Below are 54,807 nucleotides of genomic sequence, written 5' to 3' on the forward strand. Positions count from 1 at the left end.
GCCGTCCAGCGCGTGAAGCTGTCGGTTCGTGTTCGTGATCTGGATTTCGTCCATGTCCGCGAGCGTCAGATCGCGCACCCCGCTGCGCGCGAGCGCCTCGCACGCCCACGAACCGACGCCGCCGAGCCCGACCAGACAGACGCGGGCGCGCGCGAGCTTCGCGAACGCCTCGCTCCCGTAAAGTCGGGCGACGCCCGCGAAACGCGCACGGAAATCCTCGGAAAAACTTTCCATGCGCCCCATGAAAACACATGCGCGAAAGCGCCGCAACCCCCGACCCCGCGCGCGTTCCCGACCCCGCGGTTTCCGAAACCGAGGGGGAAACGCCGTTCATCCCTTTATTCATCATGTTTTACACGACAAATAAATATAAGTCTGATTTTTAACGCAAAGAACGCGAAGGCTTTGACCGCGAAGTCAAAGGAAGTTTTTAACCGCGAATCGGCGCGAATTCCCGCAAATTTCGGACGGCGTTCCCTTGAAAACGGCGTCACTTCTTTAAAACTCTTTGCGTCTTGGCGTCTTTGCGGGGGAATTTTGCGTTCCCGCGAGAGCTTGCCCGAAAAATTTCCGTGTCCTTCCGTGTTTTCCGTAATCAAAATTTCGGGCTTGCCTCGGTTTCGGAAACCGGGGATAATGCCTCCACAATTCAACATACAATCTGAAATGCTTATGAAAAACACCACAATCATCACAGTTGCCGCTCTCCTCGCCGCGGGAACGGCTTTCGCGAACGCGGAAACGCAGGACGTCGATTTTTCTTCCACGGGAACGACGTACAAGCAGGCTGGCTTCAGAGGCTTCGACTTCAGTCTTTCGCTCGCCAAGGGCAATTGGCTTTCTCTTCCCGAAAGTTCCGGCATCATCGAACTGCCTTCGACGCTGACGCTGAACAGCATTTCTCTTTACGGCGCCAACACGTGGTACAAAATGAACAACTCCAACGGGCTCGGAATCGCGATTTATTCGAAAGGTGCCGCGGAAGACAGCAGCACGTTGTGGACATTCGTCGGCGGCTCGGACTGGAAAACCGACGGGAACGTATCGAATACAACCTCCAGCGTGAACTCTCCCACCACCTTCACTTTCGGGACCAACGGTCTCACGCTCGAAAAAAACACGCTCTACACCGCCGTGTTTTATGCGGGGCAGGCAGCGTTCAACAATCTGACGACTTCCTCCACGCTGACGTCCTCTACCTTCGTCGGGAACGAATACAAAAACACCACGGACTTTTCCTCCGCGACGATCGCCACGGTCGGTCTGATTTACAACGAAAAGACCTCGGGAGGAGTTTTGTACAAAGGAACCAATGAAGCGCTCGGCACCGGAACGCCGAAGGCGAGCTTCAACGTCACCATTCCCGAGCCGTCGGCGTTCGGGCTGTTGGCGGGTTTGGGCGCGCTCGCGCTGGCGGGAACGCGTCGTCGCCGCCGCAAATAAGTTTTCGTTTTTCATAGTGTGTGTTGTCGTTCCCGCGTCGCGATGCGCGGGAACGTTTTTTTGCGGGAAGAACCGCGTCCGCGCGGCGGCGGTTTTTCCGTTTTAAAAGTGGCATAAATTCTGCAAAATGGGAGTTCATTATGTGCGACAACGACGAACAGAAACCGACCGAGGCGACGCCGATTTCGGTCCAGATTCAGAAGGAATTTCTGAAGCAGCGTAAAATCTTTCTTTGGGGCGCGGTCGAAGACGCTTCGGCGCGCGACGTCACTGAAAAACTGCTCTACCTCGAAGCGATCGCGCCGGGCGAGCCAATCACGTTCTACATCAACACGCCGGGCGGCTCGATCACGGCGGGCATGGCGATCTACGACACGATCAAGCTCATCTCCTCGCCGGTGAAGGTCGTCGTCACGGGCATGGCGGCGTCGATGGGCTCGATTCTGCTGAGCGCTCCCGCGAAGGGCAACCGCTTCCTGTACCCGCACGCGCAGGTGATGATTCACCAGCCGCTGATCATGGGGCAGTTTCAGGGGCCGGCGGTGGACATCCACATCCAGGCGCAGGAGATGGAGCGCACGCGCGACGAGCTGAACCGCATTCTCGCCGCGGCGTCGGGCCAGCCGCTCGAAAAGATCACGCGCGACACCGACCGCGACTTTTACCTGAACGCGCAGGAGGCGATCGCCTACGGGCTCGCCGACGCGATCGTCGAACCCGAAGGCGCCGCGCCGAACGCGGCGGGAACGGCCGCCGGCGCCGCTCCGCGCAAGGGCAAGAAAAAATAATCCGACGAAAACCCCGCCGCCGCGCCGCTTTCAACGCATTCCCGCCATGAAACTCTCCCGCACGCTTTCACGCCGTCTCGCGCTTTCCGCGCTGCTCTTCGTTCCCGCCTTCGCGCTCGCCGCCGACGCGGGAACGCCGCCCGTCGCGCCGACGGTCGCCGCGCCCGCCCCCGAGACGCCGCGCTACACGACGACGCGGGAGATGCAGGACGACGTCCGCCTCACGCGCTTCTGTCTCGACCGTTTCCACATTTCGCAGAAGAAGACGGACGCGACGGACATGCGGCAGGTCATCAGAAACTTCTTCGCGCAGCTCGATCCTTCGCGCAGCTTCTTCCTGCAGAGCGACTACAAGCTGGCGTGCGCGCGCTTCGAAAAAGTCCTGCCCGACTATCTGAAGAACGGCAGCATGACCGCCGCCTTCGGGATTTACGAGATTTTCGAAAAGCGCGTCGCCGAGCGCGTGGACCGGGCGCGGGAACGCCTCGCGCGCGGCTTCGACCTCGCGAACGGCGATTCGCTGAAACTCAACCGCAAGGACGAGCCCTGGTGCGCGACCGACGCCGAGCTGGACGCGTTCTGGGAAAAACGCCTCACGAACGACCTCATCAACGAACTGATCGGCGGCGGAAAATCCGGCGGCGAAGACGCGGCGGACGAAGCCGGCGAGGACGCCGAGCCCGACCTTTCCGAAGCCGCCGTGCGCGCCGCCTGCGAAAAAATCGCGAAGCGCTACGAAAAGTTCCGCAAGAATCTCGTGCTCGAGCCCTGGGAAATCGAAGAGATGTTCCTCAACGCGCTCACCGCGCAGTTCGATCCGCACACGACGTTCTTCCCGAAGGAGTCGATGGAGGACTTTCAGATTTCGATGCGCAATTCGCTCTGCGGCATCGGCGCCGTGCTCTACGACGACGAAGGCTACTGCACGGTGCGCGAAATCATTCCCGGCGGGCCCGTGGACCGCTCCGGCAAATTCTCCGTGGGCGACCGCATCATCGCCGTCGGCTCGGGAACGGACGATTCCGTCGCGCTGACGGACGTCGTCGGCATGCGCCTCAACCGCATCGTGCGGATGCTGCGCGGGAAGAAAGGCGAGACGGTGCGCCTGCTCGTCGAATCCGGCAGCGATCACGGCGACCGCAAATACATTTCCCTCGTCCGCGACGAGGTGAAGCTGACCGAACAGCTCGCGACCGCGAAGCTCATCAGCGTTCCCGCCGAAACGGCGGACGCGGCGGCTCCCGCGGCGGACGTTCCCGTCGGCGTCATCAATCTGCCCGCCTTCTACGGCAAAGACCGCACCGACGCGCAGGCGTTCAGCACGACCGAAGACGTAAAGGAGCTGCTCGGCAAGCTCAAGGGCGCGGGCGCGGGCGCGATCGTGCTTGACCTCCGCGACAACGGCGGCGGCTATCTCAACGAAGCCGTCGATCTGACGGAGCTCTTCGTCGGCTCCGGCGAGCCCGTGCTGCAGGTGCGCGGCGCGGCGGGCAGCGACGCGAACGTGCTGCGGACGGGGCGCAAGACGCTCTTCGACGCGGCGAAGCACATCTTCACGACGACGCTTCCGGAATGGAACGGCCCGCTGGTCGTGCTCGTCTCCAAGGCGAGCGCGAGCGCGAGCGAGATCGTCGCCGGCGCGCTGCGCGACAACCGCCGCGCCGTCATCGTCGGCGACGCGCAGACGCACGGCAAGGGCTCCGTGCAGGAAATCGTCCCGTTCAGCTACCTTGTGGACGACGAGGCGCAGAAGGCGTCCATCAAGATCACGCGCAGCAAGTGGTACGCGCCTTCGGGCGATTCGATCCAGCTCAAGGGCGTCGCGGCGGACATCCGCGTGCCGACCGTGTACAGCGTGTTCCCGATCTCGGAAAGCGACCTGGACAACCCGCTCCCGTGGGACTCGATTCCCTCCGTGCTCGACGAAAGCCGCCCGCAGCCGGGCTGGCTCGCCGCGCCCGTCTCGCCGGAGCTCATCGCCGCGCTCGACGACGCAAGCCGCCGCCGCCAGGCGGAGCTGCCCGAGTTCGTCACGCACGGGCGCGCGATCTCGTGGTGGGAACGCGCCGAAAAGGACAGGACCGTCCCGCTCGACATCCGGGAACGCATCGAACGGCGCGCCGCCGACAAGGCGTTCGTCAGGACGATCCGCGACGAATACGAGGCTTTCGCCGAGAACGATTTCCGCTCCGAGGAAATCCGGCTCGATTCCGCCGTCGAAGCGGAAAAAAGCGGCGACGACGCGAAGACGAAGGGCTTTTCGCTCTCGAAGCGCCGCGGCTCGAAGCTGCTGCCGCAGTCCGGAAAAAACGCCGACGCGGAGGAAAAGGAAGATCCCGAATACGACGTCGTGCTGCGCGAAGCCGCGCGCATCGCCGCCGACTGGGCGCGCAGCCTGAACCGCGTCCCCGCCGACGCGAACTGAGCGGAAGATTTCGGGAACGCGGGACGGATTCACGCGTCGCTTGCCTGACGTTTCCTCGAAATCCGCCTGCGCAAACGTCCCTTTAAGCTTTCTTCGCGGAGCCGGACGACTTCCGCGCCAGGTCGTTGCGCTTGCCCTGCACGACGCGGATCTCCTCCTCCGAAACCGCGACGCCGCGGGAACGCAGATGCTCCGCGACCATGCGCCGCACCAAATCGCAAATCCCCGAATAGCCGTTTTCCCGCGCGAACGCCGAAAACTTCTCCGCCAGCTCCGGCGTAAGCGTGAGGAGGACTTTTTTGTTTTTCATTACGGGAACGCTAATCACTTAGGTGGGCTAAGTTAAGGCGAAAAGGCCCGGATGCAAATTTTTCGTTGACATAAATTATCCATGTTTCAAACTTAAATTATCAATGTCGGATTCGTCTCAACAGATTCTTCTCGAACTTCCCGCGCCTCTTCTCAAAAAGCTCGGGAACGCTCCCGCGAAAAAAAATCCTCGAGCTCGTCGAAAAATTCGTCGAAGCGAAAAACTCCGTCGGAACCGAATCTCGAAACGCGAACGAAATTCGAAAATCTTTTCCCAACCAAAGCAAATCATGAAAAAATCAGCACTCATCTCAAAATCACTCGCTTCTCTCGGCGTTTTTGCGCTCGCGGGTTGCGCGTCCATCGTCAGCAAGAGCGAATATCCCGTCGCCATCGATTCCAAGCCGAGCGGCGCGGAATTCACCGTAACGAACCGCGACGGGGTCGTCGTACATCGCGGCGAAACGCCGGAAACGATCACGCTTCCGGCGGGAGCGGGCTTCTTCCAGTCGCAGCGTTACACGATCGAGCTGGAACACGAAGGCTGCAAAGCGCGCACCGCCGTTTTGGACACGTCCATGGACGGCTGGTACATCGGCAACATTGTTTTCGGCGGGCTCATCGGCTTGCTGATCGTCGATCCCGCGACGGGCGCGATGTGGAAGCTCCCCGAAAGCGTCAAATACGAGCTCAAGCCCGAAAAGAAAAACTCAAGTGCACGAACGACGGCTCGGCACGAATCATCCGCTGCGAAATAACCAGACATGAAAAGCATGAAAAATTTATTGCTGAATTTCGCGTTCTTGGGCGCGGCGACGTGCGCCTTCGCCCAAGAAAAAGTTTACGACGACGAAATCGACGCTTCGTCCGTTTCGGGAACGCTCGATCGCCCCAACGCCATCGGCGTGAAACCGTTTTTCGCGTTGGGACTCGAAGACCTTTACAGCAACGTCTCCGAAAAGGTCGATCTCTATGGTCTCAACTTCGACTACACGCGCGCGCTCGTGGACGGGCGCTCCGGCTCCGTGGAGCTGGTCGGACTTTGCGGATTCGGTTACGGCGAAGGAAGTTTCTCCTATTACGATTACGGCTCTTACTACTATCATTACAACAAAGCCGAATTCTACCTTTATTCCATGAATTTCGCGGCGGGGTTGAACTTCCGTCTGAAGTTCGGCGAAGCGGCCTCGATTTACGTTGGTCCGCGCTTGGGCGTGAACATGTTGAGCGTCCGCTGCGAAGACGGCGGGAGCGAAGAAACGGCGACTTCCTTTGGCGCGCTTTACGGCGGTGAGCTCGGTCTCGAATTTCATCTCGCTCCGGACGGGACCGCCTCGCTTGCGTTCGCGGTAGATTATCTCGCTTCCACGGCGACGCCCGAATTCGACGAAGAATTCGAAGGCGAGCTGGACGCTCAATCGTGGCTGTATTTCTGCGTCGGCATGAAATTCCGCTTCTGAGCATATCGTCGGCACGCCGGCAGACTTTCAATTCGTCGCCGGTTCCGCGCATCCCCGGGCTTTCGCCCGGGGTTTCTTTTGGAACAGTCCCGCAGAGAATCTGGAGGCAGAATCCGCAAACGGGAACGCGCGAGCGTCGCGCGGCGAAAGCTCGCACGCGGAGAAATCGCCCGCCGCGGGAACGAAGACAGGAATGTCTTCGCCCCAAGCGGGTTAAAAAAGCTTAGAGCTTAAGGGTTAAAGCTTAAAGGGAAGTTTGTGTCTGCGGCTCGATGAAGCGGCAGGTGAGCGAAGCGTGGAGTCATGCCGCCTCTCCTTTAAAACTTTTCTTTAACCTCCTTTGGCTTCGCGGTCTTTCTTCGCGCCTTTACGTCTTGGCGGGAGAAGGATTTCGAAGGGCAACCGAGACGGTTACCCTCCTTTTCGTGGAATTCGTGCAATTCGTGGATAAAAAATCTGCGCGAATCTGCGAAATCTGCGGGAGAAAAATTTGTTCTGGCGGATTTCGACGAAGCGGCAGGAATGCCGCCTCTCCCCCTAAATAACTTTTCTTCAACCTTCTCTGACTTCGCGGTTTTTCTTCGCGCCTCGGCAAGGAAAGGCGCTGGCGGGAATCAGAAATCGACGCCTTTGACGAGGCGGCGGACGACCTTGCGGCCCGTCATCGCTTCGTACCAGGCGACGCAGGGCGCGGGAACGCGCATTTCCGCGAGCAGCTCGTCGAACGCCTGGACGCGCGTCTTCAGCTTGCCCGCGAGCGGGTGAAGCACGAAGGAAAGGTCGCGCGGACGCGTTTCCGCCGCGCCGGGAACGTCGGCGTAGCAGGCGCGCTTCACGAGCTTTTCCGCGGGAAGTCCGAAATGCCGCGCGATGCGTTCGCAGATTTCGAAGCGCGAGAGCGCATCGCCGCCGACTGGGCGCGCAGCCTGAACCGCGTCCCCGCCGAAGCGAACTGAGCGGCGCGTCCGCGGCGCGAAGCCCGAAACGGGGTTTGCGTTCCCGCGGGAGCGCGCGTAGCATCGTGCGCATGAAAATCGACTCCGCGATTCCTTTCGTCGCGTTTCTGACCCTTTGCGCCGTTCCCGCGCGGGCGGACACGTTTTCCGTCTGCGACGAAAACGATTTCTGGGGGCATTGGTCGGACAAATACTACACGAACCACAGCCGCCTCGCCTATACGCACGACGCCGCCGACGCGCCCGGGCGGCATTACTTCTTTTCCGTCGGGCAGGAAATGTACACGCCCGCGGCGCGCTACGTCGAGACTCCGCCGAAGGACGACCATCCCTACTCCGCGTTCCTCTACGCGTCCGCCGGGCTCGCGGAAACGCGCGACGACCGTCTGCTCTTCGCCGCGGAGCTGCAGCTCGGCGTCGTCGGGCCTTCCGCGCTCGGCGAGGAGATCCAGGACGGCTATCACCGCATCATCGGCGCGGACCGCTATTCCGGCTGGGATTCGCAGGTGAAGGACCAGCCCGGCGTCAACCTGCTCTGCGAACAGCGCGGACGCTTCATGCTTTCGGGTCGGCTCGGCGAAGGCTTCGCGGCGGATCTGATCGTGCGCGGCTTCTGTTCGCTCGGCACGGTGCGCACGCAGCTTTCCGGCGGCGCGCAGGCGCGCTGGGGCTACGGTCTGCCGCGCGATTTCGGCTGGGCGCCGATGCGGCAGAGCACGTCGCTCGCGCTCGCGCCCGGCGTTCCCGCGAGCCTCTACGTCTTCGCCGACCTGCAGGCGGACGCGATCGCCTACGACGCGACGCTCGGCGGCGAGCTTTTCCGCGACCACGATTCCGACCTGTGCGCGTATCCGTTCGCGGCGGAAGCCTCGATCGGCGTCGGCGCCTCGTTCGGCGGCTGGTCCGCCGTATTCTTCCAGTCGTTCCGGACGCGCGATTTTTCCTCCGCGGATCACCGCGTCTTCGCGTTCGGCGGCTTCCGCGTTTCGTATTCATTTTAAAACTACGTCCGCATGAACCTCAGCGATTTTCTGCTCATCGACGCCTCTTCGCCCGCGTGCGCGGTCGTCGCCCTGCTCGGGGAAGACGGCGCGTCCTGGCGCGCGTTCGAGACGTCCGCCGCTCCCGCGCTGGAAGGCGTCTTCGCGGCGGCGGAACGCGTCCGCCCGCGTCTCGACGCGGCGGGCTTTCTTTTCTGCGAAGGCCCCGGCTCGATTCTCGGCATCCGCGTCGCCGCCGCCGCGATCCGCGGCAGGCTCGCGCTCGGCGCGCGCGTTCCCGTGCTCGCGTTCGGCAGTCTGCACCTCGCGGCGGCGCTGCTGCTGCGCGCGAATCCGCGGGAACGCGACTTCACGCTCGTCGCCGAATCGCGCATGAACGCGTGGAACGTGCTGCGCGTCCGCGACGGCGCGCCCGAACCGGATTTCCGCGAAGCGCGCACGCCGGAGCTCGCCGCCGCCGTCGCGGGAACGGTCTTCGCGTTCCCGCATCGCCGTTCGGCGCCGCCGCTTGAATGCGCGCCGTTGGACGTCCCGTCGCTGCTGCGCGCCGATCCCGCGGTCTTCGCGGAAACGCCTTCGCTGCTGCGCGACCGCGGCGACGCGCCCGACGCCGTGAACACCGCGACGCCCGCGGGCTACGCCAAATGGACGCCCGGACGCCACCGCGCGTGAGCGGAAAGAACCGGACGCCCGAGACCTGAGGCGCGCAAAAAAAAAGCGTTCCCGCGGAATCGACCGCGGGAACGCTTTTTGCGAAAAGGAAACGCGACTTACGCGGAAGCCTTTTCGGACGCCTGTTTCTGCGCCTTGAGGAATTCCTCCTCGTTCACCTTCGTGTAGAGCTTCGACTCGACGATCTCCATCAGGTAGTCGCGCGCGAGCGAGAAGCCGTACTGCTTGATCATCAGGTCGTTGTTCTTGACGAGGTTTTCTTCCGCCGTCCTGGCGTTTTCGAGCGCCTTCGTCTTTTCCTCGCTGTCGGGCATCTTCGCGACGGAATCCTTGTACGCGACGAGCTGGCGGCGCAGGTTGTGCATCACCTGGACGTTGTGGCGGAACTGTTCGTTCGCTTCCGCGCCCGGAATTTCCGAAATGAGACGGAACTTGTCGTCGCCCTTCACGAGCAGATGGTCCGCGGGAACGTTCGCGTCGTTCTTCGCCGCCGCGTATTCCTCTTCGGTGAGCTTGAGGAAGATGCGCGTCTTGAGCACCTGGTGCAGGTAATCGCGCGTCAGCGAGTAGCCGTAGGCCTTCGCCATCGCCTGGTTGTTTTCGTCGAGCTTCTTGCCGATTTCCTTGATCTTCGCGAGAGCCGCCTTGCGTTCTTCTTCCGTGAGCGCGGTCTTCGCGCGCTGGTCGAGCTCGACCATCATCTGGCGCTGGCGCTGCACGAGCTGCACGTTCTGAATGAACTGCGTGTTCGCCTCGGCTGTATTGATCGTGGAAACGTGGATGAACTTCTGACCGTTCTGCTCGATGAAATCGAGGGCTGTGTTGTCTGCCATGTCTGTTTTGTCTGGTTGGGTTTTAGAAAAAAATCATTTCGCCTCGTCCGCGATCGCCGATTTCGCGTCGGCGCGCAGCGCCTCTTCCTCGGCGGCCTTCTGCGCCTTGAGGAATTCCTCCTCGTTGACCTTCACGTAGAGCTTCGCCTTGGCGATCTCCATGTAGTAATTGCGCGCGACCGAGTAGCCGTAGGCTTCGACCATCTTCTTGTTGTTCTCGTCGAGAGCCGTCTTGCCCTTTTCGAACTCTTCCTTGAGCGCGTCCTTTTCCGCGCCTTCGGGCATGTTCGCGAGCGCCTTGTCCATCTGCACGAGGCGGTTGCGCAGCGCGATCATCTTCTGGACGTTGAGCTGGAATTCCGCGCACGCGCGTTCGGGCGCGATCACGGAAATGCGCTGGAACTTGTCGTCGCCCTTCACGAGCAGATCCTTGTCCGCCTTGATTTCGGGATTCTTCTTGGCGGCGTCGTACTCCTCGTCGGTGAGCTTCAGATAAAGCACCGTCTCCACCGGCAGGTGGATGTAGTCGCGGGAAATGGAATAGCCGTAGGCCTTCGCCATCGTCTGGTCCGCCTTCTTCAGCTCTTCCGTGAGCTCGTTGATCTTTTCGTCGGTCGCCGTCTTTTCCGCTTCCGTGAACGCGATCTTCTTGTGCTCGTTCAGGGTGATGAGCGTCTGGCGCAGCTGATTCATGATGCCGACGTTCTTCGTGAACTCGTCGTTGGCGGCGGCGGTCGGCAGCGAGGCGACGAGAATGAACTTCTGACCGTTCTGCTCGATGAAGTCGAACTTGCTTTCGTTCGCCGAAGCTTCGGCGGCGGGAGCGGCGGTTTCCGGTTTGGCTTCCTCGGAAGCGAAAAGCGACGTCGAAGCGAGGACGGACGCGAGGAAGAACAAGGTTTTACTGATTTTCATAAGGGATGATTTTGAATTGATGAATTCGTTTTTAAGGTAAACTTTTCAAACGCCCGATTCAAGAGGAAACGGGCATTTCGCAGTAATCAGCGTTCCCGCCGAAAAAATTTGTCTGAAATTCCCGCGCCGCCGAAAAGCGGTCTCCCGCCGCCGCGGCTAAAAAAAACACTGCCGCGGGGACGCTTTTTCGTCTAAGCTTGAAAGTCGCGCGCGTTCGGACGCGCCTCCTTCCATGAACTTTCCTCGACGAAAAATTTTCTTTCTCGGACTCGCGGCGGCGGGAACGCTCCTGCTCGCCGGCTCGGGAACGCTCTTTTGGCTCGCGCGGCGCGAAATCCGCGCGGGAACGTTCGTCGTCTCGGCGCCGCGGATCACGCCCGACGCGGCGACGGACGCGGCGCGCGGCGTTCCCGTCGGCGCGCCCGTGGAAATCTCCGCCGACGCGGAAACGCACTTCGGGCTCGAGCCCGCGCTGCGCCTCGAGTTCTCCCTGCCCGAAGGCCTCGAAGCCGCCGATCGCGTCGAGCAGGAAACGTCGCGCCTCGGACCGCTCCGCCGGACGCGTCTGCGCTTCGCGCTGATTCCGCTCGCGGCGGGCGACTTCGCGGACGCCTCGTTCACGGTCGAAGCGCGGGAGAAGGATTCCGGCGCCGCGCGGCGCGTTTCCGTCGCGCTGCCCGCGATCCGCGCCGTGCTGCCCGAAAGCGCGCCCGACGCGCCGCTCGCGCTCGTCTCGGAATTCGGCGGGGACGCCGACGACGCGTTCCCGCGCGCGCTTTTCGCGCTCGGCGCGGCTGCCGCCGTCCTGCTCGGAGCCTCCGCGTTCTTCGTTTTCCGCCGCCGGCGGCGCCGCGCGTCCGCGCCTCCGGAAATCCCGCCGTGGACGCGCGCCGAAAGCGAACTCGCGGCGCTGCGCGTCGAACTCGACGCCGGGCGCATCGGCTCGGTCGCCGCGGTCGCGCGCCTTTCGGACATCGTCCGCCGCTATCTCGCGCGGCGCTTCGGGCTTTCCGCCGACGCGATGACGTCGCAGGAATTCTTCGTTTCGATGGAAAAGCCGGACAGCCCGTTCCCGCCGGAGCAACGGCGTTTTCTGCGCGAATTTCTGAACGCCGCCGACCTGGTGAAATTCGCCGGGCTCGCCGCCGGGCGCGAGCGCACGGACGCCGCCATCGCGCGCGCGGGAACGCTCGTCGCCGAGACGACGCCGCCGCCCGCCTCCGAAAAATCCGCATCCGCGCCCGCCGCGAAGCCTTCGCCGCGCGCCGTCTCCCGCCATGGAAAACTTTGAACTGCAGTTCCCCTGGGCGCTCGCCCTGCTCGTACCGCTCGCGGCGTGCCTCGCGCGCCAGCTTCTGAAACGCGAGCCCGCGCTGCGGATTCCTTCGCTCGCGCGCTTCCGCGAAGCGGGAACGCCGACGCGCCGCCTTTCGCCCGCGCGGCTCGTTCCCGCGCTCTTCTACGCCGCGGCGGGCGCGCTGCTGATCGTCGCGCTCGCGGGACCGCGCTTTTCCGCGGGGGAAATCCGCCGGCGCGCCGAGGGCACGGACGTCATGCTCGCCGTCGATCTTTCGGACTCGATGGCGGCGTTCGATCCCGCGAAGACGCTGCGCACGGACGAGGAAATCGCCGCCGCGCACCGCCGCGGAGAAACGAAGCGCCGCCTCGACGTCTGCAAGGAGGAGCTCGAAAAATTCATCCGCGCGCGCCCGAACGACCGCATCGGGCTGATCGCGTTCGCGGACCTGGCGTTCGCGGTCTGCCCGCCGACGCTCGACCACGCGTGGCTGCTCAAACGCGTCGCCGCGCTCGAGCTCCACACCGTCGGCGAAGGCACGGGACTCGCCGCGCCGATCGTCTCCGTCGTCAACCGCACGAAGGATTCCGACGCGAAGCGCAAAGTCATGGTGCTCTTCACGGACGGCGCGAACACCGCGCAGAACAAGGTCTCGCCCGAGCAGGCGGCGCGCATCGCCAAGGACTACGGGCTGACCGTGCACACGGTCGGCATCGGCGGCGAGCGCGCCTACGTCGTGCAGAACGGCTTTCTGGGCGCGCGCATCGTGCATTATCCGAACGCCTTCGACGAAGCCGCGCTGAAGAAGATCGCCGAGATCACGGGCGGCGATTACTACGCGGCGGACGACCGGGACGCCATGCGCGCCGCGCTCGCCGAAATCGACAAGCTCGAAAAAAAATCCGAGGAGCTGCCGCACGTCGCGCTCTACGACGAGCGCGCGGACGCGTTCGCGGGGCTCGCGCTCGCGTGTCTGCTGATCGGATTCGCGCTCTCGCGGGCCGCGTTCCCGCGGTTTCCGTAATGAAGGTCATGAAAGTGACGGAGGTTATGAAGGTTCATTGCGCTCGGCTTCGCCGAAAAGACTTTCAAAAAAACTTTTTCGCAAAGCGAAAAGCACTGCAACTTCATGACCTCCATAACTCCGTCACCTCATAACCTCTTCCATCGCCTTTCCATGAATTTTTTCCTGCATCCCGAACGCCTTTATCACCTGCTCTGGATCGTTCCCGCGCTGACGGCGCTTTACGCGCTCGCGGAAGCGCGACGCCGCCGCGCGCTGCGCGCGATCCTGGGCGCTCCGCATTTTTCCGCGCCCGACGGCGTTCCCGTCGGCACGGACGTTTCCCGCGGCAAGCGCTTCGCGCGCTTCCTGCTCCTGCTCGCGTGCGCGGCGCTGACGACGGCGGCGTGGGCGCGCCCGAGCTGGGGCGAGACGGTCGTGCCGTTCCGCGGCGCGGGGCGAGACGTCGTCGTCGCGCTCGACCTCTCCAAATCGATGCTCTGCGAGGACGTGCGCCCGAGCCGGCTCGCGCACGCGCGGCGCTTCGCGGCGCTGCTCGCCGAGCGCATGCGCGGCGACCGGCTCGGCCTCGTTCCCTTCGCGGGAGACGCCTTTCTCGCCTGCCCGCTGACGTTCGACCGCGCGAGCTTCCGCGCGATTCTCGACGACCAGGAAATCGGCTCGATTCCGCTCGGCGGCACGAATCTCGAAGCCGCGCTGAAGACGGCGGCGGGCGCGTTCGAGACGGCGGAAAATCTCGGCCACTGCGCGATCGTGCTCGTCACCGACGGCGGCGAGCTGAGCGGCTCCGTCGCGCGCGAGGCGGCGAAGCTCCGCGCGGCGAAGCTGCCCGTCGTCGTGGTCGGCGTCGGCGATCCGAGCGCCGCCGCGCCGATCCCGCTGCGCGACGCGGACGGGAACGTCTCCTACCTCAAGGATTCCGGCGGGAACACGGTCACCGTGCGTCTCGAAGAAAAGCCGCTCGCCGAGCTCGCCGCGGAAACCGGCGGCGTGTACGTGCGCTCCGCGGCAACGGAGATGGGCGACGAGACCGCCGCCGCGTGGCTGCGCCGCCTCACGCCCGGCGCGGCGGAGGAAAACGTGCACGCCGTCCCGATCGAGCGCCGCGAATGGTTTCTCGTTCCCGCGCTCGTCGCGCTGCTGCTCTACCTGATTTCGGGCGAAACGCGCTCGGCGAAAGGGCTGCGCGCCTCCGCGTTCGCGCTGCTGCTGCGCGCGCCGAAGACGCCCGCGTTTTTCGCGCTCGCTCTGCTGCTCGCGGGAACGCGCGACGCCGGCGCGCGGGACGAAGACGCGCCCGTTCCCGCGGAAACCGCCGCCGCGGACGCCTCCGCCGAGACGCTCTGCGCGGACGCCCTGCGCGCGCAGGAGGCGGGCGAAATCGCGCGTTCCCGCGAGCTCTACCGCGAAGCGCTCGCGCGGCCGGGGATTTCGCCGCGGCTCCGCGAAGCCGTGACGCAGAACCTCGGCGCCGGCTTTCACGCCGAAGCGCGGAACGAGACCGCGTCCGCCGCCGAAGCCGCGCGGAGCGGACCCGACGCCGCGCTCGAAAAAGTCTCCGCCGCCGAAAAGAATTTCGCCCGCGCGAAGGCGCTCTACCGCGACCTGCTGCGCGCCGGAAACGCGAAGAACGCCGAGGCCGCGGCGGGAAATTTTCGTCTGCTTCTCAACGACGAACAGAGGCTCGCCGAGCTGAAAAAACAGCTCGAAGAGCTTAAGAAGCGGCAGGAGGAAGCGGCGCGAAACGCCCGCGAAGCCGCCGAAAAACAGCGGCGCGCGAACGAGGAAAAGCGCGACGAAAACCGGAGCGACGCGCGGCGGGACGAAAACGGAAAAGACGCCGGAAAGCGCGGCGCGGGAACGGATTCCGAAGCTCAGCGCGAGGCCGACGCCGCGCGGGAACGCGCCGCCGAAAGCGCGCGCGCGCTCGAAGACGCGGCGAAAAATCTCGGCGACGAAAAACGCGAAAACGCCGCGCGCCGCGCCGCGGAGAAAACGGAAGACGCCCGGCGGGAACGCGAAGCCGGAAACGGCGGGAAGGCGGAGGAAAGCCTCGACGAAGCCGCGAAGATTCTCGAAGACGCCGCCGCAAAAAATTCGGAAAACGACGGGAACGGCTCCGACGGCGGGGACGGCGAAAAAGACGGCGGACAAAAAGGCGGGAACGCCGACGCCGCGCCGCGGAACGCTTCCGAAAAGAACGCGGAAAACGCGGACGGGAACGCCGGCGCGGAAGCGGGAGAAGGGCGCGAACTCGACGCGGGCGCGGCGGAAGCCGTGCTGCGCGACATGGAAAAGGACGAGACCGAACGCCGCCGCGCGATTCTGCGCAACGGCCGCGGCAAAGCCCGCTCCGCCGAAAAGGACTGGTGAGCCCGGCGCGTTCGCGCTTGCGCCGGGGCGGCGCCGGGGCTAACTTTGAACGCATGAACGACTCGCCCGAAAAAACCGAATACTGTCTCCAGGGCATCGGATGCGCCCCCGGAGTCGCCCGCGGCAAAGCCTTCGTCTTCCTGCAGAAAAACGAGGACATTCCCTGCTACAAGGTCGAAGACACGGAGGCGGAAATCCGCCGTTTCGAAGGGGCGATCGCCAAGACGCGCGAACAGATCGCGAAGCTCTCGGAGGAAGTCCGCCAGCGCGCCGGCAGCGCCGGGGGCGACATTTTCGACGCGCACCTGCTCGTGCTCGAGGATCCCGCCGTCATCGACGAGACCAAGAAGGCGATGCAGAGCTCGAAGCTCAACGCCGAGCACTGCGTCAATTCCGTCGCCTCGCGCTACATCGAATTTTTCTCCGGGCTCGACGACAGCTACCTGAAGGAGCGCGTCGCCGACATCCGCGACGTCGCGCAGCGCGTTCTCAAAAATCTCCTCGGCTCCGCGCAGGACAATTCGCCGGAGCGTTTCCGCGACCGCATCGTCGTCGCCGAAGAGCTCACGCCCTCGGAGACGATCGCGTTCGACCGCTCGCACGTGATCGCCATTCTCACGGACACGGGCAACCACACGTCGCACGCCGCGATCATGGCGCGCTCGCTCGGCATTCCCGCCGTCGTCGGTCTGCGCAACGCGTCGCTGCGCATCGCCCAGGACGACGAGATTCTCGTGGACGGCGACCGCGGGCTCATCTACGTCAATCCGAGCCCGAAGACGCTCGACATCTACGAACAGATTTCGCTGCGCCGCTCCCGCCTCGAAGCCCTCATCGCGGAAGAGAACGTCAAGCCCGACACGACCGCCGACGGCAGCTTCTTCCGCATCGAAGCGAACATCTCCGGCAAGGAGAACGTGGAGACGATGCGGAAGACGCACGTGCGCGACGTCGGGCTGTTCCGCTCCGAAGGCATCTTCCTGCGCTCGGGCGATTTCCCGCCCGAAGAGGCGCAGTACGAGGAATACCACCGCGTCGTCGAAGCGCTCCCGCCGGACGCCGAGATCGTCATCCGCACGCTCGACATCGGCGGCGACAAGCACATCGCCAGCGGCCTGATGCCGGCGGAGGAAAATCCCTTCATGGGCTTCCGCGCGATCCGCTTCTGTCTCGAGTTCCGCGAGATCTTCAAGGAGCAGCTCCGCGCGATTCTCCGCACGAGCACGCGCGGAAACGTGCGCATCATGTTCCCGATGATCAGCTCGCTCTCCGAACTCGTGAACGCCAAGGAAGTGCTCGAGGAGGCGAAGTCCGAGCTGCGCGCCGCCGGCGTTCCCTTCGACGAGAACATTCCCGTCGGCTCGATGATCGAAGTGCCCGCCGCCGTCGCCATCGCCGAAGACCTCGCCGAAGAGGCGGACTTCTTCAGCATCGGCACGAACGACCTCACCCAGTACATGCTCGCGGTGGACCGCGGGAACGAAAAGATCTCGCACCTCTACGATTCCTTTCACCCGGCGGTCATCCGCGCGATCGCGAGCACGATCGAGGCGGCGCACAAGGCGAAGATTCCCTGCACCGTCTGCGGCGAGATCGCGGGCGATTCCGTCTTCGCGCCGCTCCTCGTCGGCCTCGGCGCGGACGCGCTGAGCATGACGGCGAACTCCGCGCCGCGCATCCGCTACATCCTGCGCCACAGCACGCTCTCGGACATGCGCAGACTCGCCCGCTCCGTCCTCGCCGACCCGAACCCGCGCAACATCCAGGAGCGCATGACGCTCTTCATCAACGCCGTCCTTCCCGCCCGCTGAGGCCTTTCCCCGCAAAGGGATTTCGAGGGCAAGCGGGATGCTTGCCCTCCCGTAAAATCCGCGGGAAAATTTCGGGACGAGGCGGCGGGCGTCAGCGCGTCTTCAGATTCGCGTCGCGATAGACGCGCACCCAATCGACCTGCATTTCGACGGGAAGGTGCGCGGGATTGACCTTGCCGGAGGATTCCACCCAGCCGCCGCCGAGCTGCATGTCCACGAGAACGTAGAACGGCTTGTCGAACGGCCACTGCCCGTTCTTCGCCTCGGCGGGAACGCGCGGATAGGTGAACGTCTCCTTGCCGTTGATGAGAAAGACGAGCTTGTCCGGATGCCATTCGACGCCGTAGACGTTGAAGTCGTCGCGCCTGATTTTTCCCGTCGAACCCGGGCGCGGATTGTTGCGCTTGAGCGTCCACGTGTAGCGGGAATGCACGGTCTGGTAGGCGACGTCGTCGAAGTTGAGATGCTCCATGATGTCGATTTCGCCGGCGTCGGGCCAGCCGCCCTTTTCCGGGAGCATCCACAGCGCGGGCCACGCGCCCTGCGCGCAGCCGAGCTTGGCGCGGATTTCGATCTTGCCGTAGCGGAAGGAAAATTTCCCCTGCGTCGAAATGCCGCCCGTGATGTAGGGCGACGGATCCTTCTTCGTGTTCGGGTTGACCTTGCCGCGCAGAATCAGTTTGCCGTTCTTCACGGCGAAAAGCGACGGATCGCTCGACATCGTGTTCTTCCAGTCGGGCTTGCCGCGCTCGATCTTCGACCAGTAGCGCGGGTTGATCGACGCGCCGTTGAACTCGTCAGCCCAGACGAGCTTCCACTGCGGCGCGGCGAACGCGGGAACGGCGAGCGCGGCGAAAAGAACCGCGGGAACGAAAAGGCGGGGAATTTTCATGCGAGCCATGATGGTCGCGCCGGCGCGTTCCCGCAACGCAATTTCGGGCGCGGAAGGTGATGAAGTGATGGAGTTATGAAGTTATGGAGGTTCTTTGCGCTCGGCTTCGCCGAAAGGATTTCGAAAAACACTTTCGCGGAGCGAAACGCAATCAACTTCATAACCTCGTCACCTCCATAACCTTCCTCGCGCACGCCGCTCGCGTCGCGTTTTTTTGTTTCGCGGAACAGCAAAATCGTTAGGATTAACGGAAATTTTCGGTCACTCCTTTTTCGCATTCCGCACCGTGTTGACGCTAAGACAACTTGCCGCCGCAGCGATCGTTCCCGCCTTTTTCGTCGCGGGAACGTTTTTTGCGTTTTCTGAACCCGAAGCCGCCGCCGAGCCGGACGCGGGAACGCCGACGGAAACGGCGCCCGACGAACGCGGAGAGCCCGCGGCGGCGGAACCCGCGGACTCCCCGGGCGCGCCCGCCGAAGCGAAGCCGGAGAAAGCGGGCATTCCGCTCACCTACACGCGTCTTTCCATCGGCAAGGACGGCGTCATCCGCTACGAGAACGCGGACCTGAATTTCGAAAATCTCGGCATTCACGCGGACGAGCTCGCCTACGACGCGAACGCGCAGGCGGCGCGCGCCTCGGGCTCGGTCTCGATCGACATGGACGCAATGCGCGTCGTGACCGATTCCGTCGATTACGACCAGAAGACGGGCTCCGTCTCCGCGAAGAACGTGCGCGGCGGCGCCGACTTCTTCTTTTTCAAGGGCGAAGAAATCTCCGCGGGAACGGGCGGCGACGCGACCGCGGTCGCCATCCGCGATTCCGAGGCCTACGTCGGCGAGCCGCACTGGAGCTCGGTCTCCTTCGGCGCGGGGCGTATCGACTACGACAGCGAGGAGGACTGGCTGCACCTGGGCCCGTCGATCTTCCGCGTCGCGGGCGTTCCCGTGCTGCCGCTGCCGCCGCTTTCGGTGCCGCGCATCGAGCGGCCGCCCGTGCGCATCTGGGCGAATTCCGGCGAATCCTCGACGCCGGGCTTTTATCTGCGCACGACGACGCACCTCACGATCTGGGACGACTACGAGCCGGGGCTGCTGCTTGACTTCTACGAGCGCTCTGGCCCGCTCGTCGGCCCCGCGCTCGCCTACGACACGCGCGGCGGGAACGCCGATTCCGCGCGCTGGATGTTCGGCGACTTTCAGGCCGGCTACATCAACGACACCGCGAACCGCGAACCCGACATCTACCGCAACGAGATCGGCGGTCGGCGCGGCTTCATCGAATGGACGCACAAGCAGGAAATCGACGGTCTGGAAATTTCCGCCGCGATTCACCGCTGGAGCGATTCCGAAGTCACGCGCCATTTCCGCCCGGACGTCTACGACGCCAACCGCAATCCGGACAGCCATTTCGAGTTCGTGCTGCCCGGCGACAACTACTACGTTTCCGCGCTCACGCGCGTCCACCTCAACGACTACCAGAGCACGCAGCAGCGCCTGCCGGAAATCCGCTTCGACCTCGTGCCGACGGAGATTCTGAACACGGGCGTCCGCCAGCGCTTCAGCGCCTCCTACGCCTGCCTCGTCGAAGAGGATTCCGACCAGTATCACCTGCGCCGGACGAACAAGGACGACCGCCTCGAAAGCTCCCGCGCGGATTTCTATTACGGGCTCGACGCGCCGATCGCGTTCGGCGACTTCGCGACCTTCACGCCGGTCGCGGGCGTCCGCTCCACGTTTTACGGAAACGCCGTTCCCGACGCCGACGACAATTACTGGCGCACCGTCGGGCAGATCGGCTTCGACCTGCAGTTCTGCTTTTCGGGAACGAACGGCTACCGCAACGAGACCTGGGGCATCGACGGCCTGCGCCACGTCTGCCGCCCCGTTTTCCGCTACCGCTACATGCCCGGCGTCGCCTCGCAGAGCTCCCGCATTCCCGAAATCGACCGCGACATCTACCGCGACGCGCCGACGATTCTCGACCTCGGCGACAACCGCGCCGTGGACACGCTCTACGACGAGCACATTTTCCGCATCGGCCTCGAAAACCTTTTCCAGACACGCGACAAGTCCTACGGCTCGAAGGATCTCGCCGAGTTCAACGTCTATCAGGACATCCGCAAGACGGACCGCCCCGTGGACGACGACACGCTGAGCGACAATTTCGCCGAGCTCGTGCTGAAGCCGGCGAGCTGGGTGAACTTCTCGCTGACGCACCGCATGGACGTGAGCGATTTCTCCTCGAAGTCGATCCGCGCGTCCGTGCGCTTCACGGACGGCGACGTCTGGGGCGTGACGCTCTCCGGGCGCTTCCTCGCCAACGACGACCTCGCCTACTACGGCTGCGACACGCACGCGCGCCAGTACACCGTGCGCGTCGACTGGCGGCTCAATTCCTATTACCAGTTTTACGGCGACTGGCGCTTCGACGACGAAAAGAACATTTTCACCGACCAGTATTACGGTCTGCGCCAGCGCCTCGGAAATTCCTGGAACATCGAATACTACGTGCGCTACCGCCAGGACGCCGGCGACGAAAGCGACTTCTCCTTCGGCGTGTCGCTGAGCCTGTTCGCCTATTGACGCGATGGAAACGCCCTTCGAAGATCCGGCGGAAAAACTCCGCGCCGAGACGCTCCGCGACGGGCTTTTCCCCGACGACGTTCCCGCCGTGCGCCTCTCGAAATTCGAAGGCCCGCTCGACCTGCTGCTGTTTCTCATCCGCAAGAACGAAATCGACGTCCGCGACATTCCGATCGTCGAGATCACGCGCCAGTACATGGAGATTCTCCGCAAAAACGAGGCGATGAAGATCGAGATCGCGGGGGAATTCTTCGTCATGGCGGCGACGCTGATGTACATCAAGAGCCGCATGCTGCTGCCGACCGGCGAAAACGCGCCGGAGCCGGAGATGAGCGCGGACGAGGACGAAAATCTCGACCCGCGCTGGCAGCTCATCCGCCAGCTCATCCAGTACAAACGCCTCAAGGACTCCGCCGCCTACATCGCCGGGCTCATCGAAAAACGGCAGGATTTCCTGCCGCGCATCGTCGAAAAGCCCGCCGCGCCCGAAGAACGCCCGCTCGCGCCGCTCGGGAAAATGGATCTCTGGAATGTCTTCAATCTCGTCCTCAAACGCCTTTCGGAGCGCATTCTTCCCGGCGAAATTCAGGACGATTCCGTGACGATCGCCGCGCGCATGAGCGACATTCTCGAGCGCCTGAAGACGGAAAAATCCTTCACGTTCACGTCGCTGCTTCCGGAAAAAATCACGATTCCGATGCTCGCGACGACGTTTCTCGCGTGCCTCGAGCTCGCGCGCCTCGGGCAGATGACGGTGACGCAGGACGAGCTTTTCGGCGAAATCTTCTGCGCCGCGCGCGCCCCCGGCGAAGACGTTCCCGCGCCCGCCGACGGCGAACAGCGCCACGACGACCCGCTCTTCGCCCGCCCGTAAGCCCCCCGCCGCCCCGAAAATCAAATAACGTTTACTTTTTTGAACAAAATCGCCACTCTTTGTTCAAGGTAATAAACATTATGAGAACGGCAAAACGAGCGCTCCTACCGAATCAGCGGCGCATTTTGGAAGAATTCGGCGAAAACCTCCGCTGCGCGCGGCTGAGGCGGGACTTGTCGTCGACGCAAGTCGCGGAGCGCGCCGGCATTTCCCGAGGAACGCTCGTGAAAATCGAGCGCGGCGACGAAAACGTCGCGCTGGGATTTTATTTTCGCGTGCTGACGGTTCTGTCCCTGGAAAAAGATCTCTCGGCCGTCGCGCGGGACGACGCGCTCGGACGCAAACTCCAGGACGCCAAACTGCCTCTACGCGGACGCGCTTCGGTGAAGGAGCAGGAGTGAATCATGGACGAACGCATTTTCGTTTATTTTGACGCGGAAACGTCCGAGCGGCCGATTCCCATGGGCACGCTTTTCGTCGCCCGCGCCCGCGGGAACGAGGTCTTTTCTTTCGAATACGAATCGGACTGGCTTCGCGCCCCGGCCGCGCGCGCTTTGGATCCGCATCTGGCGCTGTATGCGGGACGCCAATACGTTCCCGCCGACAAGACGAATTTCGGAATTTTCCTCGATTCCTCGCCGGACCGCTGGGGGCGCGTGCTCCTGCGCCGTCGCGAATCCCTGCGCGCGAGAGAAGAAAATCGACGGGAACGCCGCCTGACGGAGACAGACTTTCTTCTCGGCGTTTTCGACGGAAGCCGCATGGGCGCGCTGCGCTTCAAAAAATCTCCGGACGAGAATTTTCTCGACGACGATTCGGACGCCGCAATCCCGCCTTGGGCCTCTCTGCGGGAACTCGCTTTCGCCAGCACGCAGCTGGAAAGAGATGAACTCGGACGAGACGGGAAAACGACGCGCTGGCTGAAAATGCTCGTCGCGCCGGGCTCCTCTCTCGGCGGTGCACGCCCGAAAGCCAACGTTCAAGCCGACGACGGCGAACTTTGGATCGCAAAATTTCCGAGCCGCAACGACGAAACGGACGTCGGCGCCTGGGAGTGCGTCGTCGCGGAACTCGCAAACGCCTGCGGCATACGGACGGCTCCCTTCCGTGCGGAAAAATTCGGCAAAAACGGAACCACCTTTCTCACGAAACGCTTCGATCGAACCCGCCGACGGCGCATTCATTTCGCGTCGGCGATGACGCTGCTGGGTTACGAGGACAGCGCAGACGCCGCAGAGGGCGCAAGCTATCTGGAACTCGCCGAGCTGCTGATTCGAAGCGGCGCGGAAACGGACCGCGACCTGGAAGAACTCTGGCGTCGCATCGTGTTCAACATCGCCGTTTCCGACTGCGACGACCATCTGCGCAACCACGGATTCCTTCTTTCCGCCCGCGGATGGCGCCTCGCTCCGGCCTACGACCTGAACCCGAATCCCGACGGTTTCGCGCTGACGCTGAACATCACCGAAAGCAGCAACGCGTTGGATTTCGACTTGGCGTTGAGCACGGCGAAATGTTTCGGACTAAACTCTGCGAAAGCGGAAAAAATTCTTAAGGAAATCCGAGACGAGGTCTCTCATTGGCGCACAATCGCGACCCGCCGAAAAATCCCTCTCTCGGAACAAGAGCGCATGCGGCCCGCTTTCCGCACCTGAACGCGCGCCGTCTTCGTCCGAATTTTGGCGAACCGGGCAAAATTCAAGATGGACTTCCGTTTTTGCGCCCGCGGGAACGAAAATCAGCGGGAACGGGCAGCGGAGTCCGAACTATAAGGATTTATAGCCGTGTATAGAGGATTTTCACGAAAACGTCGAAATATGCGCTATAATTTGCAATAAATCGCTCTCATTCCGCCGAACTCGGCATCATTCGCCTCATGAATTCGTCGAAAAGCGGCACCGTGAAATCGGCGACGCCGCGGCTCGGGCCGTGAATCATGCCCTTCTTGAGCAACGCGGCGCGCAATTGCGGAAACCCCCGCGAACATTTGACATTTTACAAGCCTGCGTTTTGACAAAATACGCCTGCGACCCGCATAAACAAAGGATTTTCCGAATCTCGAAGAATTGCGCCGGCTCCGGGCGACATTTGACACTTCCGACCTCGGACAATTGCGCCGCGCCGCGTTCAGCCGCGGGAACGCGCGGCGTCCGCGTAGAGCCGCAGATAGGCGGCGGCGGTTGTGCGGACGCGTTACGAAAGCCCCCCCCCCGATATTTAAAGAGGCTTATCCGAACGTGCGAATCTGGCGTACAACTTTATCATCTTTCGGATTTTATTCATAAAAAAGCTTGCGAGGGAAAAGCCGAAAAGCCGAATAATCCATGCGCTCACACAGGCTTTTGGATTCTGCCTATAGCGCAATAACCATGAGCGTTCGCGGATTTTCTTCTGGCTCTCCGTATCCAGCGATTGCCATTGAAGGATCTGCCCGGAAAGCGTAAACGCCGCAAAAGAACAAAGCGCGGAGCTCGCCTCTTTCGTCCAGCACGGATTCTGCGCATTTCGGACAAGTTCATCGATGCCTCTGCAGACACCTTCGACACGCCGCGAGAGCGCCGACCGAGACATCTCGTTCGTTATCGATCCTTCCCGCGCCTGCCGATAGGCGTAGCCGAACATATTCATACATCTCCAGTTGCGGGCACGCGTCATCAGATTTGCAAACCACGGCGTATCCTCAGAAACCAGGAAGTTCTCAAAGCTCAAACAGTTTTCCTGAAGAAATTTTCTCTCAAATATTTTATTGCACGCTGACATTCTGAAAACCCCGCCTCGACACATCGAGACCACACGGGCGTTTTTGTCCGCGTTCCGAGAACACTCGACAAGCGAATACTCTTTCCACCGCACAAAACGCCCTTCCGGGAAATAATCCGAAATATTGAACATCAGAAAATCACACTCGTCCGCGCGGGAACGCCAAGCGTCCGAGAGTTTTTCAAGCAACCGATCTTCATTCCAGAAATCGTCACCGTCTAGGAACATCAGAAGTTCTCCGCGGGCGGCAAGCATTCCCGCATTGCGCGCGGAGGAAAGCCCGGCGTTCGTTTTGTGAGTCACGTGGACGCGGGGGTCGCGCTCGGCGTAGGCGTCGCAGATCGCGCCGGAGTTGTCCGGGGAGCCGTCGTCCACGAGGATCAGCTCGAAGTCCGTGAAGGTCTGCGCGAGCACGCTTTCGATGCACTCGGGGAGGTATTTTTCCACCTTGTAAACGGGAACGATGACCGAGATCTTCGGGGCGGGTTCTTTTTTTGCCGCAGATGACACAGATGAGCGCAGATGTTTTTCCGCGGCGGGTTCATCCGTGTTCATCTGCGACATCTGTGGCTGAAATTCGGGTTTCATTTCGAAATCTCTCTCTTTTTGATACTCGGTGGAAACATGTTTTCGCGTTCTTGCAATTTCGCTCGCCCGCAACAAACCGCCATGCAGACCAAAAGTTCCGGGAAAAATTTGCACCGATGGCGAATCGCCGTTCCCGCCGCAATAGTTCCATATCCGAAAACAAACGTCATGGCCAAAATACAAATCATCAGATAGCGGACGACATTTTTTTGCTCCGCCTTTACGATTTTTTTCAACGAAAAGACAACTTTCCCAAAGGCGAAAATATAAAACGTGGAATCGAAACAAAACGTGAAAACGTCCATGCCATTGCGCCAATCTAAGGGAATCGGAGAAAACAAAAAGTAAAACATCTTCAGCGGCGAAAACAGCAAAAGCAGGTAAGGATTGGAAATCGTTAGCCATGTCAAATACGACGATCCCGCAGCATCCGCGTTATGCTCGCCGTCAACAGCGACTTCGCCCTCACCGAGCGCCGTCGCCATCGCATCCACGCGCTGGTCCATTAAGGGGAACAACGCAACAACCATCGCCGCCGCTAAAATCACGCCGCCAAGTGTCGCGACGGAAAGCGCGTTTCTCTGCCTACGAGGACGCCAAATCGCAAGCGCCGCAACATATCCACAGAGCCAAAATACGCATCCTCCATGAAAAAATGCCGCTCCCGCAACAAAAAGAATCGAAAGCGATAACATAAGAATTCCACCACTTTTCATCCAGCGAATGAAAAACAGAGAAGAACATGCGAGGCAAAATTCAATAGGTGATTCACGAAGCAAAATCGCGGAAAACGCAAGAAGGTGCGGGAACAAGGCAAGGAACGCCACCCCAATTTTTTCTTGCCTCTCGGAGAAATTCAATTCTTTGAAAATCTTCATGCAGACGAGCACAGTTCCCATTCCGAATGCGACGTTGAGCTGCTGTGCGATAATCCGAATCGGTCCCACGATGAAATAGAGGCTCGTCAGAAAATCCGTGTATCCCGTAAGTCTATCATAATAGCTTCCGAGTCGAAAATTTCCCTCAGAAATGCTCGCAAATGCTTCGGTGTCATTTCCGCTGTGCGGCACTTGAAACCATTGAAAAACATCCGCGAAAAGAAAAAACTCGCGCGCTAACAAGCCTATGAGCAGAAAAATGAAAACCCCGCTCTTGAGTTTGAAAGTCATCGTCCAACTCAATATAATCAAAGCATTGACGACGACGAACGTCATCCCAACGAAACTCTCCATCGCCGGGCTAATTCCATCGTTCCGCAAAGGAGCGAACAACAAAACTTGAAAAAACGTGAGAAGAACTATTGGCATTTTTCAGCAATGGATTTTTTTCAGTTTCGTCAAAACGGAATGAGTCAAAGCAAGCACCTTTTCGCAATGAATCCGTAGCACGAATGCAATCGCCCACGGCAAAAGTAGAGAGCACCTGCACGGGAGCAAGCTTCCGCTGAGGGGTTTCAACTCTTTCTGCCAAAATCCACGCCCCCGTAATGGAACTGACTCGAGTACAAGCACTTTCGCGACATGCAGAGCGCGCCACGCACACATTCGCGCGAACGCTTCTTCCGACGCTTCAATCCTCTGCAACGTCTCCTTCTCCGCTTCATAAAGCTCGTAATAATACGCCTCGCTTGCCGAGAACGTCCTCATCGCGGATCCGTCGCGAAAGCGATAAAAATACACGCTTTGCCGCAGTTTCACAGCTTTGCGCAATCCGCTTACAGCGGCACGCAGATTCATCAAGACGTCTTCACCGACGTTGAATCTCGCGGGAACGCTCATCACCCACGGCGTGAGCAGGCGTTTGCAAAAAATTTTCGCAAACGGACCGGCAAGCCATATTCCATTCCCGATACCCGCAGCGTAATCCGTAACATTCGAACTCATCGAGACTCCGGAATATATTTTGCCAGTTCTGTTGACAGGAACATCGCCCGAAAAAAGTTCGTACTCTCCTTCAACTATGTCCGTGTCGGCGTCCGCATGTGCAAAAAGCAACGCCAACGCGTCGGTGGAAACGACGTCGTCGGAGTCGACGAACATTATCCACTCCGCGCGGGAACGCTCCACGCCAAGGCGGCGCGCCGAAGTCACGCCGCCGTTTTCCTTGTGAAAGACGCGGATGCGGGGGTCGCGCGCGGCGTAGGCGTCGCAGATCGCGCCGGAGTTGTCCGGAGAGCCGTCGTCCACGAGGATGAGCTCGAAGTCCGTGAACGTCTGCGCGAGCACGCTTTCGATGCACTCGGGGAGGTATTTTTCCACCTTGTACACGGGAACGATGACGGAAATCTTCGGGGCGGGTTCTTTTTCAGCCGCAGATGACACAAATGGGCACAGATGTTTTTCCGCGGCGGGTTCATCCGTGTTCATCGGCGACATCTGCGGCTGAAATTCGGGTTTCATCGGGAAGCGGTGTTGATGAAGCGTCTGATGCGGGCGCGAGGCTCGCCGAAGTTGACGAGCAGGCACAGCGGGAGCCGCGTCGCCTTCAGGTAGTTGATGCACTGTGCGGCGTGCGCGTCCGTGAGCGCCTTGACGGATTTGAGTTCGAGGATGATCTTTCCTTCCACCAACACGTCGCAGACGAATTCGCCGACGAGTCGGTCCGAGTAAAAGACGTTCACGGGCTTTTGCGTCTCGAAGCGCAGCCCGGATTTTTCCAGCTCGACGCAAAGCGCGTTTTCGTAGACTTTTTCCAGAAAACCGCTCCCGAGCTCGGAGTGCACGGCGAACACGCACGCGATGACGCGTTGCGAAAGGGCGTTCAGTTCATCCGTGTTCATCGGCGACATCTGCGGCTGAAATTCGGGGTTCATCGGCGGCGGGAAAATCATTTTCGGGGGAGCGCGAGATACGTCGCGAGCACGGCGCGCCAGACGGCGGAGCGTTCGTAGCGCGAGGCGATCAGCCCACGGGAACGCGCGGCGAGCGCGGGGACGAGAGTCGCGCGCCCATCGAAGAGGCGGCGCATGGCGGCGAGGAGCGCCGCTTCGTCGCGCGGAGGCACGATGAGACCGTTTTCGCCGTCGCGGATGATTTCGTTGCTGCCGTTGATGTCAGTCACGAGCGCGGGAACGCCCATCGCGCCCGCCTGCATCACGACGTTGGGAAAACCTTCCCGGTAGCTCGGAAGGACGAACACGTCCGTCGCCGCGTAATACGGGCGCAGGTCGTCCCGGTAGCCCGGCGCGCGGATGCCCGAATCGGCGCGGGCGATTTCCGCGCGGACGTCGTCGGCGATCGGGTCGAGCGCGTCCTCGAAATCGCCGAGGAGGAGCAGCCGCACGGCGTTCCCACCGAGCTCGCGCCGCAGCCGGGAGAAGGCGCGCACGAGTTCGTTGACGCCCTTGTCGCGCACGATGCGTCCGGCGAAGCCGAAGACGAGCGTTCCCGCCTCGGCGCCGATCTCGCGGCGAATCTCCGCCGCGCGCGCCTCGATTTCCGGCGTGCGCCGAAAATATTCCAGGTCGATTCCGTTGATGTTTCCGTTGAGGATTTTTTCCGTCGCCTTGCGCGTGATGCGTTCGCGCAGGAGCGTCGCCTTCACGCCGTCGCCTTCGGGAATGACCTTCGTCGCGAAAAAACAGGTCAGGCGCTCCATCGTCTTGAGAAGCAGGCGGAACGCGCCCGTCGTCGTCTCGAAGCGCAGCCCCGTCACATAGTAAATGCGGTGCGGCACGCGCGCGATCCACGCCGCCCACATGGCGAGCAGGCTTGCCTTGGGCGTGTTCGCGTGGACGATGTAGGGGCGTTCCCGCCGGAAAAGCCGCACGAGCGCGAAAAGCGAGCGCAGATCCCGCGCGGGCGCGATTTCGCGGCGCATCGGCACGTCCGCGACGCGGATGCCTTCGCGGGCGGCGACCTTCGCGAGCGTTTCCGCGCCGGAAGCGACGCCGACGACCTCGAAGCGCTCGTTCAGAAAGCGCAGCTGCCCGCGGAGCATGCCGTCGAGCGAACCGGCGACGGTGGTGACGCGCAGGAGTTTCGGGCGCGGACACGCCGCCCCCGACTCGGAGGCTTCCCCGGCGCTCTCTGCAGTCAAATTCACGATTTGCGAAGCATACCGAATTTCCCATTCGGGGGACTTTCCGCCGAAAACGCGTTAAATTAGCGGATCTATGGATATCGAAGACTTCAAAATTCGCGTTTCCGAAGATCTGCTCGCGCGGGCGCTCTGCGCCGAACAGACGCTGCGGGAATGCGGCGACGCCGACGTGCTCGACGCCGCGCGGTTCGTGCGCGAACTCTGCCGGACCGGACGCACGCGCAAATTCAGCCGACTGCGAAAAATTTTCGAGGCCGGGCTCGACGCGCTCGCGCAGCGGAGGCGCACGCCGACCTTCGCCGTCGCCTTCGAGCGCTACCTCCTCGCGAAATCCCACCTGCGGGAACGCACGCGCTACGACTACCTCTGCGTGTTCCGCAAGCTCGTCCGCCGCGATCCCTCGCTGCGCGCGAAGAAAATGCACGCCTTCGGCCCGAAGTTCGGTGAGCTCGTGTTCCCGCGCGCCTTCCGCACGCCGCGCCAGCGCCTCAACGCCTATTCCGTGCTGCACGCGTTTTTCGGCTACTGCGTCCGCCACGGCTGGATGGACGAAAACCCGCTCGCGAAAACCGACGTGCCCTGCGTGCGCGAACGCGAAATCGCCCCGCTGACGCCGCCGGAAATCTCCGCGCTGTTCCGCTCCGCGACTCGGCTCGGGCTCGACGACTGCGTTCCCGCGATCGCGCTGATGCTCTTCGCCGGAATCCGTCCGCGCGAGGTCGAGCGCCTGCGCTGGCGCGACGTCGATTGGGAGGAAAACGTCGTCTCGATCGCGCCCACGCACAGCAAGACCGGCGGCTGCCGCCACGTGAACCTTCTGCCGATTCTGAAAAAAATCCTCCTCCTGCGCCGCGGCTCCGAGCGCACCGGGCTGATCTGCCCGCCGAACTGGCGCCGCAAATGGAAGCACATCCGCCGAAACGCCGGCTGGCTCACGTCGAAAAACCCCTGGCGGCAGGACGTGCTGCGGCACACGTTCGCGAGCTACCATCTGAAATTTTTCCGCAATCTCACGCGGCTCCAATGCGAAATGGGGCACGGCTCGCTGCGTCTGCTGCGCACGCGCTACCTGTCCATGCGCGGCGTCACGCACGAGGCCGCCGCGCGTTTTTGGGGCGGGGAATGCGTCTGCGGCGTGCTTTTCGCGCCCGAGAAAACGCCGCCGCCCGCCGCGCCCGAGCCGGCGGAAGACGCGGGAACGCGCCCGGCGGAGGGCGCACCTCTCGCCGACCCGCGGGAACGCCTCGCGCCCGAGCCGCCTCCGCCGAATCTCGCGGGAACGCCGGCCGCGCCTCCGGACTCGACCGCGCTCGTCCCCCTAAGCCGCTGCAGACTCGGCGTCACGTAAGGGAATTTTCCTCGGAAAACGAACGCGTTCCCGCGGGCGGATTTTCGCCGCGCGCGCTCCCGCGACTGATGATAAATCTGCAGTGATGGTGCAGATTTATCATCAGTCCGCACCGATTTTTCGCGTCCGCGCCTTTCCGGATTTCTTAAAAGATCCTTTTATTTATGCGCTCTGAAACGCCAACTGCAAAAATTTGCAGAAACTTGCACTTCGCCGCGGGAACGCGCGAAAGGAGGGCGACCGTCCCAGTTGTCCGCAGTCGGAAAAGCGCTTACGCGTTCGCCGGCTTGTTTTCGTTGAACAGCGCCGCGCCTTTGACCGTCAACCGATATTTTTGCCCGGGATGGTTCAACCTGTCCGGATAAATCGGGCAGACGATTCCGCATTTCAGCGCCGGTCCCAAAGTGTATTCTCTGAAATTTTTTCGGTCTTTCAGTCCGAGCGCGGTCATCGCCTCTTTCGCCGAAAGGGCGCTTTCGCCCAGCGCCGCGACGAGCCTTCTCGTGGTTTCGCCGAGATTCGCCCATACGGCTTCCGAGCTTGAGGGGGTACTTGTGGGGGTACTTGTGGGGGTACTCCATTCCGCGGGCGCGTCGATGAGCATCGCCCGATTTCTCAAATCGTTTTGCTCGCCCAAAAGCAGATTTCGGAAAAACCGAATCAGAAAATCCGGATTCGGCGAGACGCCCTTTTTTACGTTCCGATAATTGGCGCGCACGAGAGCGTTTCGAAAATACCACGAATGCCGCTCAAACAGCACATTGTCCGCCTCGAAGCCGGCGGATCGCAGATATTTTATGAGAAATATCGCCGTCGTCCGCGTGTTGCCTTCAAGAAAAGGATGAATCTGCCACAGTCCCGCGACGAACTTCGCGATGTGGGCGATCGTTTCGCCCATATTCAGCCCTGAATACGAAAAACCGCGTTCCCGCGCGATGTCGTATTCCAAAGTCCGTTCCAGCTCGTCGTAGGCGACGTAAAGCACCGTGTCGCCGCGCAGCACCCATTCCTTTTTCGTGATGTCGCAGCGGCGAATCATCCCGGCGTGTTCGAACACGCCTTCAAAAATGCGTCGGTGCGTCGCGAGGAAGCCGGGAACGCTGAACGAAAACGAGCGCTCTCCGAGCAGTTTCGCGATGTTGACCGAGACTTTGTCTGCCTCCTGCGCGTCCGCTTCGTCCGGGAGACGCGCCGCGCGCGTTTCATAATAATTTCGAACCAGATTCTGCGCTTCGTCGATGGAGATTTCGCCCTCGATGTGACGCTGCGCCGTCTCCACAAGATAATCGGAGACGCGAAGCCCGTCCACGGCCTGAAGCCCGATCGCCGTTTTCCACGCGGAAGCGCGTTCCCGCGTCCGCGGCTCGCTCACGCGGACGTATTCGTCGAAATCGGAAAAGCGCGCTTCGCCTTCCGGCGGCTGTTCTTCGAAAAGCATCTGCGCTCAGTCTGCAGAACCCGTCCCGCGAACGCGACAGCAAATTTCTCCCGCGAAGACGCCGAGCCGCAAAGGTTTTTGCCGGAAGTCGACGGAAGTTCGGGAAAGCGATCTTGCCGGGCGCTTCCCGAAAACGACGAACGCGATTTTCAAACGCGAAGGACGCAAAGTTTTTTCCGTTTTCGAAAAAAACTTCCGATTTTTTCAAGTTTTTACAAAATTTTGAAAAAACTTTCAGCCCGCCCCGCGCTGCGGGAACGCGCAAAGGAGGGCGACCGTCCCGGTTGCCCGCGGGAACGCTTCCGCGCGCCCTTGCGTTTCCGCGCGAAAATCCGCGCCCGTGCGCGGGAAATTCGCGGTTCCGGCCCCGCTTTCTCCGCGCGGCGCTCCCTTTCCCGCGCCCGCGTTTCCGCGCCTCGCTTCGCGCATTTTTTGCGCAAATAATAACCTTGCTCACCGAATGGGAAATTCGGTATGCTTCGGGCTTTCAAAACCATGTCGATTTTTAAGGACAAGACTCTATTGATCACCGGGGGGACGGGCTCTTTCGGGAACGCCGTGCTGAAGCGCTTTTCCCGCACGAAAACTCCCCTCGTTCACGCGCGCTGAAGCCTTCGACCATGCGGGTTCTCTACTTTCATCAACACTTCACGACGCCCTCGATCGGAGGCGGCATCCGCTCCTACGAGTTCGCCCGGGCTCTCGTCCGCCGCGGACATTCCGTGACGATGGTCTGCGGAAAACGCCCCGGGCTCGACCTGCCCGCCTCCGAGCGCGCAGGCGTTTCCCGCGGCATGGTAGACGGCATCGACGTCGTCCAGCTCGACCTGCCCTACTCCAATTACGACGGTTTTCTCAAACGCGCGTGGACGTTCGCGCGCTTCGGCTGGGGCTGCGTGCGCATCGCCTTCCGAGAAAAATACGACCTGCTTTTCGCGACGTCGACACCGCTCACGGCGGGGCTTCCGGGCATCGTCGCGAAGCTCTTCCGCAAAAAAATCCCCTTCGTCTTCGAAGTCCGCGATCTTTGGCCGGAACTGCCGAAAGCCCTGGGGCTGAAAAACCCGCTGCTCCTCGCGGGAATGCACGTTCTCGAACGGGCGAGCTACCTCGCCGCGGACGCCTGCATCGGGCTCTCGCCCGGCATCTGCAAGGGCATCGCCCGCCGTAGCCCGGCGGGACGCGCGATCGAGATGATTCCCAACGGGTGCGACCTCGAACTTTTTCACCCGAAACACCGCGGAGAAATCGCCCTCCCCGGAGTGAATCCCGGAGACTTCACCGCCGTCTTTTCCGGCGCGCACGGCGTGGCGAACGGCCTTCCCGCCGTCCTCGACGCCGCCGCGGAGCTGAAGCGCCGCGGACGCGCCGACGTCAAATTCCTTTTCATCGGCGACGGGAAGATGAAGCCCGCCCTGCGGGAACGCGCCGCCCGAGAATCGCTCGACAACTGCCTGTTCTTCGATCCCGTCTCCAAATACGCGTTGCGCGACGTCGTCGCCTCCGCCGGGGTCGGTCTGATGGTGCTGAAGAATCTCCCCGCGTTCTACTACGGCACCTCGCCCAACAAATTCTTCGACTACATCGCGGCGGGCATTCCCGTGCTGAACAATTATCCCGGCTGGCTCGCGGACAACATCGCCGCCTCCGAATGCGGCAAGGTCGTCCCGCCGGACGATCCCGTCGCCTTCGCGGACGCGCTCGAAGCCCTGGCGGACGATTCCGCCGCGCGCAGACGATACGGAGAAAACGCCCGCGCGCTCGCCGAAAAGGAATTCGGCAGAGAAAAACTGGCGGCGCGCTTCGTCGAATTCCTCGAGGAGACGCGGCGACGGTTTCTCGAAAACGCTCCCGCGAAAAAATGATTTTCCCATGAAAACTACATTCATCGGCTTAGGCTACATCGGACTGCCGACGGCGATCATCGCCGCCAAGAGCGGGCTCGACGTCGTCGGAACGGACATCAACCCGACCATCGTCGAAAAAACCAACCGCGGCGAAATCCACATCGTCGAACCCGGGCTGCAGGAGCTCTGCGCCGAAGTCGTCCGCGCGGGCAAGCTGCGCGCGACGCTCACGCCCGAGGTCAGCGACGTCTATCTCGTCGTCGTTCCGACCCCGTTCAAAGGCAACCACGAGCCGGACATCTCCTACGTGGAGGCCGCGACGCGCTCCGTAATCCCGATTCTCAAGGCGGGCGACCTCTTCATCATCGAATCGACCTCGCCCGTCGGCACCACCGAAAAGATGGCGGAGCTGATCTACGCGCATCGACCGGAGCTCAAGGGCGCCCTCCACGTCGCCTACTGCCCGGAACGCATCCTTCCCGGGAACGTCATTTACGAGCTGGAGAACAACGACCGCGTCATCGGCGGCATGGACGAAGCCGCCACGCGCAAAGCGCAGGAATTTTACGCGCACTTCGTCAAAGGCAGGCTCCACCCGACGAACGCGAAGACGGCGGAGCTCTGCAAGCTCACGGAAAACTCCTCCCGCGACGTGCAGATCGCCTTCGCGAACGAGCTTTCCTTCATCTGCGACAAGGCGGGCATCAACGTCTGGGAACTGATCGAACTCGCGAACAAGCATCCGCGCGTGAAGATTCTCCAGCCCGGCTGCGGCGTCGGCGGGCACTGCATCGCCGTTGATCCCTATTTCCTCACGGCGGATTTTCCCGTGGAATCGCAGCTCATCGGCAAAGCCCGCGAGATCAACAACTACAAGGCCTTCTGGTGCGCGGAACGCATCTGCAACGCGATTCTCCGATTCGAGCTCGAACACAAACGCAAACCCGTTGTCGCGCTGATGGGACTCGCCTTCAAACCGAACATCGACGACCTCCGCGAAGCGCCCGCGAAATACATCGTCTCCAAGGTGCTGCAGTCCGCCGGGAACGCGGATTTCCTCATCGTCGAGCCGAACGTCCCCGAACACAAAATCTACAAGCTCACGGACTACCGCGAAGCCTACGCCAAGGCGGACATCGTGGCGATGCTCGTCGCGCACACGCCGTTCAAGGAACTTCCGTGGACCGACGAAAAGGTCATCCTCGACTTCTGCGGCGTCTATAAAAAGTGAAGCTCATGCCCGCGAAACAGCGTATCATGCTCGTGTTCGGGACGCGCCCGGAGGCCATCAAAATGGCGCCGCTGGTGAAGGCGTTCCGCGCCGTTCCCGAGAAATTCGAAACGCTCGTCTGCGTGACGGGGCAGCACCGCGAGATGCTCGACCAGGTGCTGCATCTCTTCGAGATCGTCCCCGACTACGACCTCAACATCATGAAGGCCGGGCAGGATCTCTACGACGTCACCGCGCGCGTGCTCACGGGCATGCGCGACGTGCTCGCCGAAGCGAAGCCCGACTTCGTCTTCGTCCACGGAGACACCACGACTTCCGCCGCCGCCGCGCTCGCCGCGTTTTACGCGCGCGTTCCCGTGGCGCACGTCGAGGCGGGTCTGCGCACGCACGACGTCTACAGCCCCTGGCCCGAGGAGATGAACCGCCAGATCACGGGGCGCATCGCGACGCGACATTTCGCGCCGACGCCCCTTTCCCGCGAAAATCTGCTCAAGGAAAACGTTCCCGCCGAGCGCATTTTCGTGACGGGCAACACCGTGATCGACGCGCTCCGCTCCGTCGTCGCCAAGCTCGGCGAGGACGCCGCGCTGCGGGAACGCGTCGCCGCGACGCTATGCTCGGCCGGCATTCCGCGGGAACGGCTTGACGCGTGGAGCACGGGAACGCGCCGCATGGTGCTCATCACGGGACACCGCCGGGAAAACTTCGGCGAAGGCTTCATCCGCATGTGCACGGGCATCCGAGACCTGAATCTGAAATATCCAGGCGTCGATTTCGTCTATCCGATGCACCTGAACCCGAACGTGCGCAGGCCGATCCGCGAAGTCTTCGGCGCGGGCGTTCCCGCGAACATGTTCTTCGCCGAGCCGCAGGAATACCTGCCGTTCGTTCGACTGATGGAGCTTTCTTCGATCGTGCTGACAGACAGCGGCGGCATTCAGGAGGAAGCGCCCGGGCTGGGCAAACCGGTGCTGGTGATGCGCGACACGACGGAACGCCCCGAAGCGCTCGCGGCGGGAACGGTGAAGCTCGTCGGCACCAGCCGCGAAAAAATCGTCGCGGAAGTCTCACGCCTGTTGGACGACGCGGCGCACTACGCGTCGATGTCCGAAGCGCAGAATCCCTACGGCGACGGCAACGCCTGCCGAAGAATCCTCGAAACCTTCTGAATCCATCCGCAAATTCACGAATTTCACGAATGACCTCCGAAAACAGAGAACTGCTTTTCAAGGACGAAGCCCACGCCGTCGTCGGGGCGGCGATGAAGCTTCACGCCGCGCTCGGAAACGGTTTTCTGGAAGCCGTCTATCAGGAAGGGCTGGCGCTCGCGTTCCGCAAGTTCGGCGTTCCTTTCGAAGCTCAGAAGGAGCTTCGCATCGAGCTCTGGGGCGAGAAGCTGAACAAGACGTATTTCGCGGACTTCGTCTGCTTCGGGAAGATCATCGTCGAAATCAAGGCTCTGCAAAAGCTTTCCGGCGCGGAAGAATCGCAGGTGCTCAATTACCTGAAGGCGACGGGCTTCCGCCTCGGGATCCTCATCAACTTCGGCGCGCCGAGCCTGGAGTTCAAACGCATCGTCCGATGAGCACGCAAAAACAGTCCACGAATTGCACAAATTCCACGAATTCTTCAATTGGTGAAATTCGTGAAATTAGCGGACCCGCCCCGATGAATCCCGAATTTCAGCCGCAGATGCCGTTCCCGCCGGAGGTCCAAAGCCATGCGCCAAGCGCCGAGCACGGAACGAGCACGCAAAAACAATCCACGAATTGCACGAATTCCACGAATTCTTCAATTAGTGAAATTCGTGAAATTAGTGGATGCTCCCAAAAAACAATTGGTGAAATTCGTGAAATTAGTGGACCCGCCCCGAAGATTTCGGTCATCGTTCCCGTTTACAAGGTGGAAAAATACCTCCCCGAGTGCATCGAGAGCGTGCTCGCGCAGACGTTCACGGACTTCGAACTCATCCTCGTCGACGACGGTTCCCCGGACAACTGCGGCGCGATCTGCGACACCTACGCCGCGCGCGACCCCCGCATCCGCGTCTTCCACAAAGAAAACGGCGGCGTTTCCTCCGCCCGCAATCTCGGGCTCGACCACGCCCGCGGCGAATGGATCGCATTCGTCGATTCCGACGACACCGTGGGCGAAAAATACCTTGAACACCTTTGGAGCGAAGGACCCGCCGCGGGAACGCTTGTCTTCTCCGGCCTCACCAATCTCGACGAAAAAGGACGCGAAACACGCCGGCTTCAATTCTCGGCGGGAACGCGTCCCGTCCGCGAAGCGTTCCGCGAGAAACAGCTTTACCTCTACGGCTATCCGGTTTCAAAGCTCTACGACGCCCGCGTCGTCGCGCGGGAACGCCTTCACTTCGATCCGGAAATTTCCATGTCGGAAGACATGCTCTTCATGGCGGATTACCTGCGCTTCGCTTCCGCAATCGCGTTCCGCGCCGCCTGCACCGACTATTGCTACTGGTTCCGCGCCGGCTCGCTCTCGAAACGCTACGAACCATTCGAAAACGCGTTCAAACTTTTCCTGCGGGAACGCGAAGCGTTCGAAAATCTGGGAATCTTCGACTTTAACGACCGCGAACGAGGTATGTTCCAATGGGGCTTCTTCCGAGCGATTTCCTGCCTTTATCGCCCGCCGTTCCCGCCGCGCGCCGAACGCCTCGAAAAACTGCGCCGCGCACGCTCCGAACTTCGCGGGAACGAATTTTCAGCGGCAGACATCAATTTTCGGAAACGGCTTTTTCTCACGAAACGTTTCCACGTTTTTGATTTCGTGACGAATCTTTTGTTCCGTCTGCGCTACGGCATGCTCGCGCCGGTGTGGATTACTTACCGCGCATGGGTAAACGCTTCCGCGCACCGCCGAAACAGAAAAAAAAAGGAGAAAGGATTAAAATGAACCTCCTTTTCCTATACGGCGCAGAAATCAACCCCGAGCGCGGCGGCGTGCAGCGCGTGACGTCCGTGCTCGCGGACGAATTCTCTCGGCGCGGGAACGCGCCGCATGGTGCTCATCACGGGACACCGCCGGGAAAACTTCGGCGAAGGCTTCATCCGCATGTGCACGGGCATCCGAGACCTGAATCTGAAATATCCGGGCGTCGATTTCGTCTATCCGATGCACCTGAACCCGAACGTGCGCAAGCCGATCCGCGAGGTCTTCGGCGCGGACGTTCCCGCGAACATGTTCTTCGCCGAGCCGCAGGAATACCTGCCGTTCGTTCGGCTGATGGAGCTTTCTTCGATCGTGCTGACGGACAGCGGCGGCATCCAGGAGGAAGCACCCGGGCTGGGCAAACCGGTGCTGGTGATGCGCGACACGACGGAACGCCCCGAAGCGCTCGCGGCGGGAACGGTGAAGCTCGTCGGCACCAGCCGCGAAAAAATCGTCGCGGAAGTCTCACCCTTTTCAATTTTAGAATGATGAGGAAGCAGATAGAGAATTCAGAAAACAAAAACGACGAATTCAAGAAACCTGTTTCTCACATTGTTTACCACACTCTTATGGTATGGTGCGCCTTCCGTTATGCGAAGCAATGCGCTCTACTGCTTTGTTTCAGCGGGAGATTTTGGAATTCGCGAAGCAACATGCTGCAGACGCTCGCTCTAACCATATTTTCAAACTTTTTTCAATCTCGCCACTCACTACCTACATCTTGGCCCGCACTAAAATTCTCCTGGACAGACTTCTAAAAAAAATGAATCTGAGCACCACATTTTCAGTCGTCATTCCGACCTACAAAAGAACGAAATGTCTCAAGGAGACTCTTTTGAGCATTCTTCTCTCGAGAGAGGAAATCAAAGAAATAATCTTGGTAGACCAGAGCGATTCAAAAATCGCAGAGGAAATCAGAGCCTTCGTCGAAGAATCGAAAAAAATATTCCAACCCTGCGAATTGACTTTGATTCATTCTGAACAACCAAGTTTGACTGCAGCAAGAAATATCGGTCTAAAAAAAGCTGCTTCTGATTGGGTGATTTTTTGCGATGACGACGTCATTTGGCCGGAAGGAATCATATTGAAACTCAAGGACCGCATAATTGCAGAAAGAGATCTCGTACTGATAGGAGGACTGAACTACGAAGGGAAAGGCGATACATACACTGAAGCCGTTTCAAGTATTATTTCATCTCGTCCGCAAAACCTATTCGTCCGCTTTTTACGTTGGCTTGTCGGGCGAGGAGGGCTTTCCGTGATGCGAGGGCACGCGTCACATGCAGTATTCGGGAAATTTCCGGAGGATATGAACGGCATTCGAGATACGGAATGGGCGATGGGATTCTTTTTTGCAATCGATCGTTCTTTCGTGATGTCGCAAGAATTGCTGTTCGACGAAAATCTTAAGAAATATGCTTATGCGGAAGATTTCGATTTTACACATAGGCTTTACCGCGTTGCCAAACGGCAGAGAAAGCGCTGCATTTTTTCGCCGGAAATCGGCGTATGGCATAAAGCAACACGAGAATGGCGTATCAGCCCGCTCTGGCAACAATATGCGCTTTTTATGAACCGCGTGTACATCGGAGAAAAGATTTATCGCAATTTCATAGAATACGCCTGGTTCACTCTCCGTATGGTCATTGCAGAAACTTATAACTTTCTGCTCTCCGTAAAAGATCGCAACTGGAAATCTTTCCTAAAACTGCATTTCGAATACTTCAAAAACCATTCCCGTATAAAAAAAGAAGGCTGGTATTTCCTGCTGGAAAGGGGAAATTAAAAGATGAGTCGCATCCCTCAACATCCATTTCAAGAGTCTACAGACCGGAAAAGCGTTTTCTTGCTCTTCTTTGGAAGTATATTAGCCTTTTCTGCCTATTTTTTTCTGCGCACACAAATCTATCCCATTCTCAACACTGCAGGCGGAATAATTATGTTGGCGCCACTCATAACGCGATTTCCACGTGCGATCCAAGTATTAAAAATGCCACCCGGAAAATTATGGTTTTTTGCTATTATTTTTTCCGCTGGGATGCTCGTCTTGAGAATGATGAAAAACGGACTAGATTCCGATACTTTGCTTATTGGAGATCTTTATCAATTCTCCTTGGCCTTTGCATTTCTCACCGCAGGATTTACCTTTTCCGTCCCCCAGAAGATTTTTTGCAAAGCAATTGTTTTCTATGGATTAGCGGTATCACTGGGAGGATTTTTCTTAATGAAATATCAAGGCGGAGGACTGACAGAGGTCTCTGGAGAATATGCGCTCTCCGCAAAAAATTCGATTTGTGTCATATGGGCAATTGCCGGAGCCCTGCTCTTTTGGAACTATCTTTACGGTTATTCCGGGAAAATTATCAAATGGTTGGGAATAGGAGCATTTACTCTCGTCTGCATATGTATTCTTTACGGCAGAGGACGAACTGCATTTCTTGCATTAATATCTTTTTCCGTTCTCGCTCTTTATAAAAAATTCGGAAAAGGACGATGGTATATTGGGCTCCTTGTTCTTTTGATTTTGGCAATCTTCTCATGGCTCTTCTTTCATTTTTTTGGAACTCCAGAACTTTTGAAAGAATCTTTTCTGAAAAACAAAAATGAAGACGACTTAAACAGTATCTCTTCTGGTCGCCTAGAGTTGATTCTTATGGGCCTCGAGGGATTTCTAGCACACCCTTTTTGGGGATGTGGGGACTTTAACGGGACGATGCCGATTCATTGCTACCCAGTCCGGATTCTCGCAGGAAGAGGCCTGATAGGAGGGTTCGGATACATGATTTTCTACTTTTATCTTTGCAAAACTTGCATGAAAAAGCTGGCGGATAGGTCCCTAGGAAAATTTGACGACATCGGAGTATATATTATGATTGTCCCTCTTTTCGGCAGTCTTGGAGAAATCTGCCAACCATATGGTCCCGGAAGTGTCTCCGGGATAGCCTTTATGCTCTTTGGAATCTATCTGCGCAAGGAATTCGAAGAAAAAATCCATCCTCGCGATAATCCCATCTCCGCGTATAGGAGGGCTGCGTAATGTCACGGGCGCTCTGTTTTTGGCAGAACATGCCCGCCATTCATCAAGTGCCGTATCAGCGGGAACTGGCGACGATGGGATATAAAGTGATGCTTATAGCGGACACGGAGATGCTTCCCGAACGCGCCAAGATGGGCTGGACGCGTCCGGATTTGGGCGAAATCGAACTGCGCGTCGGGCTGTCCTGGGAGGAGAAAAGGCGGATTTTGGAAACGCAGCCCGCCGACGCCGTGAATTTCGTTTCGGGCGTGCGCGGGTGCCGCGACGGGGGCAAGGTGACGGATTTCTGCATCGCGCGCGGTCTTCGCGTCGGGTGGATCGCCGAAACCTGGGACGCCCGCGGTTGGAAAGGTTTTCTGCGAACCTTGCTTTATCGTGCGGAAGCGCTGAAATACCGAAACAAACTCTCCTTCATTTTGGCGATGGGCGACAAAGGCGTTTCAGCCTATACGCGCGTCGGCTACTCGAAGGAACTGCTGAAACGCTTCTGGTACGTCGTCGATGCGCCTCCCGCACAAACGAAAAAGCAGCAGGACAAATCCGATTTGATAAAAATCTGTTTCGTCGGACAACTTTGTCCGAGAAAGGGGCCGGACTTGCTTTTGGAAGCGCTGAGCGGAATTCCGGGCGATTGGATATGCGACATCGTCGGGAACGGGGAAATGAGCGATGCGCTGAAAAAAAAGGCGGGAACGCTCAATCTGTCAGCCAAGGTGAATTTCGTCGGGGCGCAAAGCAACGAACGCGTCTTCGACTTCATTCGCCGAGCGGACGTCTTCGTTCTGCCGTCGCGTTGGGACGGCTGGGGGGCGGTCGTCAACGAAGCGCTGTTATGCGGAACTCCCGTCGTCTGCTCCGATGCCGCGGGAGCGGCATGCGTTCTCGACGGCGAGCTCGGATCCGCCTTCCCGAGCGAAAACGCGACCGAGCTGCGCAAGGCGTTGGAACGGCAAATCCGCCTCGGCCCGGTCTCCCCGGAAAAAAGAGAACGAATCCGCGCTCTCGCCGAAACGCGCGTTTCGGCGACGGCGGCGGCGAAATTCCTCCGCGAAGAAATTTTAACCGACGCGAAATGAAAATCCTGCTCAATGCGACTAATCTGGTGGTGGGCGGCGGCATACAGGTCGCGGCCTCGTTCATCGTCGAAGCCGTCCGCCGGAAAGAAGCGGACATCGAATGGCTTTTTTGCGTTTCGGCACAGGTCGCGGGAACGCTGCGGAAGCTCCTCCGCGCAGAGGAGATGCCGCCGCTGGAGATTTTCGAGCGGAACCCGAACCACCTTCTCGCGGGAAGAGCCGCGCGGAAACGGCTTCGCGGGCTCGCGGAAAGCTTTAAGGCGGACATTATCTTCACGGTGTTCGGACCGTTTCTGATGCGGTTTGCCGGTCAAGGAACGAGGCGGCCGACCGCACACCTTGCAGGGTGTGCGGTCGGCTGGTCAACCCACCCGAACCGCCTGGTCTATGAAAAAATCGGACGTCTTCAGACGCTGAAGCGCAAGATCCGGCGCGTCTGGGATTTTTTCTGTCTGCGTCGGGCGCGGTATTTTTGGATCGAATCGGACATCGCCCGCGAAGGGCTGAAGCGCGGCGCGGGAACGGACGACGCGCACGTCCGCACGATCCGCAACACCTGCGCCGGAGTTTTTCTGACGGCGGAAAAGCGCGAAGCGGATTTCGGCGCGAGGGAAATCCGCGTGCTCGTCATGGGCAATCCCTACGTCCACAAAAATTTCGACATCGTGCCCGACGTGCTCGCCGCGCTGAAAAGGCGCGACGCTTCGCGGAGCTACGTCTTCACGCTGACGGCGCCCGAAGACGGCGAGGCGTGGCGAAGCATCCGCGCGCGCGCCGAAGCGCTCGGCGCGGCGGACGGCGTGCGCACGGTCGGGAAAGTCGCGCTCGCGGATTGTCCGAAGCTGTATTCGGAAAGCCACGTCGTGTTCATGCCGACGCTGCTCGAAACGTTTTCCGCGACGTATCCGGAGGCGATGGCGATGCGGCGCCCCGTCGTGACGACGGATTTGAACTTCGCGCACGACATCTGCGGGAACGCCGCGGCGTATTATTCGCCGCTCTCGGCGGAAGACGCCGCGGGAAAAATCGTCCGCGTCGTCGAAGATTCCGCGCTGCGGGAACGCCTGCTCGCCGAGGGCGAACGCGTGCTCGCCGCCCTGCCCTCTCCGCGGCGGAAATACGAGCTGCTCGTCTCCTACATGCGGGAAATCCTCTTGGGGGAACGCGCCTGACGCGAACAACTGAAATTTCATCAATCTGAAAATCCGTATTAGAAAACCATGAAACAAATTTTGCAGAATTTGGGCAGCGGAGAAACGCTGCTCGCGGAAGTGCCGGCGCCGGGCGTGCGCGCGGGAAGCCTTTTGATCCGAACGGAAGCCTCGCTCGTTTCTCTCGGAACGGAAAAGATGCTCGTCGATTTCGGACGCGCGAACTTCATTCAGAAAGCGCGCAAACAGCCGGACAAGGTCAGACAGGTGCTGCAGAAGATCAGGACCGACGGGCTGTTTCCGACGATCGCCGCCGTGCGCAACAAGCTGGACCAGCCGCTGCCGCTCGGCTACTGCAACGTGGGGCGTGTTCTCGCCGTCGGCGCGGGCGTGAGCGGCTTCGCCGTGGGCGACCGCGTCGTCTCGAACGGTCCGCACGCGGAGATCGTCTGCGTTCCGAAAAATCTCTGCGCGAAAGTTCCTGAAGGCGTTCCCGCGGAAGAGGCGGCGTTCACGGTCGTAGGCTCGATCGGGCTTCAGGGCATCCGGCTGATTCGTCCGACGCTGGGGGAAACGGTCGTGGTGACCGGGCTGGGGCTGATCGGGCTTTTGGCGGTGCAGGCGCTGCTGGCTGCGGGCTGCGACGTGATCGGCGTCGATTTCGATTCGCGCAAATGCGGACTGGCGCGCTCTTTCGGCGCGAAGGCGGTCGATCTGAGCAAGGGCGAAGATCCCGTGGCATTCGTCAACGCGGAAACGCGCAACCGGGGCGCGGACGCCGTGTTGATCACGGCCTCGACGCGAAGCGACGAGCCGATGCACCAGGCGGCGCAGATGTGCCGCCAGCGCGGGCGGGTCGTGCTCGTGGGCGTCGTCGGGCTGAATCTGATGCGCAGCGATTTTTACGAAAAGGAGATTTCCTTTCAGGTCTCGTGCAGTTACGGTCCGGGGCGCTACGACGCGGACTATGAGGAGCGCGGGAACGACTACCCGTTCGGGCTCGTCCGCTGGACGGAAGGCAGAAACTTCGAGGCGATTCTCGGGCTGATGAAAAGCGGGAAGATGAACGCGGCGCCGCTGATTTCGCATCGGTATCCGTTCGACGAAGCGCTGAGCGCCTACGCGAACCTCGGGGCTCCCGGCGCGCTCGGCATCGTGATGCATTATCCCGAAACCGCCGATGCGACGCGGACCGTGCGTCTCTCCGCGCCTGAAGCGGCGGGGAGCGCGAAGACCGAGCGAGGCGTCGTCGGCGTCCTCGGCGCCGGCAACTTCACGGGCGCGACGCTGCTGCCCGCGCTCAAAAAAACGGACGCCCGCCTGAAGGCCATCGTCTCCGCGAGCGGAGTGACGGGAACGCATCTGGCGAAGAAATACGGCGTGGAAATTTCGACGACGGACGGAAGCGCGCTTTGGAACGACGCCGAAATCGACACCGTCTTCATCACCACGCGCCACAACGCGCATGCCGCGCAGGCGATTCGCGCGCTGGACGCCGGAAAAAACGTCTACGTCGAAAAACCGCTGTGCCTGACGCCCGAAGAGCTGAACGCCGTCCGCGCGGCGATGGAGCGCAACCGCGCCCGCGGAGACGGCTCCCGCCTGATGGTCGGCTTCAATCGCCGCTTTTCGCCGCACGTTCGGGAAATCAAAAAGCGCCTGGACTCCGTTCCCGAAACGAAAGCGTTCGTGATGACGGTGAACGCGGGCGCGATTCCGGCTAATCACTGGACGCAGGACACGGCGGTCGGCGGCGGGCGCCTTTTGGGCGAAGCCTGTCATTTCGTCGACCTGCTGCGCTTCCTCGCGGGAACGCCGATCGCGGAAAGCCGCGTCGATTATCTCGGCGGCAGCGCCGGCGCGCTGAAGGACGTGTTTTCGATTTCGCTGAAATTCGCGGACGGAAGCATCGGCACGATTCATTATTTCGCGAACGGGGAAAAATCGTTCCCGAAAGAACGCCTTGAGATCTTCTGCGGCGAAAAAATCATCCAGCTGGACAATTTCCGCGTGACGCGCGGTTTCGGCTGGAAAGGATTTTCGAAGTTCAAGACGCCGACGCAGGACAAGGGGCACGCCGCCGCGATGCGGGCGATGATCGAAGCGGTCCGCGGCGGTGCTCCGAGCCCGATTCCGGAAGAGGAGCTTTGGGAAGTCTGCCGCGTCTGCCTGGATCTGGCGCGAGGCTGAACCGCGTCCGAGAAAAGGGGATTCGCATGCGTCGCGCATTTCGGATGATCCGCGTCTTGGGCGTGCGCTGGGCGCTGTTCCGCCTCCGCTACGCGCTGAAGACGCGCTGCGGATTTTTCGAGAAAAAGCTCCCGATGCGCACGTGGAGCGACCTGACGGAGAAGGAAATCTTCGATCCGGAGACGTTTTCGGGAACGCTCGAGAAGGACTATGCGGAATGGAAACGGAAAAACGCGCGCTCATTTCTTTTTCGAGCCGCGGATTTCCGCGACTGGCGTCCGCTGCTCGAGAGATGGGGAGCCTCCGCCGCGACCGAGGAAATCGAGAACCTGAAGGTCGGACGCGTTCTGTATTTTGAAAACGGATACGCGACCTGCGGCTTTCCGCCGCGCTGGCGCGAAAACGCGGTTTCCGGGGAAAGCACGCCTGCGGGAACGCACTGGAGCGGTCTGAGCGATTTCGGATTCGGCGACATCAAATTCATCTGGGAACCGTCGCGTTTCGGCTTCGTCTTCCCGCTGATTCGCGTCTATGCCCGGACGAGAGACGACGGCTGCGCCCGGATCTTCTGGACGCTTTTCGAAGACTGGTGCCGGGAAAATCCTCCGGAAACGGGCGTGAACTGGAAATGCGGGCAGGAGATTTCTCTGCGCCTCATGGCGTGGAGCTTCGCGTTTTACGCCTTTCTCGAATCGCCGGAGACGACGCCGGAGCGGCTCGCCCTGTTCGCGCGCGCCGTTTTCGAAAGCGCGCGGCGCGTGCGGGCGAACGTCGATTACGCGCTGAGCCAAAAGAACAATCACGGCGTGAGCGAATGCGTCGGGCTGATCTGCGCGGGAACGCTGTTTCCGGAATTTCGCGGAAGCGAGGAACGGCTTTCCTGCGGCGTGAGGAATCTGGAACGGCAGATCCGAGAGCTCGTTTATCCCGACGGAGGTTTTTCCCAGCATTCCCTGAATTATCACCGCGTGATGATGCAGGATCTGACGTTCGCGCTCCGGATCGCGGAAGTCAACGGCGTCGAGCTCCCCGAAATTCTGCGGGAACGTCTCCTGCTCGCCGCCGCCTACGCGCGGGATTTCGTTTTCGGGAACGACGGCGACACGCCGTGCTGGGGCGCGAACGACGGCGCGCACGTCTTCCGGCTTTCGGAATGCGGGTATCGCGATTTTCGTCCGCACCTGCAGTGCGTCGGCGTCGGATTTTCCCGCGAGCGTTTTTTCCCGCCCGGACCGTGGGACGAAGAAGCGCTTTGGTTTTTCGGGAAAGCCGCGCTCGACGCCGTCGGCGAAAAACGCGCCGCCGCGCGCGACCGCTTTTCCGCGACCGTCGCGGGAACGCACGTTCTGCGCCGCGGAGGAAACGCCGTGTTTTTCCGTTGCGGCTGCTTCGCGCATCGGCCGGGCGACGACGATCTGCTGCACGTGGACATCTGGCGCGACGGCGAATGCGTCGTCGGAGACACCGGCTCGTTCAGCTACAATTCGAAGACTCCGTTCATCGCCGAGCACAACGTCGTTTCGGCGGACGACGAACCGCAGATGGAACGCCTGAGCCGTTTTCTGAAGGCGCCGATCCGCGGAACGCTTCTGCGCGCGGACGCGCGCGGATTCTCGGGCGAACACGACGGGTATCGGCGACTGCGCGTTCCCGTGAGACATCGCCGGGATGTCGAAGTCGAAGAAGCGTCCGTCTCGATCCGCGACGAGCTGAGTTCGTCGGCGGAACACGTCTATGAAACGCATTGGGTTTTTCCGAAGTTCCGTGTTGAAAGAAGCGAAGTCTGCGACGGGCTGGAATTTTTCCTCCTGAACGGCGAAAAAACCGCCGGACGCCTGCGCATCCGTGCCGACGGCGCGGAGTTCCTCGGATTCTCCGTCCACAAAGGCGACGAAAAAAGCGGCAGAGGCTTCGTTTCGCCGCACTACGGCGAGCGGCTTCCGGCGCAGGTGCTCTCGGTCAGATTCCGCGCCGCCGCCGCACACATCCGCACGGACTTCGTCTTCCCCGCCTGAACACCCTGCCGGTCTCCCCGCCCCGCACTGATTCTTGCGGGAACGCCCCTTCAAAAACTGTGGAATAAACTGTGGAATAAAACGGGAAAAGCTCGGCGTGAAGCGCGATGCGCCCCCGCCAAATGCCAAAAGCCCCCTCCGCGCCGCGCCCCACAACGCAAAAATTTTGTTCGTAAGCTACAAAATTCATTCATTTTGAATTTTTATAGTTTACGAACTACAAAAACAGCAATAAATTTTCGCCATGAAAATCATCGAGCGAGAGTTTTATACGGAGAAAATCGAACCTTACGTCGATTCCGGCCTGATCAAGGTTCTTGTCGGGCAGCGGCGAGTGGGCAAAAGCTGCATCATGCGGCAGATCGCCGACAAGCTTGCGCGAAGCGGGAACGGCGCGAACTGCATTTACGTCGACAAGGAAGATTTCGCCTTTGCCGAAATCCGCGACGCGGCGACACTACTCGGCTACGTCGAACCCCGCCTCCGCGCGAAAAAGCGGAACTACCTTTTCATCGACGAGGTGCAGGAAATCACCGGCTTCGAGACGGCGCTGCGAAGTCTTCACGCGAAGGAACAATGCGACGTCTTCTGCACGGGGAGCAATGCGAAGATGCTCTCCGGAGAGCTCGCCACGGGTCTTTCCGGCCGCTACATCGAATTTGAAATTCGTTCGCTGGACTACCTTGAGTTTCTGAAATTTCACGCGCTCGAAGATTCGGACGCCGCGCTGACGCGGTACTTCACGTTCGGCGGGTTGCCGCACCTGGCGCACCTGGGGCTGGAAACCTCGCTCGCCGACGAATATCTGAAAAATATCTACTCGACCATTTTGCTGAAGGACGTCCTGGGGCGCATGGGACTGCGCAACCCGGCTTTTCTGGAGCGGCTTTCCGTGTTTCTCGCGGACAACGTCGGAAGCGTTTTTTCGGCGTCGAGCATCAGCAGATTTCTGAAGTCGAAGTCGGAAAAAGTCGCGCCTTCCGTAATCATAAACTACTTACATGCGATGTGTTCGGCGTTCATAGTCGAACGGGCGCCGCGCTTCGACATTCGCGGGAAAGAGCTTTTCGAGACTCGGGAAAAGTATTACTTCGAGGACATCGGTCTGCGCAACGCGCTCGTCGGAACGAATCTCGCGCGCGACGTCGCTAAAATCGCCGAAAACGCGGTTTTTCTTCATCTGCGGAAACTCGGCTACACGGTGAGCGTCGGCGAAATCGGGAACGCGGAAGTCGATTTCGTCGCGCAAAAGCAGGGAAAAACGGTTTATGTTCAAGTCGCGTATCTGATCGCCGACGAGAAGACGCGCGACCGAGAATTCGGCAATCTGAAAAAAATCGACGACAACTTTCCGAAATACGTGGTTTCGATGAATCCGCTCAACCCCGGCGGGAACGAAGACGGGATCCTCCACCTGCACATCCGCGATTTTCTGAAAAAAGAGGCGTTATGAGCCCGCCGCGGGAAGGCGCCCGGCGGAATTGCGGATTGCTCCCCGAAGGCGAAAGGCGTTCCCGCCAAGCGCCAAGCGCCAATCGCCAATCGCCAAAAGCCAACTGCCGCCAGTCGCCGCGCCCCACGATGCGAAAGCTTCGTTCGTAAGCTACAAAATGAATTCATTTGGGATTTTTATAGTTTACGAACAATAAATTCGGAGACACCCGCCTCCCCGCCGACGACTACGTGCTAACCGTCGACAGTTAATCGCCAAAAGCCGCCGAGCCCCGCGCTAATCCTTGCGGGAACGCCGCGCTTCTGAAAGAATGTTGCGCATGAGCCGTTTTCCCGCAGTCTGTTTTTTCCGAAAAGGAGGCGCACGATGATTTCCGCCGAGCGCATCCGCGAACTCATCGCGCACGGAGAAAACGAACGCGTCGAATTCAAATCCGCCGTCGGCGGCGTGCCGAAAAACCTCTTCGAAACGATTTCGGCGTTTCTCAACAAAAACGGAGGCGTCGTGCTGCTCGGCGTCAAAGACGGCGGCGCGTTCTCGGGGCTCTCCCGCACGGAGGCGCGCCGGCTCGCCGACGAAGTCGTGGCGCTCTCGAACAACGCGCAGAAGCTTTCGCCGCCGTTCATTCTGGACGCGGACGTCGTGCCGTTCGTGGACGAATTCGTCGTCGCGATCGAGGTGCCCTCGTCCTCGCAAGTCCACAAATGCAACGAAAAATTCTTCGACCGTTCCCGCGACGGCGATTTTCAGCTACGCTCGACGGAGCAGATTCGCCAGCTCTACATGCGCAAAAGCGACGCGTTCTCCGAAAACAAGATTTATCCTTACCTTACGGAAGACGATTTTGACTCGAAACTGATCGCCCGGGTGCGGCAACGCATGGTCAACCTGCGCCCGGATCATCCGTGGCGCGAACTTTCCGACGCGGAATTTTTCCGCGCGGCGGGACTTTGGCGGAAGGATTTTTCGGAGGGGACGGAAGGCTACACGCTCGCCGCCGTCATGCTTTTCGGGAAGGACCTCACGATTCTGAACGTCGTGCCCTATTTCAAGATCGACGCGATTCTGCGCCGCAAAGATCTCGAACGCTACGACGACCGCGTGACGATTCAGACCAATCTGATCGACACCTTCGATCGGCTGATGGCGTTCGTCGCGAAGCATCTTCCGGATCCGTTTTATCTCGAAGGGGCGGAACGTCGCTCGCTCCGCGACACGATTTTCCGCGAGCTGCTCGTCAACTTTCTGATTCACCGGGAATACGCGAACGCGCATCACGCCACGTTCACGATCGAACGCGAGTTCGCCGAAACGCGCAACGCCAACAAGCCGCGTCTTTGGGGAAGCCTGACGCTCGACAACTACGAGCCCTTCCGGAAAAATCCGTCGATCGCCAATATTTTCACGCAGATCGGGCTGGCGGAAGAACTGGGCACCGGCATGAGGAAAATCTCGAAATACATTTTCGAATACGCCAAGCGAGGCGGAATCGAATTTTTCGAAGAGGAACTCTTCCGCGCGAGAATTCCGCTTCCGCCGGAAGAAGAAAACGCACAAACGGACAAACAAGGCGAGAGCAAGAACGAGACCCGGAACATAGACAGAGACATAGACAGAGACATAGACAGAGACATAGACAGAGACATAGACGAAGAACAGAGAATTATTTTGCAGTATTGTACGACCGCCAAAAGCGCCCGAGAAATCTTTAAGCACATAGGGCTTCGCTACAACACGATGGCATTACGGAGAGTTCTCCGCCCGCTTCTCGAAAGCGGCCGACTCCGGCGCACAGTTCCCGACAAACCCACAAGCCGCCACCAGCGCTACGTCACTGTAATCTCCTTCGAGGGGCATAAATAAAGCAATACGCTTTTGTCCCTGAACAACGTCCACGGCGACTACCTCACATCGACGTGCTTCTCCGCCGGCTCGCGCAAAGCGGCGTATTCCGCCGCATGTCGTTCCCGCGCCCGGCGGAATTTCAAATCGATTCCCGAAGGAGAAATGCCGCCCCTTGCGGGAAATCGCCCTGCCCCATCGGCTGATGAAGGGCGTGCCAACTTCCGCCGGAAGACGACGAAACGGAAATGCTCCTTCTCGAAGATACCGGAGAGGATGTGCGTGCGAAACGAAGTGAGGAATGGAGTAAGGAAAGAAGCGGAAGTAAGGAAAAGAAGAGTAAGGAAAGAGACATGGGAGGAAAAGAATCTGAGAAAGCTCAAAGACGAGAGGCTCATCGTTCGGCGCGGCGGGCGACGTTACGGCGCTTGGGAAATCCTTCCCGAAACTGCGGAATAAAGCCGGACGAAGAGCGCTAAGCCTCGGCGCGGATTTCAGGCGTCGAGGCGGCGGCGGGGATGCGTGCGGCGGTGCTCGTCGCGCAGCTGCGTCCGCTCGACGGCGGTGTAGATCTGCGTCGTGCTCACGTCCGCGTGGCCGAGCATTTCCTGAATCGCGCGCAAGTCGGCGCCGTTCGCGAGCAGGTGCGTCGCGAAGGCGTGGCGCAGCTGGTGCGGGTGGATTTTTCTGCGGATGCCGGCGCGCTCGACTTCGCGCTGCAGAAAAGCCCAGAGCGTCTTGCGGGAAATCGCCCTGCCCCATTGGCTGATGAAGAGCGCGCTGCCCGTCTTCGGCTTGGCGAGACGCGGTCGCCCGGCGTCCGAAAGATATTCCCGCAGCGCGCGCACGGCGGAAGCGCCGACGGGAACGACGCGGTCCTTCGATCCCTTGCCGCGCACGCGCACGAGCCCGTCCTCGAGATTCAGCGACTGCAGGTCGAGCGCGCACAGCTCGGACGCGCGCAGCCCGCTGCCGTAGGCGAGCTCGAGCATGGCGCGGTTGCGCAGCCCCTGCGGCGAATCTTCCGCGGGCATGTCCAGAATCGCGGAAACCTCCGCAACCGAAAGCGTTTCCGGCAGCCGGCGCGCGAGCTTCGGACGCGCGACGACTTCGCAGAAATCGTCCGCGCGCGCTCCCGTCGCGACGAGCCGCCGCGAAAACACGCGCAACGCCGTAAGCTTGCGCGCCGCGCTCTTGGCGGAGACGCCGGCTTCGTCCAGCGCCTTCAGCCAGGCGGAAACGTGCTCGCCGCGGACGCCGTCCCACGTTCCCGCGAGCCCTTCGCGGCGCAGAAAATCGCAGAACTGCAGCAGATCCTTGCGGTACGCGAGCAGAGAATTGCGCGCGAGCCCGCGTTCGAGATCGAGGAACGCGACGAACTCGTCGAGCCCGTCGCGCATGGCTTCGGGCGCGATGAAGTTCGGCGGCGATTTCAGGCGGGACACGGAAACGCGGCGCTCACTCGACGCCGGAAATCCACCAACGGTCGAAGGGATTTTCGAGCGGCGGGAGCGATTCGAGCGCCGTTCCCGCGGCGCCGGCTTCGGCGCGCATTCCGGCGGGAGCGCCCTTCTTAGGCGAATCCAGCGCGACGACGGCGGTCTCCTCCACGCGCGTCACGAGAAAATCGATCCAGCGGCGCTCGACCGCCTCGGTTCCGAAGACTTCCCAGTCGCCGTCCGAATTGTGCTCGTACATCTGCTTCGTCATTTCCTCGACGGAAATCCCGAGCTTTTTCGCGACCGGACCGATGAACATACGATAGACCTCCTCCGTCGTGCGCATGGACTCGCGCAGCGAAGTCAGATTGGCGCGGGCGAACACGGAGGAAATCTGGTGGTGCAGAATCTTCGTGTTCTCGAAGCAGTAGGAGCGCTCCGCCGTCGTCGCGATGACGGCCGCCATGCTCGCCGCCATGCCCTTGACGACGACGTACACCGGCGCACGGCTGCTCTGCATCGCCTTCTGGATCTGATAGCCCGCCATGACGGAGCCGCCCGGCGAATTGTCGATGACGAGGAAGATCGGATATTCCGTGTCGCGCGTGTTGAGGAACGCGATCTGCCGGCAGACGCGCGCGGCGGATTCCGGCGTGACGGGACCGTTGAAATCGACGCGGCGGTCGGAAATGTAGAGCGTGCCGTCCACGAGCGGTTCCTTCAGGTATTTCGGCGCCGCGGGAGCGACCTTTTCGGTCTCGAGCTTCTTGGAATAAATCGCGGCGGGAGCAGCGAGCTCGTTGTTGAGCGACGCGACGCGCGCCTGCAGTTCGCGCGAGTCCGTCTCAAGCTCGGCGAGGCGGCGCTGTTTCGCGCGCAGTTTCGCCTCGGCGCGCGCGGTCGCGAGCGCGAGTTCGCGTTCGAGCTTCGCGCGTTCCTCCTCGATCGCGGCGAGCTTTTCGGCGAACGCCGCCGCGCGCTGCGCGCGTTCCGCGTCGAGACGCGCCTTTTCGAGCTTCTGCGGGAGCAGCTCCTGCTCCAGCTTCGCGTCGGCGAGGTTCAGTTCCGCCTCGAGCTTCGCGCGTTCGGCGGCGAGTTTTTCGACGCTCTCGCGGAGCGCCTTCATCGCCGCCTCGTTCGCGTTTTCGGGCGCGGGAGCGGGCGCCGCGGCGGTCTGTTCCGCGGGGACGGCGGGCGTTTCCGCGGGAGCGGCTTCCTCGGCGAAGGCGGACGTTCCCGCCGTCAGCGCGGCGGCGGCGAAGAACGCTGTTTTACGGAAGGGATTCTTGAAGAAAATCATGGCTTTTTCGGCTTTCTCTGTTCGGGGTTCAGCGGGCGAGACCGTAGCGGTTCTGCGGATCGTAGATCAGCCAGGCGTCGCCGGGCTCGAGACGCGGCAGCTCGAAGCGCGTTCCCGCGGAACCGGTCTCCGCGCCCGCGTCCGCGACGGCGGGAACGGCGGAATCGACGATGCGCTCCGCGACGTGGTCCACCCAGCGCATTTCCGCCGCGTCCCTGCCCCACGCGGCCCAGTCGCCCGTGGAAAAATGCTTGTACATGTCGGCGACGAATTCCTCCTGCGTCTTGCCGATTTTTTTGCAGACGGGCTCGAAGAGGCGCGAGACCCAGTCCCGCGTCTGCTTGAGCTGCTCGCCCATCGACGTCATGTTGCCCACGACGCTCGCCGAGGCCTGGTGGTGCAGAATGATCGAATTTTCGTAGCAGAACGAGCGCTCCGCGAGCGTCGTGATGATCGCCGCCATGCTCGCCGCCATGCCTTTGACGACGACGTACACCGGCGCCTTGCTGCTTTCCATCGCCTTCAGGATCTGATAGCCCGCGAACGCGGAACCGCCCGGGGAATCGCCGATGACGAGGAAGATCGGATATTCCGAGTCGCGGTTGTTGTAGAAATAGATGCGCTCGACGATGTAGCGCGCGGAATCGCCCGTGACGGGGCCGTTGAAGTCGATGCGCCGGTCGGAAACGTAGAGCGTGCCGTCCACGAAGGGATCCTTCAAGCGGACGGGCTCGAGCGCGGGAACGCCCCGCGCCTTTTCCTCAAGCCCGGAACGCGTCACCTCCAGGTTCAGCCTGCCGAGCTCGATTTCGCGGGAAAGGCGGTCGATGCGCGCGTCGAGCTCCTGCTCCTTCACCTGCGAATTGCGGGCGAGCATGGCGAGATTGTCGCGGGCGGCGTCGCGCGCGGCGACGGCGTCGAGCGTGCGCTTGGCCTCGTCGATTTCGGCGAACTCGGCGGCGAGCTTGGCGCGGCGCAGCTCGGCGGCGGCTTCGCGGCGCAGGCGCGCTTCGTTGCCGGGCGCCATGTCGCGGCGCAGACGCACCTGCGCGAGCGCGACTTCCGCGTCGATGCGGGACTTTTCCAGGCGCAGCAGCGCGACGGCCTCCGCCTCGAGCCTGCGCTTTTCGGCCTCCGCCTTTTCGGGAGAGATTTCTTCCGCGGGAGCGGCGTTTTCCGGCGCGGGCGCGGGAACGTTCTCCGCGGGAGCGGCGGCCTCGGCGGGAGGCTGTTCGGCGGGAACGTCCGCGGCTTCCTGAGCCGCCGCCGACGCGAAGGCGACGAACGGCAACAGCGCCGTCGCAAAAAGGATGTTCAGATCGTTTTTCTTCATAAAAAAATTCTGTCGTTGCGAGGGGTGGAAAATCGAAAAAATGTTCCGCCCATCATACGGAGCCCGCCCGCCGCGCGCGAGCTTTTTTGCGGACGTTCCCGCGGGA

Annotated in this window: 45 protein-coding genes and 1 pseudogene (1 of these 46 cut by a window edge); 30 read left to right on the forward strand and 16 right to left on the reverse strand. The window is 60.8% G+C overall.

Annotated elements, in window-relative coordinates; all coding sequences use genetic code 11:
* Together ACQREB_RS03685 and ACQREB_RS03690 are read right to left on the reverse strand one after the other, a co-directional pair.
* On the reverse strand, positions 1 to 234 hold the 5' end (the start) of the coding sequence (locus tag ACQREB_RS03685) for a tRNA threonylcarbamoyladenosine dehydratase (RefSeq protein ID WP_427765423.1). It extends 558 nt beyond the left edge of the window; the window shows 234 of its 792 coding nt (coding positions 1–234); the start codon lies at positions 232 to 234; its stop codon lies beyond the left edge, outside the window.
* A gap of 104 nt (positions 235 to 338) precedes the next feature.
* Complete coding sequence (locus ACQREB_RS03690) at positions 339 to 656, reverse strand: hypothetical protein (RefSeq protein WP_427765425.1); 318 nt, start codon at positions 654 to 656, stop codon at positions 339 to 341.
* 16 nt (positions 657 to 672) lie between these two features.
* Between ACQREB_RS03690 and ACQREB_RS03695 the strand changes: the two genes are divergently transcribed.
* From ACQREB_RS03695 to ACQREB_RS03705, 3 genes are all read left to right on the forward strand, one after another.
* Positions 673 to 1,443: a PEP-CTERM sorting domain-containing protein gene (locus ACQREB_RS03695; RefSeq protein ID WP_427765427.1), complete on the forward strand. Its 771-nt coding sequence runs from the start codon at positions 673 to 675 to the stop codon at positions 1,441 to 1,443.
* Between the two features lie 140 nt (positions 1,444 to 1,583).
* Entirely contained in the window at positions 1,584 to 2,231 is a 648-nt protein-coding gene (locus ACQREB_RS03700; protein ID WP_427765430.1) for a ClpP family protease, read from the forward strand.
* Positions 2,232 to 2,277: 46 nt separating this feature from the next.
* Positions 2,278 to 4,656, forward strand: a complete 2,379-nt coding sequence (locus tag ACQREB_RS03705) for a carboxy terminal-processing peptidase (RefSeq protein WP_427765432.1) — start codon at positions 2,278 to 2,280, stop codon at positions 4,654 to 4,656.
* An 82-nt stretch (positions 4,657 to 4,738) separates the two neighbouring features.
* On the opposite strand, the gene ACQREB_RS03710 is transcribed toward ACQREB_RS03705, so the two are convergent.
* Positions 4,739 to 4,966, reverse strand: coding sequence for a hypothetical protein (locus ACQREB_RS03710; protein WP_427765435.1), 228 nt, complete (start codon positions 4,964 to 4,966; stop codon positions 4,739 to 4,741).
* Between the two features lie 289 nt (positions 4,967 to 5,255).
* Here ACQREB_RS03710 and ACQREB_RS03715 point away from each other — a divergent pair, with 289 nt between their 5' ends.
* Both ACQREB_RS03715 and ACQREB_RS03720 read left to right on the forward strand, forming a co-directional pair.
* On the forward strand, positions 5,256 to 5,723 hold the full coding sequence (locus ACQREB_RS03715; RefSeq protein WP_427765438.1) for a hypothetical protein: 468 nt from the start codon (positions 5,256 to 5,258) through the stop codon (positions 5,721 to 5,723).
* A gap of 15 nt (positions 5,724 to 5,738) precedes the next feature.
* Positions 5,739 to 6,425, forward strand: coding sequence for a hypothetical protein (locus tag ACQREB_RS03720; protein ID WP_427765440.1), 687 nt, complete (start codon positions 5,739 to 5,741; stop codon positions 6,423 to 6,425).
* A 614-nt stretch (positions 6,426 to 7,039) separates the two neighbouring features.
* On the opposite strand, the gene ACQREB_RS03725 is transcribed toward ACQREB_RS03720, so the two are convergent.
* Positions 7,040 to 7,261 carry a hypothetical protein gene (locus ACQREB_RS03725; RefSeq protein WP_427765442.1) on the reverse strand — a complete coding sequence of 74 codons (222 nt, stop codon included), beginning with the start codon at positions 7,259 to 7,261 and terminating at the stop codon, positions 7,040 to 7,042.
* A gap of 191 nt (positions 7,262 to 7,452) precedes the next feature.
* Here ACQREB_RS03725 and ACQREB_RS03730 point away from each other — a divergent pair, with 191 nt between their 5' ends.
* Positions 7,453 to 8,382 carry a lipid A deacylase LpxR family protein gene (locus ACQREB_RS03730; protein ID WP_427765445.1) on the forward strand — a complete coding sequence of 310 codons (930 nt, stop codon included), beginning with the start codon at positions 7,453 to 7,455 and terminating at the stop codon, positions 8,380 to 8,382.
* 12 nt (positions 8,383 to 8,394) lie between these two features.
* Positions 8,395 to 9,054: a hypothetical protein gene (locus tag ACQREB_RS03735; RefSeq protein WP_427765447.1), complete on the forward strand. Its 660-nt coding sequence runs from the start codon at positions 8,395 to 8,397 to the stop codon at positions 9,052 to 9,054.
* A gap of 98 nt (positions 9,055 to 9,152) precedes the next feature.
* On the opposite strand, the gene ACQREB_RS03740 is transcribed toward ACQREB_RS03735, so the two are convergent.
* Positions 9,153 to 9,887 carry a hypothetical protein gene (locus ACQREB_RS03740; RefSeq protein ID WP_427765450.1) on the reverse strand — a complete coding sequence of 245 codons (735 nt, stop codon included), beginning with the start codon at positions 9,885 to 9,887 and terminating at the stop codon, positions 9,153 to 9,155.
* Between the two features lie 33 nt (positions 9,888 to 9,920).
* Entirely contained in the window at positions 9,921 to 10,802 is an 882-nt protein-coding gene (locus tag ACQREB_RS03745) for a hypothetical protein (RefSeq protein ID WP_427765452.1), read from the reverse strand.
* A gap of 232 nt (positions 10,803 to 11,034) precedes the next feature.
* On the opposite strand from ACQREB_RS03745, the gene ACQREB_RS03750 reads away from it, so the two are divergent.
* From ACQREB_RS03750 to ptsP, 4 genes are all read left to right on the forward strand, one after another.
* Entirely contained in the window at positions 11,035 to 12,093 is a 1,059-nt protein-coding gene (locus ACQREB_RS03750; RefSeq protein ID WP_427765454.1) for a hypothetical protein, read from the forward strand.
* Entirely contained in the window at positions 12,080 to 13,123 is a 1,044-nt protein-coding gene (locus tag ACQREB_RS03755) for a VWA domain-containing protein (RefSeq protein ID WP_427765457.1), read from the forward strand. The genes ACQREB_RS03750 and ACQREB_RS03755 overlap by 14 nt, the downstream gene beginning before the upstream one ends.
* Before the next feature lie 153 nt (positions 13,124 to 13,276).
* Entirely contained in the window at positions 13,277 to 15,496 is a 2,220-nt protein-coding gene (locus ACQREB_RS03760; protein ID WP_427765459.1) for a VWA domain-containing protein, read from the forward strand.
* 53 nt (positions 15,497 to 15,549) lie between these two features.
* Positions 15,550 to 17,307, forward strand: coding sequence for a phosphoenolpyruvate--protein phosphotransferase (gene ptsP, locus ACQREB_RS03765; protein ID WP_427765462.1), 1,758 nt, complete (start codon positions 15,550 to 15,552; stop codon positions 17,305 to 17,307).
* Positions 17,308 to 17,398: 91 nt separating this feature from the next.
* Here the strand turns inward: ptsP and ACQREB_RS03770 are convergent, their stop codons facing one another.
* On the reverse strand, positions 17,399 to 18,199 hold the full coding sequence (locus tag ACQREB_RS03770; protein WP_427765464.1) for a glycoside hydrolase family 16 protein: 801 nt from the start codon (positions 18,197 to 18,199) through the stop codon (positions 17,399 to 17,401).
* Positions 18,200 to 18,485: 286 nt separating this feature from the next.
* Between ACQREB_RS03770 and ACQREB_RS03775 the strand changes: the two genes are divergently transcribed.
* The 4 genes from ACQREB_RS03775 (at position 18,486) to ACQREB_RS03790 (ending at position 23,312) form a co-directional block, all read left to right on the forward strand.
* Complete coding sequence (locus tag ACQREB_RS03775; protein WP_427765466.1) at positions 18,486 to 20,783, forward strand: LPS-assembly protein LptD; 2,298 nt, start codon at positions 18,486 to 18,488, stop codon at positions 20,781 to 20,783.
* Between the two features lie 4 nt (positions 20,784 to 20,787).
* On the forward strand, positions 20,788 to 21,657 hold the full coding sequence (locus ACQREB_RS03780) for a segregation and condensation protein A (RefSeq protein WP_427765469.1): 870 nt from the start codon (positions 20,788 to 20,790) through the stop codon (positions 21,655 to 21,657).
* 80 nt (positions 21,658 to 21,737) lie between these two features.
* Positions 21,738 to 22,058, forward strand: a complete 321-nt coding sequence (locus ACQREB_RS03785) for a helix-turn-helix transcriptional regulator (RefSeq protein ID WP_427765471.1) — start codon at positions 21,738 to 21,740, stop codon at positions 22,056 to 22,058.
* A gap of 3 nt (positions 22,059 to 22,061) precedes the next feature.
* Entirely contained in the window at positions 22,062 to 23,312 is a 1,251-nt protein-coding gene (locus ACQREB_RS03790; RefSeq protein ID WP_427765473.1) for a type II toxin-antitoxin system HipA family toxin, read from the forward strand.
* A 562-nt stretch (positions 23,313 to 23,874) separates the two neighbouring features.
* On the opposite strand, the gene ACQREB_RS03795 is transcribed toward ACQREB_RS03790, so the two are convergent.
* From ACQREB_RS03795 to ACQREB_RS03815, 5 genes are all read right to left on the reverse strand, one after another.
* Positions 23,875 to 25,005, reverse strand: coding sequence for a glycosyltransferase family 2 protein (locus tag ACQREB_RS03795; protein ID WP_427765475.1), 1,131 nt, complete (start codon positions 25,003 to 25,005; stop codon positions 23,875 to 23,877).
* Entirely contained in the window at positions 25,002 to 26,219 is a 1,218-nt protein-coding gene (locus tag ACQREB_RS03800) for a hypothetical protein (RefSeq protein ID WP_427765477.1), read from the reverse strand. Before ACQREB_RS03800 ends, ACQREB_RS03795 begins: the two co-directional genes overlap by 4 nt.
* 96 nt (positions 26,220 to 26,315) lie before the next feature.
* On the reverse strand, positions 26,316 to 27,404 hold the full coding sequence (locus ACQREB_RS03805) for a glycosyltransferase family 2 protein (RefSeq protein ID WP_427765479.1): 1,089 nt from the start codon (positions 27,402 to 27,404) through the stop codon (positions 26,316 to 26,318).
* Positions 27,401 to 27,817: a GxxExxY protein gene (locus ACQREB_RS03810; RefSeq protein WP_427765482.1), complete on the reverse strand. Its 417-nt coding sequence runs from the start codon at positions 27,815 to 27,817 to the stop codon at positions 27,401 to 27,403. Before ACQREB_RS03810 ends, ACQREB_RS03805 begins: the two co-directional genes overlap by 4 nt.
* 14 nt (positions 27,818 to 27,831) lie before the next feature.
* Complete coding sequence (locus ACQREB_RS03815) at positions 27,832 to 29,049, reverse strand: glycosyltransferase family 4 protein (protein WP_427765484.1); 1,218 nt, start codon at positions 29,047 to 29,049, stop codon at positions 27,832 to 27,834.
* A 70-nt stretch (positions 29,050 to 29,119) separates the two neighbouring features.
* Here ACQREB_RS03815 and ACQREB_RS03820 point away from each other — a divergent pair, with 70 nt between their 5' ends.
* Positions 29,120 to 30,394, forward strand: a complete 1,275-nt coding sequence (locus ACQREB_RS03820) for a tyrosine-type recombinase/integrase (RefSeq protein WP_427765486.1) — start codon at positions 29,120 to 29,122, stop codon at positions 30,392 to 30,394.
* A 271-nt stretch (positions 30,395 to 30,665) separates the two neighbouring features.
* Here ACQREB_RS03820 and ACQREB_RS03825 read toward each other — a convergent pair whose 3' ends face one another.
* Positions 30,666 to 31,832, reverse strand: coding sequence for a Fic family protein (locus tag ACQREB_RS03825; protein WP_427765489.1), 1,167 nt, complete (start codon positions 31,830 to 31,832; stop codon positions 30,666 to 30,668).
* 620 nt (positions 31,833 to 32,452) lie between these two features.
* Between ACQREB_RS03825 and ACQREB_RS03830 the strand changes: the two genes are divergently transcribed.
* From ACQREB_RS03830 to ACQREB_RS03895, 14 genes and pseudogenes are all read left to right on the forward strand, one after another.
* The gene (locus tag ACQREB_RS03830) at positions 32,453 to 33,697 is read left to right on the forward strand and encodes a glycosyltransferase family 4 protein (protein WP_427765492.1); all 1,245 of its coding nucleotides are present in this window, start codon (positions 32,453 to 32,455) and stop codon (positions 33,695 to 33,697) included.
* 7 nt (positions 33,698 to 33,704) lie between these two features.
* Complete coding sequence (gene wecC, locus ACQREB_RS03835; RefSeq protein ID WP_427765493.1) at positions 33,705 to 34,910, forward strand: UDP-N-acetyl-D-mannosamine dehydrogenase; 1,206 nt, start codon at positions 33,705 to 33,707, stop codon at positions 34,908 to 34,910.
* Positions 34,911 to 34,915: 5 nt separating this feature from the next.
* Positions 34,916 to 36,079, forward strand: a complete 1,164-nt coding sequence (gene wecB, locus ACQREB_RS03840; RefSeq protein WP_427765496.1) for a non-hydrolyzing UDP-N-acetylglucosamine 2-epimerase — start codon at positions 34,916 to 34,918, stop codon at positions 36,077 to 36,079.
* A 29-nt stretch (positions 36,080 to 36,108) separates the two neighbouring features.
* Positions 36,109 to 36,495: a GxxExxY protein gene (locus ACQREB_RS03845; protein WP_427765499.1), complete on the forward strand. Its 387-nt coding sequence runs from the start codon at positions 36,109 to 36,111 to the stop codon at positions 36,493 to 36,495.
* Positions 36,496 to 36,812: 317 nt separating this feature from the next.
* Positions 36,813 to 37,829: a glycosyltransferase family 2 protein gene (locus ACQREB_RS03850; RefSeq protein ID WP_427765502.1), complete on the forward strand. Its 1,017-nt coding sequence runs from the start codon at positions 36,813 to 36,815 to the stop codon at positions 37,827 to 37,829.
* Positions 37,830 to 37,928: 99 nt separating this feature from the next.
* Positions 37,929 to 38,333: pseudogene (locus ACQREB_RS03855) on the forward strand (UDP-N-acetylglucosamine 2-epimerase); the annotation flags it as partial.
* A 295-nt stretch (positions 38,334 to 38,628) separates the two neighbouring features.
* On the forward strand, positions 38,629 to 39,651 hold the full coding sequence (locus ACQREB_RS03860; protein WP_427765503.1) for a glycosyltransferase family 2 protein: 1,023 nt from the start codon (positions 38,629 to 38,631) through the stop codon (positions 39,649 to 39,651).
* A 3-nt stretch (positions 39,652 to 39,654) separates the two neighbouring features.
* A complete protein-coding gene (locus ACQREB_RS03865) occupies positions 39,655 to 40,902 on the forward strand; it encodes an O-antigen ligase family protein (RefSeq protein WP_427765506.1) in 1,248 nt (415 codons plus the stop codon).
* Positions 40,902 to 41,978, forward strand: a complete 1,077-nt coding sequence (locus ACQREB_RS03870) for a glycosyltransferase (protein ID WP_427765509.1) — start codon at positions 40,902 to 40,904, stop codon at positions 41,976 to 41,978. The genes ACQREB_RS03865 and ACQREB_RS03870 overlap by 1 nt, the downstream gene beginning before the upstream one ends.
* On the forward strand, positions 41,975 to 43,150 hold the full coding sequence (locus tag ACQREB_RS03875) for a glycosyltransferase (protein ID WP_427765512.1): 1,176 nt from the start codon (positions 41,975 to 41,977) through the stop codon (positions 43,148 to 43,150). The genes ACQREB_RS03870 and ACQREB_RS03875 overlap by 4 nt, the downstream gene beginning before the upstream one ends.
* 48 nt (positions 43,151 to 43,198) lie before the next feature.
* Positions 43,199 to 45,319: a bi-domain-containing oxidoreductase gene (locus ACQREB_RS03880; RefSeq protein WP_427765514.1), complete on the forward strand. Its 2,121-nt coding sequence runs from the start codon at positions 43,199 to 43,201 to the stop codon at positions 45,317 to 45,319.
* A gap of 26 nt (positions 45,320 to 45,345) precedes the next feature.
* Positions 45,346 to 47,334, forward strand: coding sequence for a heparinase II/III family protein (locus ACQREB_RS03885; RefSeq protein ID WP_427765517.1), 1,989 nt, complete (start codon positions 45,346 to 45,348; stop codon positions 47,332 to 47,334).
* Between the two features lie 244 nt (positions 47,335 to 47,578).
* Positions 47,579 to 48,787: an ATP-binding protein gene (locus tag ACQREB_RS03890; protein WP_427765519.1), complete on the forward strand. Its 1,209-nt coding sequence runs from the start codon at positions 47,579 to 47,581 to the stop codon at positions 48,785 to 48,787.
* 366 nt (positions 48,788 to 49,153) lie between these two features.
* Positions 49,154 to 50,650, forward strand: a complete 1,497-nt coding sequence (locus ACQREB_RS03895) for an RNA-binding domain-containing protein (RefSeq protein WP_427765521.1) — start codon at positions 49,154 to 49,156, stop codon at positions 50,648 to 50,650.
* Positions 50,651 to 51,123: 473 nt separating this feature from the next.
* On the opposite strand, the gene ACQREB_RS03900 is transcribed toward ACQREB_RS03895, so the two are convergent.
* From ACQREB_RS03900 to ACQREB_RS03910, 3 genes are read right to left on the reverse strand one after another with little or no spacing between them, the layout of a single operon-like run.
* Positions 51,124 to 52,074, reverse strand: coding sequence for a site-specific tyrosine recombinase XerD (locus tag ACQREB_RS03900; RefSeq protein ID WP_427765524.1), 951 nt, complete (start codon positions 52,072 to 52,074; stop codon positions 51,124 to 51,126).
* 13 nt (positions 52,075 to 52,087) lie between these two features.
* Complete coding sequence (locus ACQREB_RS03905) at positions 52,088 to 53,368, reverse strand: ATP-dependent Clp protease proteolytic subunit (RefSeq protein ID WP_427765526.1); 1,281 nt, start codon at positions 53,366 to 53,368, stop codon at positions 52,088 to 52,090.
* A gap of 28 nt (positions 53,369 to 53,396) precedes the next feature.
* Complete coding sequence (locus ACQREB_RS03910; protein WP_427765529.1) at positions 53,397 to 54,701, reverse strand: ATP-dependent Clp protease proteolytic subunit; 1,305 nt, start codon at positions 54,699 to 54,701, stop codon at positions 53,397 to 53,399.
* Positions 54,702 to 54,807 lie beyond the last annotated feature (106 nt).

It is taken from the genome of Candidatus Spyradosoma sp. SGI.093, assembly GCF_050314555.1.
In the GTDB taxonomy this organism is placed as follows: Bacteria; Verrucomicrobiota; Verrucomicrobiia; order Opitutales; family UBA953; genus Spyradosoma.

Coding starts and splice junctions, on each gene's coding strand:
- ACQREB_RS03690 (WP_427765425.1), bottom strand. CDS start 656: ATGTTGAATTGTGGAGGCATTATCCCCGGTTTCCGAAACCGAGGCAAG.
- ACQREB_RS03695 (WP_427765427.1), top strand. CDS start 673: ATGAAAAACACCACAATCATCACAGTTGCCGCTCTCCTCGCCGCGGGA.
- ACQREB_RS03700 (WP_427765430.1), top strand. CDS start 1,584: ATGTGCGACAACGACGAACAGAAACCGACCGAGGCGACGCCGATTTCG.
- ACQREB_RS03705 (WP_427765432.1), top strand. CDS start 2,278: ATGAAACTCTCCCGCACGCTTTCACGCCGTCTCGCGCTTTCCGCGCTG.
- ACQREB_RS03710 (WP_427765435.1), bottom strand. CDS start 4,966: ATGAAAAACAAAAAAGTCCTCCTCACGCTTACGCCGGAGCTGGCGGAG.
- ACQREB_RS03715 (WP_427765438.1), top strand. CDS start 5,256: ATGAAAAAATCAGCACTCATCTCAAAATCACTCGCTTCTCTCGGCGTT.
- ACQREB_RS03720 (WP_427765440.1), top strand. CDS start 5,739: ATGAAAAATTTATTGCTGAATTTCGCGTTCTTGGGCGCGGCGACGTGC.
- ACQREB_RS03730 (WP_427765445.1), top strand. CDS start 7,453: ATGAAAATCGACTCCGCGATTCCTTTCGTCGCGTTTCTGACCCTTTGC.
- ACQREB_RS03735 (WP_427765447.1), top strand. CDS start 8,395: ATGAACCTCAGCGATTTTCTGCTCATCGACGCCTCTTCGCCCGCGTGC.
- ACQREB_RS03740 (WP_427765450.1), bottom strand. CDS start 9,887: ATGGCAGACAACACAGCCCTCGATTTCATCGAGCAGAACGGTCAGAAG.
- ACQREB_RS03745 (WP_427765452.1), bottom strand. CDS start 10,802: ATGAAAATCAGTAAAACCTTGTTCTTCCTCGCGTCCGTCCTCGCTTCG.
- ACQREB_RS03750 (WP_427765454.1), top strand. CDS start 11,035: ATGAACTTTCCTCGACGAAAAATTTTCTTTCTCGGACTCGCGGCGGCG.
- ACQREB_RS03755 (WP_427765457.1), top strand. CDS start 12,080: ATGGAAAACTTTGAACTGCAGTTCCCCTGGGCGCTCGCCCTGCTCGTA.
- ACQREB_RS03760 (WP_427765459.1), top strand. CDS start 13,277: ATGAATTTTTTCCTGCATCCCGAACGCCTTTATCACCTGCTCTGGATC.
- ptsP (WP_427765462.1), top strand. CDS start 15,550: ATGAACGACTCGCCCGAAAAAACCGAATACTGTCTCCAGGGCATCGGA.
- ACQREB_RS03770 (WP_427765464.1), bottom strand. CDS start 18,199: ATGAAAATTCCCCGCCTTTTCGTTCCCGCGGTTCTTTTCGCCGCGCTC.
- ACQREB_RS03780 (WP_427765469.1), top strand. CDS start 20,788: ATGGAAACGCCCTTCGAAGATCCGGCGGAAAAACTCCGCGCCGAGACG.
- ACQREB_RS03785 (WP_427765471.1), top strand. CDS start 21,738: ATGAGAACGGCAAAACGAGCGCTCCTACCGAATCAGCGGCGCATTTTG.
- ACQREB_RS03790 (WP_427765473.1), top strand. CDS start 22,062: ATGGACGAACGCATTTTCGTTTATTTTGACGCGGAAACGTCCGAGCGG.
- ACQREB_RS03795 (WP_427765475.1), bottom strand. CDS start 25,005: ATGAAACCCGAATTTCAGCCACAGATGTCGCAGATGAACACGGATGAA.
- ACQREB_RS03800 (WP_427765477.1), bottom strand. CDS start 26,219: ATGACGTTCGTCGTCGTCAATGCTTTGATTATATTGAGTTGGACGATG.
- ACQREB_RS03805 (WP_427765479.1), bottom strand. CDS start 27,404: ATGAAACCCGAATTTCAGCCGCAGATGTCGCCGATGAACACGGATGAA.
- ACQREB_RS03810 (WP_427765482.1), bottom strand. CDS start 27,817: ATGAACCCCGAATTTCAGCCGCAGATGTCGCCGATGAACACGGATGAA.
- ACQREB_RS03820 (WP_427765486.1), top strand. CDS start 29,120: ATGGATATCGAAGACTTCAAAATTCGCGTTTCCGAAGATCTGCTCGCG.
- ACQREB_RS03825 (WP_427765489.1), bottom strand. CDS start 31,832: ATGCTTTTCGAAGAACAGCCGCCGGAAGGCGAAGCGCGCTTTTCCGAT.
- ACQREB_RS03830 (WP_427765492.1), top strand. CDS start 32,453: ATGCGGGTTCTCTACTTTCATCAACACTTCACGACGCCCTCGATCGGA.
- wecC (WP_427765493.1), top strand. CDS start 33,705: ATGAAAACTACATTCATCGGCTTAGGCTACATCGGACTGCCGACGGCG.
- wecB (WP_427765496.1), top strand. CDS start 34,916: ATGCCCGCGAAACAGCGTATCATGCTCGTGTTCGGGACGCGCCCGGAG.
- ACQREB_RS03845 (WP_427765499.1), top strand. CDS start 36,109: ATGACCTCCGAAAACAGAGAACTGCTTTTCAAGGACGAAGCCCACGCC.
- ACQREB_RS03860 (WP_427765503.1), top strand. CDS start 38,629: ATGAATCTGAGCACCACATTTTCAGTCGTCATTCCGACCTACAAAAGA.
- ACQREB_RS03865 (WP_427765506.1), top strand. CDS start 39,655: ATGAGTCGCATCCCTCAACATCCATTTCAAGAGTCTACAGACCGGAAA.
- ACQREB_RS03870 (WP_427765509.1), top strand. CDS start 40,902: ATGTCACGGGCGCTCTGTTTTTGGCAGAACATGCCCGCCATTCATCAA.
- ACQREB_RS03875 (WP_427765512.1), top strand. CDS start 41,975: ATGAAAATCCTGCTCAATGCGACTAATCTGGTGGTGGGCGGCGGCATA.
- ACQREB_RS03880 (WP_427765514.1), top strand. CDS start 43,199: ATGAAACAAATTTTGCAGAATTTGGGCAGCGGAGAAACGCTGCTCGCG.
- ACQREB_RS03885 (WP_427765517.1), top strand. CDS start 45,346: ATGCGTCGCGCATTTCGGATGATCCGCGTCTTGGGCGTGCGCTGGGCG.
- ACQREB_RS03890 (WP_427765519.1), top strand. CDS start 47,579: ATGAAAATCATCGAGCGAGAGTTTTATACGGAGAAAATCGAACCTTAC.
- ACQREB_RS03895 (WP_427765521.1), top strand. CDS start 49,154: ATGATTTCCGCCGAGCGCATCCGCGAACTCATCGCGCACGGAGAAAAC.
- ACQREB_RS03905 (WP_427765526.1), bottom strand. CDS start 53,368: ATGATTTTCTTCAAGAATCCCTTCCGTAAAACAGCGTTCTTCGCCGCC.
- ACQREB_RS03910 (WP_427765529.1), bottom strand. CDS start 54,701: ATGAAGAAAAACGATCTGAACATCCTTTTTGCGACGGCGCTGTTGCCG.